The sequence below is a fragment of the Parabacteroides sp. CAG:2 genome, assembly GCF_000436315.1.
Classification (GTDB): domain Bacteria; phylum Bacteroidota; class Bacteroidia; order Bacteroidales; family Tannerellaceae; genus Parabacteroides; species Parabacteroides distasonis.
In genome coordinates, this window is record NZ_FR885282.1 from 1 (window position 1) to 42,541 (window position 42,541).

A 42,541-nucleotide genomic window follows, 5' to 3' on the forward strand; every position below is an offset into this window, starting at 1 on the left:
AGGAGTCAGTCCGTAAGGGGTGACTCCTTTTTTTATATTAAATTTGATGTATTAAATCTATTATCTAATATCATGAAGAAAATCTATTTATTTCTATTTAGTCTGTTTATCTGTAATATCCTTGCGGCGCAAGATCAAGACTATAAAATAGTCAGGGATATCTCTTATACCCAATCGAAAGATCCATATGCGGTGGAACGTTGTAAATTGGATCTTTATTATCCCGAGAACGCAAAAGACTTCCCTACGGTAGTCTGGTTTCACGGAGGCGGCTTGTCGGGAGGTAGCAAATTCATCCCGGAGGAATTGAAGAACTGCGGATTAGCCGTTATCGCCGTAAATTACCGCTTGCTACCCAAAGCCACGTTGAGCGATTGTATCGATGATGCCGCCGCCGCTGTCGCTTGGACATTCAACGAGATTGAGAAGTATGGTGGGGATAGGCGTAAAATCTTTGTCTCAGGTCATTCCGCCGGAGGTTATTTAACGAATATGGTCGGACTGGATAAGAAGTGGTTGACTAAGTATCGGATAGATGCTGATGCCATCGCCGCATTAATCCCTTTCAGCGGTCATGCGATCAGCCATTTCGCTTATCGGCAGGCGAAGGGAATGAAAGATACCCAACCGAGTATCGACGAGTTCGCCCCTTTGTTTTACGTACGTCCTGACGCTCCTCCATTGATTATCGTCTCGGGCGACCGGGAGATGGAGATGCTGGGCCGCTATGAGGAGAACGCCTATTTTTGGCGTATGATGAAAGTGGCCGGACATAAGAATACTTATATCTATGAGTTGGACGGATATGATCATGGATCGATGGCCGCTCCCGCCTTTCACATCTTAAAGAATCACGTGAGGATGATCTTGAAGGGTTCAGAAACCCGGTAATTTGATTAACTATTAATTTAATACGTATGGTTCTCTTTTCTTTATTAATGGTCTTGATTTGCTTGAACGCATGTTCTGGAGCGAAGATCTCGGACAATGTAACGGTGTATGTCACGACAAACGATCGTGCGAAAGATTTCGTGAGAAGTGAGATCGCCTTGGGGGACAAACAAGCCGCCTCGCCTTGCGTGATAACGATAGACCCTTCGGTGCGCTATCAGACGATGGATGGCTTTGGTGCCGCCGTGACAGGCTCTACCTGCTATAACTTGATGCGGATGGCTCCCGAGGATCGGACAGCTTTCCTGAAAGAGACTTTCTCTGATACGGAGGGGATGGGGTATAGCTATATCCGTATCTCGATTGGCTGCTCGGACTTTTCTTTAAGTGAGTATACTTGTTGTGACACGAAGGGTGTCGAGAATTTCGCCTTGCAGAGCGAGGAGAAGGAGTATGTGATACCGATCTTGAAGGAGATCTTGGCGATCAGCCCTTCTATAAAAATCTTGGGATCGCCTTGGACTTGTCCAAGATGGATGAAGGTGGATAACTTAAAGGATTTGCGCCCGTTCGAGTCGTGGACTAGCGGACAGTTGAATCCCGCTTATTATCAAGATTACGCTACCTATTTCGTGAAATGGATACAGGCGATGGAGGCCGAGGGGATTCCTATCGAGGCGATAACTCCCCAAAACGAACCTTTGAACCGAGGAAATTCCGCTTCCTTATTTATGGGATGGGAGGAGCAACTCTCTTTCGTGCGTGACGCTCTAGGCCCTAAACTGAAAGAGACTGGCCTCAAGACGAAGATCTACGCTTTCGACCATAATTACAATTACGATAATATGTTGGAGCAGCAAGGCTATCCGATGAAAATCTACGAGGATGAGAATGCCGCTTCTTTCCTGACAGGTGCCGCTTACCATAATTACGGGGGCGACCGGGAGGAGTTGAATAACGTAAACGGCAAGTTCCCCGATAAAGAATTAATATTTACGGAAACTTCTATCGGCATGTGGAATGATGGACGTAACTTAGAGAAACGCTTGATGGAAGATATGGAGGAGACGGCCTTGGGTACGGTGAATAACTGGTGTAAGGCAGTTATCGTATGGAACTTGATGCTGGATAACGAGCGGGGACCGAACCGAGAGGGTGGTTGCCAGACTTGTTATGGTGCCGTGGATATCGATCGCTCGGATTATAAGACGATTACCCGGAATTCTCATTATTATATTATCGGTCATTTATCCTCTGTGGTGAAGCCGGGGGCAGTACGGATCGGCTCTAAAGGGTATACGGCTGATGGGATTATGTATTCCGCCTTCGAGAATTTAGATGGAACAGAAGCACTTGTTTTACTAAATAATACGGACGAGGCTAAAAATATAACGGTAAACAGCGGTGAACGTTCATTTACCTATGAGGTTCCCGCTAAAGCAGTCGCTTCTTTCCGTTGGAATCTTTACTAATAAGGAGGGTGTGTTAAAAGTTGGTATTATGGCACGCAGATTTAGCAGATTTACGCAGATAATATATTGATTTTCATATCATAAATCTGCGGTCATCTGCTCAATCAGCATTATCTGCGTGCCATGTTCACACTTTTGACACACCCCCGAATGTCCAATAACTTTATCTATAGTGGCAACAAGCCGGTAGCTTATCATATACGGCTTTATCCGCCTTATCCATATCCGTGTCATGGCCTACTTTAGCGATCGCCTTGCTGATCGCTTTCGGGGAGGTCTTTTGGGGATCGTACTGGAGATGGATCATCTGGGTATCTTTGTCCCAATGAGCGGATAACACACCATTTACCCCTTTTGCCGCTTTCTCGATACGTTCCTTGCACATATCGCAAGAGCCTTTGACACCGAACATGGCATGCTCGGAGGCTACCCCCGTGGCGCTTTGCGCATGCATCATATGCCCCTCATGCCCAGTCATAGGCTTGGCGGGCTCGTCGCCGTTATTCATCATGGAAGTTTTTCCCTCCAGCTGTGCGCTGGCGTCTATGGCGAAGACTCCGTTGGTTACGATTTCCTCACCTTCTCGCAAGCCATTCAAGATAACATAAGAGTTACCAAGGGAAGGGCCTAGCTCCACCTCACGCATCAAGAAAGCGGGGGTATTCGTATCCGGTTGCTTTACGTACACGATAGCACGTTTACCCGTCCAGAGCACAGCGGTTTGCGGTACGACGATCTCGTTCTTATAGTTGCGGAGCGGGGCGCTTACGTTTGCCGTGGCGTACATCTCGGGCTTGAGCTCCAAAGAGGCGTTCGGTACCTCTACACGGACCTTGGCGGTACGGGTCGTCGTGTTCAAGATCGGGTCGATGAAAGAGATCTTACCCGAGAACTTCTTGCCGGGTAGCGCTTGCAAGGTAAATTCCACCGGATCACCTTTGCTAAGGAAAGGGAGATCCACCTCGAAAGCGTCGAACAAGGCCCATACCTTCGTGAGGTTCGCCACGTCGAAAAGGATAGCTCCTTGGGATACATAATCACCTTGGCTTACCCGCTTGGACAGGACGATACCGCTCGTGTTCGACTTGATCTCTACAACCGGGGAGATAGAGCCGGACTTCTCGATAGCGGCGATCTGGGCATCTGTCATCTTCCATAAATATAGTTTTTCACGGGCGGCCTGTATCAATTGAGATTGTCCCATGCGGATCGCTTCCAACAATTCTTGCTGGGCGGTGAAAAGCTCTGGGGAGTAGAGGGTAGCGAGGGTCTGTCCGGCACGCACCGTCTCACCCGTGAAATCAACGTTCAAGCTCTCGATGCGTCCGCTTACATGGGCTGTTTGAGATTGCAGGCTACGCTCGTCCGGTACGATCTTGCCGTATAAACGGACTTGCTTGACCGGATTCTGGCGGGATACCTTGGAGGTTTGTACGTCCGCTAAGGCTGCTGCTTCTTCCGAAAGCTGAATGGCGTTGGGATCGATGGCCTTGTCGGAGAAGGAGCTCTTACGTACAGGGATCAAATCCATGGCGCAGATAGGGCATTTACCCGGCTTGTCTTGGCGAATTTGGGGATGCATGGAACAAGTCCACTCGCCGGCCTCGTTCTGTTGGAGGTCGTGGCCATGCGTAGGGTCGTGAACTACCGTGCCGGTCTCGCTCGCTTGTGACGTATGGCTGTCGGTATCGGAGTTATGGAACAGGAGCCAGCCCAACAAGAGGCCGCCCGCTAGGAACAGGATATATATCAGGTACTTGGATTTTACGGTTTCATTTATATTTTTCATTTTCTTATTCGTTTACAGAGGTGGATATTAATTTCTCGATTCCGGCGATTTGGGTATTATATTCCGCTATCGCTTCGCTTTTCTTCAAGTGATAGTCCAACATTTGTCGCTCCACTTGGATCACGTCGGTCAAGGTCGTACTTCCTGTCGAGAATTCCCGGACGATCAGTTGGTAGGTGGCTAACGATAGATCGTATTGTTTCTGGTACAAATCGATTTTCCGTGCGGCATCTTCCAATTGCTGGGTAATACGGATATACTCGGCTTGCAGTTGGTTCATCGTGTTCTCGTACTTCAACTCGCTGGATTTCCAATAATGCTTGCTTTCCCGTTGCTGTGCGTTATATTTCTTACGGAAGATAGGAAGGCTGATCTTTAGCATGGGCATGAACATATCCTTTCCGTTCATACCGGACATAGAGCCCATAGACATATCTTCCGGTTTCTTCCCGATCAAGGAATACTGGAGGCCGATACCTAGCATGGGGTAACTCATTTTCTTGTCCATCTCCGCCTTGGCCCGGTAAGCGTTTCCTTCCGCCTCCAGCATGGTAAGCATGGGGTTGTTGGAGATGACGCTGTCGAGAGCCATCGACTCACTCCATGAGAGAGGAAGCCGTTCCAACGAGTCGGGGACGGAAATCGGGGTAGCTAGCGACTGATTGAGCAACGTATTAAAAGCAGCCTCGGCCGTTTTCCGTTGCGATAACAAGGAGGCTAGCGTATTCTCCAGTTCTACCTTCTCCATCTGGATTCGCAGTACGTCCGACATTCCGCCCATAGAGTTGCCACTTCCCATAGAGCCTCCACCCATAGGGCTATTGCCGGACATTCCGGACATCGTACTACCGGATGTTCCCGTGCTTTGTACCGTAGGGCTTCCCATGCTACTGCCTCCCATACCCGACATACCTCCACCGGATACGGCGGGAGGAGTCGATGGAGCAGAAGATACGGGGGAGGGTAGGACGGAGGAACCGCCCGCCTTCGCCGACGGAGCGGAGAAGCGGTTCAATGCCAACTGTTCCAACTGGTCTAGCAGACGAAGGTTCGCCTGCGTATTTTTATATTGCTCGCTGATATTGCAAAGCTGGTACCATTGACTCTTCACCTCGTAATACAGGTTGTTGCGACTGTTACGGAATTGTTCGTAAGCCATCCGGGCCATCTCGGTCGCCTCGTTGCGGGCCGCCTTCCGGGTACCGAACCAAGGGAACATTTGCATCAAGGTGAAATCCGCTATTTGCTTTCCGGACAAGATCTCCATCGGTTTCAGGAAGAAACCGATCTCCAGTTCCGGGTCCGGATAGGCTCCGGCTTGCGGGACTTTCTCCAAAGATGCCTTATACAGGGAGAAGTCGGCGTTGATCTGCGGATTGTTACGTGCCGCCAGTTCCAGATAATAGCCTAATCTATCGGCCGGCTGGGAGTAAGCGAAAAGGACGTTTAGCATCCCCAGTACACCTGCCATGATGATTGATCTGATTCTTTTATATCTCATAAGTCGTTACCTCCTCTTGAATTTTATTCTTTTGTTCTTTCTTTATAGCGTTCTCCCGCCACCAGCATTGCAGGACGGGAACGACAAACATGGTCATACTCTGGATCAGCATACCCCCGAACGTAGGGATAGCCATCGGTACCATGATATCCGCCCCCTTACCGGTAGAGGTAAGTACGGGGAGTAAAGCGATCAAGGTAGTGGCTGTAGTCATGGCCGCTGGGCGTACCCGTTTCAGTCCGGCGGCTACTACCGCTTCCCGGATATCGTGCTTGGTGCGGGGGGCTCGCTCGAGGAATACATGATGGATGTAGGTTCCCATCAATACCCCATCATCCGTAGCCACACCGAACAAGGCGATAAAACCGACCCAGACCGCCACGCTCAGATTGATCGTGTGCATCTGGAAAAGATCCCGCATATTCTCTCCGGCGATGGAGAAGTTCATGAACCAATCCTGTCCGTAAAGCCATAGCAAGATAAAACCTCCGGCGAAGGCCACGAACACCCCGGAGAAATGGATCAGTGAGGCAGTGACCGTCTTGAATTGAAAGTATAGAACCAGCAGGACGATCAACAAGGCGAGGGGAACGACGATCATCAGCCGGCTGGTGGCACGCTCCTGCTGCTCGTAATTGCCGGCGAACTTATAGGATACGCCGGGATCAAGGTTCAACTCGCCCTCCTTTATCTGTTGCTCAAGGATGCGGGAAGCCTCTTTCACGACATCCACTTCCGCCTTCCCCGCCAGTTTGTCGAAGATGACGTAGCCTACCAAGAAAGTGTTCTCGCTTTGGATCATCTGCGCTCCACGGGTATAGTTGATATCGGCTAGCTCTTTAAGCGGGACTTGCGCCCCAGTGGCGGTCGGTACGAGGATCATACCTAGCGCCTCCGGATTATCTCGAAGCTCACGAGCGTAGCGTAGGCGCACCGGGAAACGTTCCCTGCCTTCCACGGTGCGGGTCAGTACCATGCCACCGACAGCGGCACTTAATATCTCTTGCAAGTCCTCCACGTTTACGCCGTAACGGGCCATATTCTCACGGTTCAGTTCGATCTCCAGATAAGGGGCGCCTACCGCACGGTCGTAAAATACGGAAGAGGGGATAACGGAGGGTACCTCTTTCAATGCCTTCTCGATCGCCTTTCCGGCTTTCTCGATCGTCTCCAGATCCGGGCCATACACCTTGATACCCATCGGGGCACGCATACCGGTGGATAACATGACGAGACGGGCCTCGATAGGCTGCAGCTTCGGGGCGGAAGTCAATCCCGGAAGATGGGTGACGTTCACGATCTGTTGCCAGATATCGTTCGTGTTCTTGATCTCCGGTCGCCATTGGCGGAAGTAATCGCCTTTAGCGTCTGGGATCAGGCTGTCTGAGGGAATCTGCCGGAAACCGTCTTTGGGGTTATATACGCCTCCATCTTTTAGGAGATACTCCCCTTGCCGGTTTACCTTGAAACGTTCCCTTTTCCCGTCCTCATTCAGGATATATTCCGGACGGTAGTTGATCGTATTCTCGAACATCTGTACCGGCGCTGGATCGAGGGCGGAGTTTACACGGCCCCATTTACCGATGGCGGTCTCCACCTCGGGGATAGAGGCCAGCCGTTTGTCGAGCGCCTCTATATAATCAAGGTTTTGCTCGATACCGGAATGCGGCATGCTAGTCGGCATCAGTAGGAAAGAACCTTCGTTCAGGCTAGGCATAAACTCCTGTCCGATGCCTCTCCATATCCAGAAACCGAATACGATGGTAGCTCCCGGAATCAACATGAATTTCCAGCGGTTATCCAAGCACCAGCGCAATATCCTCTCATAATAAATAACGAGCAGCCACAGGATGCTTAGGATGATGGCTACGCAACCCGCCACGAACAATATATTGGCGAGCATCCCTTTTTGCGGCCCCATCGGCAACCATTCCTCGGATAGGTAATAGATCGTGACAAAGAGGGTGATACCGATATTGATATAAGTGCTCATTTGAGGCTTCTTCCAATAACCGGACAATAGATTATTCACCCCGACTGCCGTTAGCCCGATAGCCGGAATACTTCCATAAATAATAAGTAAGGCGATTCCGGCCACGATCAACAGGTAATTCAGTATTTTCCGTATCTGCCTTGAATGGATCTTTATCGAGAACAACCAATACGATAGGGAAGGAAGCAAGATCAATCCCAGCACGAAGGCGGAAGCCAAAGCATATGTCTTGGTATAGGCCAAAGGCGAGAACATCTTCCCTTCCTGCGCCTCCATGGTGAAGACGGGGAGGAAGCTGACGATCGTCGTGATCATCGCTGTGCTGATTGCCCCGGACACCTCGCTTACCGCCTTATAAATAAGGTTGACAAACGCCTTTCCCCCCTGTATATGCCTGTTCTCGGGCATCTCCCGGTAACGGATGATACTTTCCACGAAGACGACCCCTACATCCACCATCACGCCAATGGCGATCGCTATACCCGATAAAGCCACGATATTCGCCGCTATCCCCGTATAACGCATGATGATGAACGTGGCGAGCACCGCTATCGGTAACATGCTGGCGATAACGATAGAGGCCCTTAGGTTGAGCACCAGCACGATGATAACGATCACGCAGATCAATATTTCGTGGGAGAGGGCGGTCTCCAACGTCCCGATCGTCTCCTTGATAAGCCCCGTACGGTCGTAGAACGGCACGACGGTTACCTTGGAGATCGTCCCGTCCGCCAGTACCTTCTGGGGCAATCCCGGTTCCATCTCCTTGATCTTCGCCTTTACGTTATTGATAACCTCCAAGGGGTTGGAGCCATAGCGGGCTACTACCACTCCGCCCACGGCCTCCACACCCTCCTTGTCCAGCCCTCCCCGTCGGGTTCCGGGGCCGATATTCACGAACGCCACGTCCGATATGCGAACCGGCACGCCTTCCCGAACGGTGACGACGGCATTCTCTATATCTTTTACATTCTTGATATACCCCAAACCCCGGATCAGGTACTCCACCTTGTTGATCTCCATCGTCTCGGCGCCGATATCGAGGTTGCTCTTCTTGATGGCGCTCATGATATCCATCACGGAGACGTTGAAGGCGTACATGGCATCTGGGTTCAACTCGATCTGGTACTCCTTCACGAAGCCGCCCGCCGAGGCAACCTCGGATACCCCCTCGGCGGAGGATAAGGTGTACTTGACGTAGAAATCCTGTATCGTACGCAACTCCTCGGCGTTCCAGCCTCCGGTAGGTTTACCGGTCTTGGGATCCCGTCCTTCCAGCGTATACCAATAGATCTGCCCGAGGGCGGTAGCGTCCGGTCCCAAGGTAGGCTGCACGCCTTCCGGCAAAGTTCCCGGAGGCAGGGAGTTCAGCTTCTCCAATATACGGGAACGGCTCCAGTAGAACTCTATATCGTCATCGAAGATGATGTATATGAAGGACATCCCGAACATGGAGGAACTACGGATCGTCTTCACTCCCGGGATACCTAAAAGAGAGGTGGTCAGCGGATAAGTGATCTGGTCCTGTATATCCTTCGGCGAGCGGCCCATCCATTCTGTGGCCACGATCTGCTGGTTATCGCCGATATCGGGGATGGCGTCTACCGGAATCGGATTCCGGGGAATGATCCCCCCATGCCAATTGAAGGGGGACGTGGAGATACCCCATACGATAATCAGCACTAGTAAAAGTAAGGTTACCACCCTGTTCTCAAGGAAGTAACGAATGATTCTGTTTAACATTTGAATGAGCTTTTATGATTTGAAAACATATGAGAACGCTTATTTGTTCGTCTTTGAAGGCAAGCGATCACATGAGTACTCGTGATGCTTTACGCCAGTACTCGCAATGGATTACTCCAGTATTTGCAATGGATTACTCCAGTACTTGCGGTGGATTACTCCAGTACTCGCAATAGATTACGCCGGTACTCGTGCGTAAACAGACGTAAATCGCCTTTTAAAAAGGAAGCCTATACGCTAAATCAAAAAAGTACAATGATGGACGAATAACGGGATAGCGCTATTCTCCTTGGGTGGATTAATAAAGGGATTGGAACGTGTTGTCTCGTCTCGCCCGGCGATCTTATAGGAGTCGAGTAGATCGAACAACAAAACTACAGCGACAGGAGCGGACAATTGCACGAGCGTATTCGCCACATCCTGATCGACGGATAACTTAACATATTCCGTCTTGGTAGAGCAGCACTTATGGGACGTGCCCGCCTCACCGCAACTGGGGCAAGTGTCAAGATACTGCAAACTCACCTCCGCCAACTTACCCATACAATAATGGTAATTCAGCGCAAACCCGGAGGAAACCCCGAGGTAAAGAACAGCGAGTATGAACAATAAAAATCTTCTCATCCCAAGTAATATATTCCGCAAATATATGAATATTTTTTGAACTGGCAATAGGGTGGAAAAAGTGCTCGTAGGGTTGTTAAAATCAGAACCTTTTCTTTATAGCCTTGTTCAAGGTAGGTAATTAATCTAAACAAAACACATTTATGAGACTATTTGTACAAGGAGCAGTATTACTGCTAGGTATGGGATTCTTATCGGCTCCCGCTAAGGCTCAAAAGGTGGTCATCGAGGATGATGCGCCAAATTCGATAGTCCTTGTCAGCCAAGACAAGGCAGGTGATGAAATCGTGAGGATAATGAATGAGACGCAGAGCCCTCGTTTCCACGACCCGAAAGCCCCCCGCTTCGTATTGACCGATCGTAAGGGACGTTTCGCCTTGGGTATCGGCGGTTACGTGAAGGCTACGGCGGAGTATGATTTCGGCGGGATCTCGGATGATGTCGATTTCTATCCGTCCATGATCCCGAATGGTGGGCAGAACTACGTCCGTAACCAGTTCCAGATGGACGCTACTACCAGTACGATATTCTTGAAATTAGTGGGTCGTACCAAACACCTCGGGGATTTCGTCGTGTATACGGCGGGTAACTTCCGGGGAGGCAGCAAGGTCTTCGAGCTCCAGAACGCCTATGTGTCTTTCCTTGGTTTCACGATGGGTTACGATTATAGTACCTTCATGGATCTGGCCGCCCTTCCGCCCTCGATCGATTATGCGGGGCCTGCCGGACAGGTTTTCAGCCGTGCCACCCTGTTACGCTATGAGCGTGCTTTCGGTAAGGGATGGAAAGCGGGTGTAGGTATCGAGATGCCAGTGGTGGATGGCATCACGAACCAAAGCGTGAATATCAGTAACCAACGTATGCCGAACTTCCCTGCCTATATCCAATACGCTTGGAATAAGAGCAGCCATATCCGTGTAGCTGGTATCGTACGTAATATGACGTATGAGAACTTGGTGGCGCAACGGGCCGAGTCTAAGGCCGGATGGGGCGTGTTTGCCGCCTCTACGTTCAATGTGACGAGCAAGCTGAACTTCTACGGTCAGGCTACTTACGGCCGGGGGATCAGCCAGTTCTTGAATGATATCAGTAATCTGGACGTGGATCTGGTTCCGGACCCCGAGGCCAAAGGCAAGATGCAAGTGCTTCCGATGATGGGTTGGTACGCTGGCTTGCAGTATAATATCACGCCGAAGGTATTCGTCTCCAGCACCTATAGCCAGACTCGTTTATACAGCGAGAATGATTACCCGGTTACCCCGTCGGATCAATACCGCTACGGTCAATACTTGGTAGCCAACATTTTCTGGAACGTGAACGCTAATCTGCAAGTCGGCGCCGAGTATTTGAGAGGCTGGCGTACCGATTTCAACGATATGACCCGCCACGCCAACCGACTTAATGTTTCCGCTCAATATAACTTCTGATAATGTAGCGTTTTGTTGATGTGCCACACCGGGGGATTCTTGGTGTGGCATTTCTTTTCGAGGCGATTGGCAGGTCTGCGATTAATAGATGTTCGCCATGCTAATCAGTGGCTCATACAGCTTCTCGATATCCTGCGAATCGATCTCGATCTCTACTTGATCACCGGGGATAAGAGTCTGTCCGGCGGGAGCCAAGTCCTTGCGATCCCGGTGAATAGTCTTGATGATACAACGTTGGGGGAGGGTGAGGTGATCTACCTCCTTCCCGTCGAAATAGGCACCTGTCATGATCTCTACGAACAGGCTGGAACGCCCTTCGGTACGGAAGGCTGGAGTCGAGATCATCTCGTCGTAGAGAACCACGTTAAAAGGTTTTATCTGTAGCATTTCCGTGAAGTAATACGTAAGCCCGCCGACAATGATAGAGGGGTAGAATACATCCAGATGCCCGGTTATCTCCGTAATCAAGACGATACCCGTCAGTGGTGTCCGGACTACCGCCACCAAGAAACCTACCATGCTGATTAACATGATATAGCTGATGCTCTCCGTTTCAATGAAACCATACTTCACCAATAATAAGGCGATGATCTGCCCGAACAATCCCCCGGTAACTAGTGTAGGGATGAAATTCCCTCCCGGCAGTCCGGAGGAGAAAGAGAGAGACGTGAATATCAAGTGGATGAGCATCATCGCCGCTATCCATAAAACGGGGTGATATCCATGCATCGCTTGCATGATAAGGAATTGCTCGCCTCCTCCTGTCAAGTCGATCTCCGTCAATGAGATCGTATACGCTATGATAAGCAGGTACAACATCTTCATATAAGGAGGATGCTTCAGTCTGGTAAAGAAATCCTTGCACCAAAGGGTAAACATCGAGTAAATTTTCCCGAAGACGGAAATAACCACGGCCAGAAATAAGAACAACTTCAGTTGATCTATAAAAGTAGCCTGCGGGGCAATAGCGCTAATCTGCGAGTAGGGGTTGAAGGGAAAAATCAAGCTCGCTACGCCTCCCGCCACGACCCCTGCCAGCAAGGTGGTAATGGCGGTCTTGGGAGCGTCGAACCGTTCGATGGACTCGATCACCAAAAGTGAGGAAGCGAGGGGAGCGGCGAAAGCGGCGGCCAATCCGGCACCTGCGCCGGCGGCCAAAAGTTGCTTGCGCTCTCCAGCCAATACGTGTCCCCATTTGGAAATGATATTCCCCACGTAAGATCCGATCTGTACGCACGGCCCCTCACGACCAAGGGACAGGCCGGCGCTGATTGCTAATATCCCTCCCGTGAACTTGGCGATTAATTGTGTCAACGGGTTCTTATAAGTGATCCTGCCATTGATAACCGCCCGTGTCTGGGGAATGCCCCCACCGGTAATCAGCGGCATCTTCTTGACCATCCAATTCACACAAAGCAATATACCCCATAGCGTGAAGAAGAACAAGACATGGAAATACCAAGGGTAATGACCGTCGAAAAAAAGTTTCCGGCTATTGAATAACTGCTGGAGCAGATAGTGATAAGGTACCGCTACCAACCCGGTCAGCAATCCCACGAAAATGCTTACAAAATAAAGCCTGGCGTCAATAAGTTTCAATTTCCAGATCCGCCAGCGCCTCAATTTTGTTATATCTAAGAGATCATTATCCATCGGACTCACCTTGTTTTCGTTTCCTGTTACAACAACCAAGGTAAATAAGAGGTTTAAAATCTCATTCCATTGAACCTTTTTTTAAAAGCCTTGTTATTAAGATATAGTGTTTTTCATGGTATTAGAATTAAGTTAGATTAGGTTATCCGTCTTGTTCGTGAGAATAGGGCGGTTTTCCTGTTTATAGGGGTTTGTACTTTGAGGCGGTTAGGATTTCTTGGGCGTCGTTGTTTTGCATCAACGCCTCCGGGGTAGATCCCGTCTCCTTTATGTACTGGTTGATGATCTGCCAGCCTATCCAAGTCCCGATATTCCCGGGAGCGTCGTTCCCGGGGAAAATGGTCGGGGTATCCTCGAAATATTGGGAAGTCGTCAGTTGATCCGGGGTATAAAGATGCTTGCGCTCGATGATTGCTTTCCAGATTGTTCCTTCGTTGTCCTTGCACCAGTTGTAGGCCTGTTCGGTGTATCCCATTAGCTCGGCGGCATCGGGAACGCCTAAGGCTTGCGAGAGCAGGTATTTGATTTTTCCCTCGTAAATCATCCGGTCCAGCAATACGTTCTCTTTTCCTGCGAAAGGATATTCGGACATGAGCCAACCCGCCAGATAATCCGGGACTACAAGTCCACGTTGCATTTTCAATTTCTGGGAGTCATAGAAGAAATCCTGATACAAGGGATAGTCCTTTCCCATATACTTATCGATGGAAAGGGAAAGCAGGCTATCGCCTACCAATACGTTCTGGTTGAAACCAGATACATGCATATAGATAGCAGGGATCTGCATCGAGGGGAAATTCTCCTTTAGATAGGCGAATCCGTACCCCAAGGATTTCTCGATATCCTCCACGGAATCATATTGGGTGATAGCGTCACGATACAAGCCTTTCAAGGTAGGCTCCGAGTAATAATTCCGCATTTTCTCGAAGAAGCCGGGAGTCTCGATGGTTTGCAGGTTTAATATGCCTTTCCCGATGATATCCAGCATTTCCGGGTATTGTTTGATTAGTTCGGGTTGCAAGGTGGTATCTCCCGTATCGATCAGCCGGAATAAATCCTTGTCAAAACGATTGATATGCAGGGGTTCGACGGTAGCGTAGTTGATCGTATTTGTGTTTTGCCCGTTGCAGCTCAATAGCGTAGCGGACAAAATGCAGGCCATGATGAGTTTTGTAACCATATCTCTTCGTATAATAATGTAATATGATAAGAAACGGATCGCATGGGGTAATATTGTGTGACTGGCATCTTATTACTACCTTTGCCTCCCTTTTATTTAAGATTCATCATGCGATATACGAACAAACAAATTCTAAAGATCACGTATCCGGTATTAATCAGCTTGCTCATGGAGCATATGATCGGATTGACGGACACCGCTTATCTGGGACGTGTCGGCGAGGTTGAGCTAGGTGCCTCCGCCTTGGCAGGAGTCTATTATCTCGTGATTTATATGCTGGGCTTTGGTTTCAGTGTAGGAGCTCAGGTGCTGATGGCACGTCGTAATGGTGAGGGGGAGTATAAGCGGATCGGCGAGGTTTTCACGCAAGGCGGGCTATTCCTTTTTCTGCTGGCGGCGGTGTTGTTTACGGCCTCTAATCTGCTTACGCCCTATCTGCTCCACCGGATGATCGGCTCAGAAGAGGTGTATCGGGCGACGATGAGCTATCTGGACTGGCGGGTGTACGGGTTCTTCTTCTCTTTTATAGCGGTGATGTTCCGTGCGTTTTACGTGAGTACGACGAATACGAAGATCTTGACGGCCAATTCGGTGGTGATGGTGCTTACCAACGTGGTCTTGAACTATATCTTGATATTCGGTAAGTTCGGGTTCCCCGCTTTGGGGATAGCGGGTGCCGCTATCGCTTCCTCGATCTCGGAAGCTGTTTCCGTATTGTTCTTCGTGATTTATACTTGGAAGAAGATAGATTATAAAAAATATGGTCTGTTCCGTTTTACGAGAGTGGATTTTAGGATGCTGGGACAAATACTGAGTGTCTCTATCTGGGTGATGATCCAGCATGGGATCGCTTTTGGGGGATGGTTTATCTTCTTCATCGCTATGGAGCATCTGGGCGAGCGGCCGTTGGCGATTACGAATGTGGTACGTAGCATCTCCTCGTTCCTGTTTATGTTCGTGAATGCTTTCGCCTCCACGAACAGCTCGCTGGTAAGTAACTTGATCGGCGCCGGGGAGTCGGACCGGGTGCTTCCGCTTTGCCGGAGGATGATCGGGCTATGCTATGCGTTCGTGCTACCGATCGGTATCTTGATCGCTATGTTCCCGTCTACCGTATTGCGTATTTATACGGATAACCCGGATCTGATCGCTAGCTCGATCCCCTCGCTGTGGGTGATGCTGTCCTCTTATCTTTTCGCCGTTCCCGGTTTTATTTATTTCTTTAGCGTATCGGGGACAGGCAATACCCGCCGTGCGCTGGAAATCGATATGGCTAGCATATTCGTGTACGTATTATATATATTGTATGTCGCCGTATGGTTGCGTGCGGACGTGGCGGTTTGCTGGACTACGGAGTATGTATATAATATCATGATCCTTTCTTCTTTCTTCTATCTATGGAAAGGAAATTGGCGTAACAAGAAAATCTGAAGACTTATCTTTTGATTAGTACGGTAATTCGTAAGGATAAATCAAAAAAGACCATCTTGGCATTCACGTTCTGTGTGATATGGCGTTCCGCTTTCGCCAATTCTTCCATCAAATCGATCACGTTTCGCTCGTTGACGAAAGGGGAGAACTTAACGGAGAAGCTAGCCTCGTCCAGATTCATATAATTAAGTTCCGGCGATTGGAACCGGTACATGAAGTTCTCCCGGATCAAATGCTGACAATAGGAGAGGAAGTTTTTTTGTCGTTCCCGTCCGATCCCTGCCATGACGTCCGCCATCGCTTTCATGCCTTTTACGTTTCGTGCCCATGAGTTTCGCATCATGGCCTTGAATTGCTCCAGAAAGAATTTATTTTCCTCGCCCAAGCTAATCGCCTCCATCGCCTTGATAAAACTTCCGGAGGAGAGGTGAGCGACGTGTTTAGCGTCGTCGGGCGAAAGCCCGAAACGGGATACCATGGCATTCATGATCGCATCGGTCTCAATGGGACGGATGTGGATGCGTTGCGCACGGGATTGGATGGTCCCGAGGATAAGGTCCGGTGTCTCGGATACCATAAGGATAACCGTTTTCATAGGAGGCTCCTCTATGATTTTCAAAAGCTTGTTGGCGCAAGTAGGATGTAGTTTCTCCGGCAACCAAACCATCAGGATACGATATTCCGCCTCATAAATCTTTAGGCTCAGTTTATGGATAATCTCATCGCTTTCCTTGGAATAGATGATCGCTTGTGAGTTTCCGGCCTCGATATAATCCAGCCATTCATCCATATTGAAATAGGGATGTTCTTTGAGGAACCCACGCCATTCACTGAGATAATCATCGCAGACCTCTTTCTTTTTCTCTTTCTTGGCTACGATCGGGAATACGAAATGCAAATCGGGATGTGCCAATTCGTCATATTTAAGGCATGACGGGCAACGTCCGCAAGCGTCCGTCTCCGTCCGGTTCGTACAATTCAGATAACGGGCGTAAGCCAAAGCCAGCGGAAACGCCCCGGCCCCCCCTTGCTCCGTGAATAACTGCGCATGGGGTACGATCCCTGTCCGAGTCGATTGCCTCAACCGTTCCTTTACTTCCTCTTGCCCGATGATATCTTTAAAATACATGAGATATTTCCTTTTCTATAGAATAAGGAACGAAGTTACGGAAAAGTATTCAGATATCAAAAGGTGCGGGGTTTTGTAAATATCAATTGACATATATAGAGTAAAACTAAAAACGGATACAATAACAAGTCAAGTCCAATAAAGAATATGTATTTCATTACCTTAGAATTTTAAAAATAACCATACTTAGTACATGATTGTTCAATCGTGTACTTCTATTAGACAACTCAGCGTGGAAAAACCCCTATTGTATCTCAATAAATTTCTTTTGCTATTTTGTAAACGCTATCCGAGGCCATCATTGTGTAGAAATGTAAGCTCGGTACGCCATGAGCGATCAGATCCTTGCACTGCTGTATACACCATTCCACACCCACCTCTTTCGCTTCCGCATCATCTTTACATTTACGTAATTCTGTCGCGAAAGGCTCTGGGATATCCGCACGGAATATCTTCGGAAGAACCGTTAATTGGTTCTTGAAAACGATCGGTTTGATACCGGGGATGATGGGAACCGTGATACCTTCCGCACGGCAACGATCCACGAACGCATAGTACTTGTCATTATCGAAAAACATCTGGGTTACCAGATATTCAGCGCCATTTTTTACTTTCTCCTTTAAGTAATAGATATCGGATTCCATATTGGGTGCTTCCTCGTGTTTCTCCGGATAGCAAGCCATGCCGTACGAGAAGGGAGTCTCTATACCGTCTATCTTGGAACCGTCTAACGCAATACCTTCGTTGAAATGATTTACCTGCTGTTGTAAATCAGTTGCGTGGTCGTGATATAACTCCGGTTTTTGCTGGGAGGCCTCTAAGGTCTTTATATCTCCCCTTAATATTAAGAGGTTGTTTACGCCAAGGAAGTTCAAATCGATCAAAGCGTATTCCGTCTCGTCTTTCGTAAAGCCTTTACATATAATATGGGGTACGGCAGGAATACCGTATTTATTCTGGATAGCCGAAGCGATCGCTACGGAGCCCGGACGTTTACGGATGTTTACTTTCTGGAAACTTCCGTCTGGTAAGGTTTTATAGACGAACTCGCTATGATGGGAGGTGATATTTATGTATTTAGGGTCGAATTCCTTCAACTTGTCAATCACATTATATACCTTCTGGATACTGTTACCTTTCAGCGGCGGTAATATCTCGAAAGAAAAAGCGGTACTCTTACTATTCCTTATCAGATCAATGACTTTCATATTTTAATTATTTTTGACGCGAATGTAGCAAATATACTTCGAAATAGCTTACATTTACGATCATTAATCTAACAAAGCGGCTAACTGAGCGCTTTCGTGTAAACTAAGGTTTTTTAAAGCATGGACTTAACTTACTTAAAAACGCTATTGGGCTTTGTCTCGAATCGTACCCATGATACAACAACTAGTATTCTGGCTTACTGGGAAGTGTTGGAATATTTTCAAGAGCTGTCATTCCCTCAGGCTTCTAAATCTGGTTTACCGGAGGATGAGGTACGGGTAAGATATGTGAGATCGGAGGATGAGTTGAAGTATTTCATATATGCTCCATACAGGGATGCGGATAGCTTCCGTCTGTATGTGGGAGGTGTTCCTAAATATGATCTTTTGTCCGAGCTATATCGTTTGATTCCGGCGGATAAGGATAATGAGCGTTTTCGTAAGCTGTTGGAGAAGAATAAATCTGTAAGCGTGCTCTATACGATTGATTTATCCCCGTCCGGAGAGTACATAGAAGGCTCGTTCCAACTTTCGCCTTATATCTGGGCGATCAGCTGCTTAATTCATGACCGGGAGGTTGATGAGGAGTGGTTGGAGGAACTACTGGAGGATGGAAACGACTTCTTTATGACAATTGAGGATGAGGAAGGGATAGAGTTCTTCTCTCTTTTGCGGCAGAAGACGGTAGAGTTGCTAGATCGACTGCGGATCCGGAGTCTATTTACCGTAAATGATGGATTTAGAAGGAATGATTTGGAGCGGGTTTGTGCCCGTGCGCTAAAATCGGATGATACGGACTTAAGCATAAGCTTCTATGCGAAAGATTTAAGCAGGGTTCGTAAAAGTCTGCTGGATAAAAGGCCCAATCGTTTACTGGTGAACTATATAAATGCTCCTTTGATGAGTGGAGGGAATCGTCAAAGTATATGCTCAATAGAGAATTATAGGAAATGGTTAGGTCCGGAAAGATATCCGCTGGGCCGTTGGCCTTCTGAGTTCAGCCCGGCGTTGATGCAACAGATGGCTATTAATATAGCGTTGGCCGAAGAAAATGCGGGAGGCTGTGGCATTTTCTCCGTGAATGGCCCTCCGGGAACGGGTAAGACAACATTGCTGAAAGATATTATCGCCGAGTACGTGGTACGGCGTGCCCGGTTATTAGCGGATTTGAATCAGCCGGATGATGCCTTTACAGAGACTCCGCTTTTAGTGAAGTCTTTGGAGGCAGGTAAAAGTCAGAAGACATTTGGTTTGCAGACGGGACGGGGATTGGCCGATTATGGAATTCTTGTGACATCCTGTAATAATACGGCTGTAGAGAATATCACCTTCGAGTTACCCGAGACGAGTAAACTACCTACCGCTGAAGCCATGTCAAAAGCCGGGCACTCTCTAGTCTTTAGTGAGGGTAAAGATTTATTTTTCGGAGATTTGGCTTCCAATATGCTCAATGGAAATACCGATCCGGGAAAACATACGAAACAGGCCTGGGGATTGATATCCGCCCGTTTAGGAAAAGGGGATAATATCCGTTCTTTCAGCGAAATGGTATTAAGGCCGTTTGTTTCCAAGATGAGTCCTAAAAGAGACAATGAGAAGGTTATGCGGGAGTTTAAGAACCGTTTCCCTTCTTTCGATATCGCTCAACAAGAGTTCTTGAAGCAATATCGAATAGTGGAGCGATTGCGGCGGTCGGTCTCTTGTAACGAAGAGGTATTTAGGATGGCGGACGAGAAGATGCAGTCCTCGAATCCTTTGAAGAACGCTGAATTCGACAAAGCAAGGGAAGATCTATTTTATCAAGCTTTGGTCCTGCATGGCTCTTTTGTGATCAATTCCTACAAATGGCGTTGCAACCTTTATTCGCTGTTGGCCTTTTGGGATAATAAATATATGCCGGAGGAGAAAGAATTGATATTCTCACATGTGTTGAATAGCTTGTTTTTCTTGGTGCCTGTGGTATCTACCACATTCGCTTCCGTACAGAAGATGCTGGAGTACATGGGTAGGGAGCAATTGGGATTGTTGATCGTGGACGAGGCCGGGCAAGCCGCTCCCCAATGTGCGGTAGGCGCTTTGTGGCGGGCAAAGAAAGCGATCATCGTGGGAGACCCGAAACAAGTGGAACCGGTAGTCACCACCGATGAGACGTTGATGACTCTCTATCAAAAGAAATGTGGTATCGTATCCTTGTCTTCTTACCTCTCGAAATCCCATTCCGTGCAAGGTTTCGCCGATTTGATAAACCGTTATGGGTCTTGGATTGGAGAGACGTGGGTAGGCTGTCCGTTGGTCGTGCACCGTCGTTGTATCAATCCTATGTTTAGCATCTCCAACCGGGTGTCGTACGACGATACGATGATTCTGGGAATGAAAGATGCGGTGAAAGACGAGGAGAAAAGTCAATTGTTGCTAGATCATTCCTTATGGATCGATGTGCCCGGTAAGAAAGGTACTAGCGCTAAAGGGAATAATGATCATTACGTGGCGGAGCAAGGCGAGGTATGCTTGCGCTTGATATTGGCGTGGATGGGAAAACACCGGGAGAAAGAGGATACCCGGAAATTATATGTGATCTCCCCCTTCACCACGGTTGTGAAAGGCATTAAGGCTGCGGTTAAAGCCGTCTTGAATACGGAGGAGTATAGTGGGCTTAAAGGTAAATTTAAGGGGTGGGAGACTGCCAACTGCGGAACGGTCCATAAATTCCAAGGAAAAGAAGCCGAGGAGGTTATCTTCCTGTTGGGATGCCAACCTTCTTCAACTGGTGCGATAGGTTGGGTAAATAGCAATATCCTGAACGTGGCGGTTACCCGGGCGAAGAAGCGGGTGTATTTTATCGGGGATTATGAGGTGTGGTCTCGGCAGAACCGGAATTTCAGCCCGGAGATTATCTGTTTTTCCGAGGAGGATACAGGGCTTCAACGAATACATTTCTCGGAACTTCCGGATTTTGGGGAGATCGAGGCCATGGAAGAGACTCCAGACTTAGAATTCCCGGGAGCAGAGGATAGCCAAGTAGAATATTTATTGGAAGAAGATGAGATCGATCCGGAAACAACGGAACCGGAGGATAGAAAGCAAGATATACGCCCCATTCCAAGATACTCATTCTTGACTGGTCCGGAATACCATCACCGTTACCGGGTGATTTACTCGCATCCCTATCAACTGATATTTGAGGTCTTGATGACCGATCCGACGGAGACTTTACCGGATTTACCGGTTTCTTTTTACCGTAAGTTGTCCGATTCGCCTTCCTTATGGATGTGTTTGATCTATCCGGTCGCCCTTGATTTCCCAGCGCAAGAGTTGGAGAATGAGTTCGACCAAGTGATAGATTGGTATAATTCGTTATAGGCCGAAATGTAGCCTTCCGCTTGCTTTTTTTAGTTTATAGGCCGAACTATATATAAATTAGCGTATATTTGCGGTACACAAAATCTCCCATAGCGACGGCTATGGGCGTTTTTGCTTTTGAGCGATATTATTAACAGTGTAATTTGTTAATTTTAAACTAATTACAGCAAATTGTATAGATATGGAAAATTTAAATTGGTCTGAGCTGGGATTTGGTTATATCAAGACAGACTACAATGTAAGATGCTACTATCGTGACGGCAAATGGGGTGAGTTGGAAGTTTCTTCATCCGAGATTATCAATATTCACATGGCCGCTACTTGCTTGCATTACGGACAAGAGTCTTTCGAGGGCTTGAAGGCCTTCCGCGGGAAAGACGGTAAGATCCGTGTATTCCGTATGGATGAGAACGCTAAACGTATGCAATCTTCCAGCCGGGGTATCAAGATGGCTGAGTTGCCTGTAGAGATGTTCGAGGAAGCTGTACGTAAGGTCGTGAAATTGAACGAGCGTTTCGTTCCTCCTTATGAGAGCGGTGCCGCTTTATATATTCGTCCGCTGATGATCGGCTTGGGCGCTCAGGTGGGTGTGAAGCCGGCTCCCGAATATATGTTTATGATATTTGTCACTCCGGTAGGTCCGTATTTCAAGGGTGGATTCCAGCCCTCGAAGGTATGCGTACTTCGTGAGTACGACCGTGCGGCTCCTAACGGGACAGGTACGATCAAGGTCGGTGGTAATTATGCCGCTAGCTTGGTAGCCGGCGAGATCGCTCATTCCAAGGGATACGCCGCCGTATTGTATCTGGATCCGAAAGAGAAGAAATATCTGGATGAGTGCGGTCCGGCTAACTTCTTCGGAATCCGTGGCAATAGCTATATCACTCCGCAATCCCACTCGATCTTGCCTTCGATCACGAACAAGAGCTTGCAGCAATTGGCCGAGGATATGGGCTTGACGGTAGAGCGTCGTCCGGTTCCTTTCGAGGAGATCGCTACATTCGACGAGGCTGCCGAGTGTGGTACCGCCGCGGTTATCGCCCCGATCTCACAAATCGACGATTTGGATGAGAACAAATCTTTTGTTATCGCCAAAGATGGCAAACCGGGTCCTGTTTGCGAGAAACTATATCATAAGCTACGTGCCATCCAGTATGGCGACGAGCCGGATACTTACGGATGGATCTCGATCATTGAATAATATCTTTTGTTTCGTAAGGACTGGAGTGCGCTCCGTCTTTACGAGACAGAATACGTTGATAGGCAATTGTTAGTTTGAACTTTACTTTTTGCAATAAAATTGCAATCTCCGCATTGCAAATGAGAAAAGATGTTTATCTTTGCATCGGTAATTCCAAATTTTCAATTACCAATTATGTAGGTGGAAGCATTCTTTAAAACACATAAATATCTGGTAGAGCATCTGTATTCTCCGGTACGAAGGGGATTAATGGATGAGATCAATTGGGAGGATCGGTTGATCGGTATTAAAGGTTCGCGAGGAGTCGGAAAGACCACTTTCTTGTTAGACTATGCCCGTGAATATTTTGGTGCCGATAATAAGGAATGTTTATACATTAATTTAAATCATTTCTATTTTACGGAACGCACACTCGTTGATTTCGCCGCCGAGTTTCGGGCTAAAGGCGGAAAGGTGTTGTTGATAGACCAAGTGTTTAAGTATTCCGATTGGTCGAGAGAGTTGCGGTATTGCTATGATAATTTCGAGGACTTGAAGATCGTTTTCTCCGGCTCGTCGGTGATGCGTCTGAAAGAGGAGAATCCGGACTTGTCCGGCAAGGTGGTATCGTATAACCTCAGGGGGTTCTCGTTCCGTGAGTTCTTGAACTTGATGTCGGGGAACCAGTTTCCCGCGTACACGTTCGATGAGATATTAGAGAATCATCAGGAAATCGCCAAACGTATTTGCTCGGTCGTAAGGCCGATGGCTTATTTCCAAGATTATCTCCATCATGGTTTTTATCCGTTCTTCTTGGAAAAGCGCAACTTCTCCGAGAACCTGCTGAAGACCATGAACATGATGCTAGAGGTGGACGTGTTATACATAAAACAAATCGAACAAAGCTACCTGCCAAAGCTACGCAAACTACTCTACTTATTGGCTACGAGCGCTCCTTGTACCCCAAACGTGAGTCAGTTGAGCAAGGATATCGAGACATCCCGGGCCACCGTGATGAACTATATCAAGTATTTGACAGATGCCCGTTTGATGAATATGCTGTATCCGGTGGGCGAATCCTTTCCGAAGAAACCCTCCAAGGTATATATGTATAACTCGAACCTGATGTACCCCATCCGTCCGATGGAGGTAAATGCCGGGGCGGTGCGTGAGTCGTTCTTTTATAACCAACTATTGAAAGACAATAAGCTGAATGAAGGAATCAAGAACGCCCACTTTCTGGTGAATACGATGTATAATTTCCGGATCGAGGAAAACATGAAAGTGAAGAACAATCCGGATATGTACTATGCTGTCGATAAGACCGAGATCGGGGAGGGGAACATGATCCCGCTTTGGTTGTTCGGTTTTCTATATTAAGTAAGAATCTTTTTTAATACTAATAGTTTTATAGGTCTATGACAAAACAGAAGAAATTTTTAACCTGTGATGGTAATCAGGCCGCTGCTCATATCTCGTATATGTTCAGCGAGGTAGCCGCGATTTACCCCATCACTCCGTCGTCTACAATGGCTGAATATGTAGATGAATGGGCTGCAGCCGGACGTAAGAATATTTTCGGCGAGACTGTAATGGTACAGGAAATGCAATCAGAGGGTGGTGCCGCAGGTGCTGTTCACGGTTCATTGCAAGCTGGTGCCTTGACAACAACCTACACTGCTTCTCAAGGTTTGTTGCTTATGATCCCTAATATGTACAAGATCGCCGGTGAATTGCTTCCTTGCGTTTTCCACGTATCCGCTCGTACATTGGCTTCTCATGCGTTGTGTATCTTCGGTGACCATCAAGACGTGATGTCTGCCCGTCAGACAGGTTTCGCCATGTTGGCCGAGGGTTCCGTACAGGAGGTTATGGACTTGGCCGGTGTCGCTCACTTGGCTACGATCAAGTCTCGTGTGCCGTTCGTGAACTTCTTCGACGGTTTCCGTACCTCTCACGAGATCCAGAAGATCGAGGCTTTGGAGAATGAGGACTTGGCTCCGCTTATCGACCAGAAGGCCTTGGCTGAGTTCCGTGCCCGTGCCTTGAACCCGGAGAGACCGGTCGCTCGCGGTATGGCCGAGAACCCGGATCATTTCTTCCAACACAGAGAATCTTCCAACACGTACTACGAGGCAGTTCCCGCTATCGTAGAAGAATATATGAACGAGGTTTCCAAGATCACAGGCCGTAAATACGGTTTGTTCGATTATTACGGAGCTGAGGACGCTGAGCGTGTGATCATCGCCATGGGCTCTGTTACGGAGGCCGCTCGTGAGGCTATCGATCACTTGATCGCTAAGGGCGAGAAGGTAGGTTTGGTATCCGTTCACTTGTATCGTCCGTTCTCCGCTAAGCATTTCTTGGCTGCCGTGCCTAAGACCGCTAAGCGTATCGCCGTATTGGATCGCACGAAAGAGCCGGGTGCTAACGGTGAGCCGTTGTATCTGGACGTAAAAGACTGCTTCTATGGTCAGGAGGATGCTCCGGTGATCGTAGGTGGCCGTTATGGTCTGGGTTCTAAGGATACGACTCCGGCTCAGATCCTGTCCGTATTCGAGAACTTGGCGTTGCCGATGCCGAAGAACCAGTTCACGATCGGTATCGTGGATGACGTTACTTTCACTTCTCTGCCTCAGAAGGAAGAGATCGCCTTGGGCGGTGAGGGTATGTTCGAGGCTAAGTTCTACGGTTTGGGTGCCGACGGTACGGTAGGCGCTAACAAGAACTCGGTGAAGATTATCGGTGATAACACGGATAAATACTGTCAGGCTTATTTCTCTTACGACTCTAAGAAATCCGGCGGTTTCACTTGTTCTCACCTGCGTTTCGGTGATCATCCGATCCGTTCTACTTATTTGGTGAATACCCCGAACTTCGTGGCTTGCCACGTTCAGGCTTATTTGCGCATGTACGACGTGACTCGTGGTTTGCGTGAGAACGGTACCTTCTTGTTGAATACCGTTTGGGGCGCTGAGGAGTTGGCTAAGCACTTGCCTAATAAGGTAAAACGTTACTTCGCTCAGAAGAATATCACTGTATATTATATCAACGCTACACAGATCGCCTTGGAGATCGGTTTAGGTAACCGTACCAATACGATCCTCCAGTCCGCTTTCTTCCGTATCACGGGTGTTATCCCTGTAGACTTGGCTATCGAGCAGATGAAGAAATTCATCGTTAAGTCTTACGGTAAGAAGGGCGAGGACGTGGTTAACAAGAACTACGCGGCTGTAGACCGTGGTGGCGAGTACAACCAATTGACGGTTGATCCCGCTTGGGCTAACCTTCCGGATGATGAGGCTGTCGTAAACAACGATCCCGCTTTCATCAACGAGGTAGTTCGTCCGATCAACGCTCAGGATGGCGATTTATTGAAGGTTTCCGCGTTCAAGGGCATCGAGGATGGTACTTGGGCGCAAGGAACCGCTAAATACGAGAAACGTGGCGTGGCCGCTTTCGTTCCGGTTTGGAATGAGGCGAACTGTATCCAGTGTAACCAATGTGCTTACGTTTGTCCTCACGCTTCTATCCGTCCGTTCGTATTGAACGATGAGGAGCAGAAGGGCGCTAGCTTCGCTATGTTGGACGTGAAGGCTCCGGCCGCTATGAAGGGTATGAAGTTCCGTATGCAGGTAGACGTTCTCGACTGTCTGGGTTGCGGTAACTGCGCCGATATCTGTCCGGGATTCAAGGGCAACAAGGCTTTGTCTATGGTTCCGCTGGAAGGCCAGTTGGCTGAGGCCGATAACTGGAACTACTGCGTGGCTAACGTTTCTTCTAAGCAAAACTTGGTAGACATCAAGTCTAACGTGAAGAACTCACAGTTCGCTACTCCGTTGTTTGAATTCTCAGGCGCTTGCTCCGGTTGTGGCGAGACTCCGTACGTGAAGTTGATCACCCAGTTGTTCGGCGACCGCGAGATGGTGGCTAACGCTACCGGATGTTCTTCTATCTACTCCGGTTCTGTACCTTCCACTCCTTATACAACGAACGAGAAGGGTCAAGGTCCTGCTTGGGCAAACTCTTTGTTCGAGGACTTCTGCGAGTTCGGCTTGGGTATGGAATTGGCGAACGAGAAGATGCGTAAACGTTTGGAAGGCTTGTTGCAACAGATCACCGTGGGCGAGCATGCTCCGGCTGAGGCCAAGGAGATAGCTGCCGCTTGGATCGCTAACCAGAACGACGCCGAGAAGACGAAGGAATTGGCTCCGCAGGTAATGGCGTTCGTTGAGCAAGGCATCAAGGAGGGTTGTCCGGTTTGCGCTCAGATCAAGGAATTGTCTCACTTCTTGGTAAAACGTTCTCAATGGATTATCGGTGGTGACGGTGCTTCTTACGATATCGGTTACGGTGGTTTGGATCACGTGATCGCTTCCGGCAAGAACGTAAATATCATGGTATTGGATACCGAGGTTTACTCTAACACGGGTGGTCAGTCCTCGAAGGCTACTCCGGTGGGCGCTATCGCTAAGTTCGCCGCTTCCGGTAAGAGGGTACGTAAGAAAGACCTTGGCTTGATGGCTACTACTTACGGTTACGTATATGTGGCTCAGATCGCTATGGGTGCCGACCAAGCCCAGACATTGAAGGCGATCCGCGAGGCCGAGGCTTACGACGGTCCTTCATTGATCATCGCCTACGCTCCTTGTATCAACCACGGTTTGAAGAAGGGTATGGGTAAGTCGCAAGCTGAGGAGAAAGAAGCCGTAGCATGCGGTTACTGGCACTTGTGGCGTTACAACCCGGCTTTGGAGGCAGAGGGCAAGAATCCGTTCACCTTGGATAGCAAGGAGCCGGATTGGAGCAAGTTCCAAGACTTCTTGAAGGGTGAGGTTCGTTTCGCTTCCGTAGCTAAACAATATCCGGCTGAGGCCGCTGAGTTGTTTGCCGCCGCCGAGGAGAACGCTAAATGGCGTCTGCGTAGCTACAAACGTATGGCTGCCGAGAATTGGGATGTAGAGGCTTAATATAACAGGTCTTTTAGTATAGAATGAGGGCGGTGTCTCCGGAAACGGAAGGCACCGCTTTTTTTATGGGGTGGATGGGGGAAGCTGCACATAAGGCGATACGGACCTGTACTACCGTATGTGCCGGCCTGTACTTCCTTATGTGTCAGCCCGCGCTAACGTATCTGCAAGTCCGTACTAACGTATCTACACGTTTGCACGAACGTATCTGCAAGTTTGCACAAGCGTATCTGCAAGTTTGCATGAACGTATCTACAAGTCTGTACTACCATATCTGCAAGCCTGCGCTACCGTATGCGCGGTTTGTCAGAAGACCGGGATCGAATAGACCAGCCCCAGCGATATACGGTGTGTATCCGGCTCTATGGCTCCCATTCGCGTGGCGGCTTTCTCTAGGATAACGCCCCGGTAGGTGTATAGGACGAATACGAAAAGGTCGAGTTGCTTGAAGGGGAAGAATTCCACGCTACTCTGCGCGTTCCACGAACGGCGGTACATCCCTTTCCGGAAATCACCGTTGCTCTTATACACCCGGGCGGTCTCGTACGCCCCTTTCACGTAAACGTTCCATTGGGGGTGGACACGGTAATCCACGTCGCCGATAATCGATAGGTATTCGGTGTTCATGGCGGTATGAGGCGTTCCGGGCAGACGGCTGACGACCCCATGTTGGTCGATCCCTTGGCGGGTGTACATAACGTCGAGGTATGTTAGCAACGGGCCTTTCTCATAGGTATTGCCACAGGTGAAATAGTAGGAGTAGCGCTTGCGGGTCTGCTGCCCGACGGCGGTGGCATAACGCAGTTGCAAGGCCTTGTCCAGATAATAGCTATTCCAGTTGACCGTGTACATAAAGGGTATCTTGGCCTTGGCGGTACCCTCGGGAAGTCCGGTAGGGTAGATGTCCTCGTCGTTACCGTTGCGGTTATTCACGATCTGGAAACAAAGCTCGTGATCCGGGCTGACTTGCCAGTTGCCCGAGATACCGGCTTGGTAGGCGGTCAGTAAATTATTGAACTCGCTAAACTCTCGTACCCGGATGGAATTGACGTAATACTCGTATCCCCCGAAATTGACGAATTGCTTGCCGATCGTGAAATTGAGATTAGGCCGTGCCTTCAGGTTCACGTACGCCAGCTCGAGCGAGGAGGAGAGGTTGTCGAGCGAATAGGGATCGGAGTATTTGTTGAACGACTGCCGGTAATGATACCCCAGCCACTTGCCCACGTCCCCCTTGATCTCCAGCCGGACACGGTTCAGCTTGAAGTTCATACCGTCTAGCTCCTTTCCGACAAACTCAGCGTTGGCCGAGGTGAAAAGCTGGAAGTTCATCTCGGCGCTATTGATCTTGATCTCTCCGTTCGATAATCGTTCCACGAGTGTAGGTTCCCCGTTATTCTCCCGAAGGGTCTCTTGGGCCGTCAGGCTGGCGTTCGTGGCTAGACAAAGCAAGAAAAGTAGAAAATGTTTCCTCATACGATAGATTTAGTTGGTAACAGCCTACAAAAGTATAAAAAACGTCTTAACCAAGATACGTTTAAGGGGATGAAAATGGGTGTTTAGGGGATGCGGACTTTCGTGCTATCCGCATCCCGAGGTGTATACGCTTTCTCTAGCCTCCGTCTAGAACCTCAATTGAGAATTCAATTCCGGGAACTGCGCTTGATGCCAATACGGGTAGATCGGGGTCGTCTGGCTTGCCATATCGAGGCGCTTCACCTGCTCCGGGCTGAGGCTCCAGCCTACGGCCTCTAGGTTCTGCCTTAGCTGCTCTTCCGTGCGGGCACCTATGATAAGGCTGCTTACTGTAGGCCGTTGCAATAACCAGTTCAAGGCGCATTGGGCTACGCTATGCCCGGTCTCCTCGGCTACCTGTTCCAATACCTCCACGATGTCGTACAGGCGTTCGTAAGAAGTAGCCTCGTCAGGTATCGGGCTTCCTCCGCGAGCGACACGCCCGTCCGTCGGGATCGGGTTATTCCGGCGGTACTTCCCGCCCAGACGTCCGGCGGATAAGGGGCTCCAGATAATGGCGCCCACCTTCTGGTCGATGCCTAGCGGCATCAGTTCCCACTCGAACTCCCGGTTCAGCAAGGAGTAATAAACCTGTTGGGCCACGTACCGGCTCCATCCATACCGCTCCGATACGGAAAGCGACTTCATTAAGTGCCAGCCGGAGAAGTTCGAGCAAGCGATATAACGGACCTTCCCGCTCGTCACCAAGTCGTCCAAGGCTCGGAGTGTCTCCTCTACCGGGGTATTCGCATCGAAACCGTGCATATGGTAAATGTCGATATGATCCGTGTTCAATCGTCTCAGGCTCGCCTCGCACGCCTGTATCAGATGGAAACGGGAAGAACCGATGGCGTTACGGCTCTCCGGGCTGAGGTTGAAAGTCGCCTTCGTGGAGATCAAGAGGCGATTCCTCAATCCGTGGATCGCCTTTCCCAAGATTTCCTCGGAAAGACCGTTGGAGTAGACATCCGCCGTATCGAATAGATTCACCCCGGCGTCCAAGCAAAGATTGACCATACGGGTAGCCTCTTCCACCTTGGTATGTCCCCAACCTTCAAAACCATTCGTGCCACCAAAAGTAGCCGTACCTAAACAAAGTGCCGGAACGTATAATCCGGAACCTCCTAGTTGTCTGTATTCCATAAAAAACTATATCTATTATTTGATGAAGGAAATGAAAATACAAATGTAACAAATAAAGTGTATCTTTGTCATTAAAAGAAGATAATAGGTATAAGTATGATTAAGGCAGTATTTTTTGACATTGACGGTACGTTGGTAAGTTTCAAGACGCATAAACTACCGGACTCCACGGTCCGGGCCTTGGACCTGTTGCGAGAAAAGGGAATCAAGGTTTTCATCGCTACCGGCCGCCAGTTGCAATCTATCAATAACCTCGGGACGCAAGAGTTCGATGGCTATGTTACCTTGAACGGAGGATATTGCTTGGCCGGAAAAGATAAGGTTATCTATAAACATAATATCCCGTCGGGGGATATAGAGGCGTTGATCCGCTATCAAGAGAATGAGGAGGCGTTCCCGTGCGCCTTGGTGGAGGAAGATGGGATTTACCAGAACTACGTGGATGATTCTGTGCGACAGCTTTACGACATGCTAGACTTCCCTCATCCTCCCTTGCGTCCTTTGCGTGGCAACGGGGGTAAGGAAGTATACCAGCTGATAGCCTTTTTCTCTCCCGGCCATGAAGAACGTATCATGTCCGTCTTGCCGCATTGCGAGGCTACTCGCTGGAACCCGCTATTTGCGGATGTCGTGCCGCGGGGGAGCAGTAAGGCGGTAGGGATCGATAAGATCATCGAGTATTACGGGATCTCGCTCCACGAGACGATGGCTTTTGGCGATGGAGGCAACGATATGGCCATGCTTCGCCACGCCGGGATCGGGGTAGCCATGGGTAACGCCGGCGACGAGGTGAAAGAGGCGGCGGATTACGTGACCGACTCCGTAGATGACGATGGTGTCATGAACGCTTTAAGACATTTCGATGTTATATAAATAAACAGTTTAATAACGCTAAATCACAAACGCTATGATTGATGAATTGGTAAGCTATAATCGTGAGTTCGTAAAGAACAAGGGGTATGAGAAGTATATCACGAATAAATATCCCGATAAGAAGATCGCCATCGTGTCTTGCATGGATACCCGGCTGACCGAGTTGCTACCCGCCTCCTTGGGCATCAAGAATGGAGACGTGAAAATTATAAAGAACGCAGGGGCGATCATATCCCACCCCTTCGGAAGCGTTATCCGGAGCTTGATGGTGGCGATTTACGAGCTTGGGGTTGTAGAGGTAATGATAATCGGGCATACCGATTGTGGAGCCAAGCACATGAATAGCTCCGAGATGATCGAAAAGATGAAAGAGCGGGGAATCCCGCAGGAACGAATAGATATGATCCGATATTGCGGTATAAACTTCGAGTCGTGGTTGCGGGGATTCGAGACCTCCGAGGCTTCCGTGCACGAGACCGTGGAGCAAATTCGGAATCATCCGCTGATTCCGTCGGATATAACGGTAAGAGGGTTTGTAATAGACTCTGTTACAGGTGAATTAACGCCGGTGGAGTAATCCCCGGCGTATTTAGACTTATTTGCACAATTCATAAATAATCGAAAAAATGAAATATTTTATTATGTTCTACAACATTGTTTCGGATAAAATGGTTATCTTTGTAACGAATTAAGAAAGAAAGATCGTTTTAGGATTATTTATTAACTGGCTTTCCAAGCGTGGGAAGCGTAAAACAAAAAGATTATGATGATGAGAGAAAATGAGAAAAGCCTTCGTGCTTTAGCGATGTTGCGTTATCAAGCAGATCGTTACCAGTCAGCTGGCAATGGTGCCATGAGTCAGCGATTAAACGCTGAGATCCGTCGCCTTATGAGCGAAATGAGTGTAGATGCGGATAAGAACTAAAAGACTGCGTCTTTTTTAAGTAAAGAATTAAAGTAAGAAATAAATTAGATGTCATCTCTTACCTCCGTTCAAAACGGAATGGTGAGAGATAGGAAATGAGGATTACCTTTGGCAATACGGCCGGGTGAGCCTTTTTTTGTGCCCTTTCCTTTCCTTCTCCTTCGCGTATCAGGGAAATTACTTATATTTGTGAATGAAAAAGCTAAAACAATAATCATTTGAACACAAAAGCGATGAAAAAAGCAGGATTACTCTTAATGTCGCTGGCATTAAGTACGGCTCTTTGGGCGGAAAGTCCGGAGAAGAAAGGTTTGGACGTGATAAATAGATCGACCGCCGAGGCGCATATCGGTTTCTTGGCCGATGATGATCTGGAGGGCCGTGAGGCCGGTTTCCGTGGAGGCCGTATAGCGGGAGATTATATCGTGGCGAACTTGAAGTCCTTAGGTATCGATCCCGTGGGCGATTCCTATTACCATCCGTTCGAGGCTTACCATCTGGAACGCCAGAAAAGAGGAGCCCGTTGGCAAGTCCACCCGGACTCGGTGGCCGCTATCAAGCAGACCGGTGTTTTCCAGAAGCTATCCTTGAATAATATATTGGGTAAGATAGAGGGGAAGAACCCGAACGAGATCGTGATTGTCGGCGCTCACTATGACCATCTGGGTATCGACCCGATGCTGGATGGCGACCAGATCTATAACGGGGCGGACGATAACGCCTCCGGAGTCTCTGCCGTTTTGCAGATAGCGAGGGCTTTCCTTGCCACGGGCCAGCAACCGGAGCGAACCGTTGTATTCGCTTTCTGGGACGGTGAGGAGAAAGGGCTTCTCGGATCGAAAGCCTTCGTTCAGTCTTTTCCAGAGATAAAGAACGTGAAAGGATATTTGAATTTCGATATGATCGGCCGTAACAATAACGAGGCGAAGCCTACCCATGTGGTTTATTTCTATACGGAGGCGCACCCTGCTTTCGGCGATTGGCTGAAGAACGATATCAAGAAATACAACTTGAATCTGGCACCGGATTATCGTCCGTGGGATAACCCGGTAGGAGGGAGTGATAACGGTTCCTTCGCAAAGATAGGTATCCCTATTATCTGGTATCATACCGACGGGCATCCGGATTACCATCAACCGAGCGACCATGCCGACCGGATTAATTGGGACAAGGTGGTGAATATCACGAAGGCCTCGTTCCTTAATATGTGGTATATGGCGAATGAGAAAGATTTTTAGAGATTATACTTCTTTTTCAATAGAAGATATCTAATAAAAGTAAGTTAACTTCATCGGCGAAGTAAGTTAACTTACTTTGGCATTTTAATTAACTTACTTTGCTAATGAAGCTGGCTTGCTTTTATATTCTGAAAAAACGCCTGAATTACTGTGATTTCATATCTTACCGCAGATACTTAGTTCTACATGAACTCAAGTCGATTTTAACTTAAAACCGTTTATATTTCTAATTTTATATTGTAAAACATAAAAATAAGGAAAGATTTATTTAATTATAATAACACAATATAATGAATATTTCATATCTTTGCCTCCGATATAAAATGTGCTAGGTATTTTGGCGCCAACTAAATAAAACAACTTCTACTTAAGAAAAGTTCATGTAGGACTCCGATAGTTAGCCCATTTTTTATTTGAACTTAATTACGCTAGAACTCAGGAGTGAGTGTATGTATGTGAATAATTTTAAAAGACAAATGTTTCGCCAAGACATTGTCTAATTATTTATCAATAAAACCATCAGTTATGTTGAAAAACTTTAAACCTGTCAGCTTAATTCTATGTGCGGGTGCGTTATGCTTCTCGGGAAGCATGTATGCCAACATCGCACCTGTTGAGCAAGGTACCTCTATCTCCCAGCAAAACGGGAAAGTAACAGGTACAGTGGAAGATGATTTCGGCCCAGTGACCGGAGCGTCAGTTGTCGTGAAAGGCACGACCAATGGTACGATTACCGATATGGACGGTAATTTCACCTTGGAAGGTGTCAAGAATGGTGATGTAATCCAAATCTCATTCATTGGTTACTCCACCATGGAAATTACGTATACCGGCCAACCGGTAGGCGTTATCAAATTAGCGGAAGACACCCAGAAATTGGATGAGGTCGTGGTTACGGCCTTAGGCATGAAGCGATCTGAGAAGTCCTTGGGTTATGCGATGCAAGAGTTGAAGGGAGACGCTTTGCTGGATTCTCGCGAGAGCAATATCGCCAATGCGTTGTCCGGTAAGGTTTCCGGTTTGCAGGTCGTTCGTTCTAGTGGTAGTGTAGGCGGTTCTTCGAAGATTGTACTTCGTGGTGCGAACTCTTTGACCGGTTCTAATCAGCCGTTGGTAGTTGTAGATGGTACTCCGATGGATAACTTCACCGGTGGTGTAGATGATGCTTGGGGTAACTCCGGTACGGATATGGGTAACGGTCTTTCGGATATCAATCCAGAAGACATCGAGTCTATGTCTGTATTGAAAGGTGCTTCCGCTGCCGCTCTTTACGGTTCTCGTGCCGGTAATGGTGTTATCTTGATTACGACGAAATCAGGAAAGAAGAATGATGGTCTGGGTATCAATGTGAACTTTGGAGTTACGGCGGATACTCCTTTTATGTTGCCGGAACTGCAAAGTTCTTTCGGACAGGGTTCTGTTGGTGCTTACAATGACCAAACCAATCTGAGCTGGGGTCCGAGGATTGAAGGACAGACTATTACTACGTATGACGGACGTCAAGTGCCAATGGCCGCTTATGACAATATTGGCGCTTTCTTTGGTACAGGTACCTCTTTCAATGAAGGCGTAAGTTTCCAGCAAGATGTGAATGGAACCTCTATGTTCTTTTCTTTCAATCGCCAAGATGACTCGGGTGTAACCCCAGAGCAAAGTCTGAATAAGACGAATTTAACGTTACGTGCTACCTCATTTTTGGATGAGGCTAAGAAATGGAAGGTGGATGCGAAGGTGAACTATGTAAACCAAAACGCCCATAATCGTCCGATCATTGGTATAAACCCATCCAACGCATTTTCAACCGTTTATAATTTGCCTCGCTCTTTGAATGTTCTTGATTTTGAGAACTGTGTGGATGATCAAGGGAAAATGGTTTGGTATGATAAAAGTAATAGTCCACAGGAGAACCCTTATTGGGTAACTCAATACCGTCAGAACGACGATACGCGTAATCGTATTTTAGGAAATGCTTCTTTAAAATATGCTCCTACGGATTGGTTTGATATCGAGCTGAGAGGAGGTACTGACTATTATACTACCACGACTACTCAAAAGTTATATTCAGGAGGTAATACGAAGCCGGAAGGTAGCTATTCTGAAGGTTCTGAGACATTCTATGAGAATAACTTTAGCTTCTTGGCTACGGTGCGTAAGGATGATTTGATCAGCAAATTGGGTGGTTTTGTTACATTTGGTGGTAACATCATGCAGCAGAAACGTACCAAAATGAATGCAAGTGCGGGAACGTTGTTGGTTCCTGATTTGTTTGATGTCAATAATGGTGTTGATAAACCTTCTATTACATCTTCTTTGACCCAGCGTAAAATGAACTCTTTGTACGGATCTCTCCAGTTGAACTGGGATGGTTGGTTGTTCTTGGATGTTACGGCACGTAATGACTGGTCATCCACTATGTCAAAAGAGAATCGTTCTTATTTCTATCCTTCTGTTAGCTTATCTGCTGTAATCTCTGATATGGTACAGAAAAACGGAGGAAGTATGCCTGATTGGTTTAGTTTCGCGAAGGTGCGTGCTTCTTTCGCTGAGGTAGGTAATGATTTGGATCCTTATCAGTTATATAATGTATATACAATTTCTAAGGATGCTAATGGTAATAGTATGGCTTCTGCCGGAAGTACCTTGTTTGACTCTTCGGTTAAGAGTGAGTTGATCAAGTCTTGGGAGGTTGGTGCCGACTTACGTTTCTTCAATAACCGTTTTGGTATTGATGCCGCTTGGTATAAGACAAATGCGACCAATCAGTTGCTGAATATTCCGATGGATGCTTTTTCCGGATATGAATCTCGAAAAGTGAATGCGGGTAATATCCAGAACCAAGGTTTCGAACTTTCGTTGAATGGTGCTATTATGCAGACTGCTAGTGGGTTTAACTGGGATGCGCAAGCTCATTTCTCTTTGAATAGAAGTAAGATCTTGGAATTAACCGAAGGGGTGACTGTCTATGATATCAAGACTGTGGATGTCTTACAGATTGCCGCTACCGAAGGTGGTAAATATGGTGATATTTATGGACAGAAATTTGTTCGCCACAATGGGCAGGTCGTGGTAGGTGAAGATGGTCTTCCTTTGATTACGACAGATAAAGAGTTGATTGGTAATCAGAACCCGGATTGGATGCTTGGTCTCACGAATAATTTCTCTTATAAGGGTTTTGATTTGAGTTTCTTGATCGACTTCCGTATAGGTGGTGAGATTTACTCGGCGACGACTTCTTCTTTGCATAAGAATGGTAACGCTGCCGGAACGGTCGTGAATGGTGATCGTGCTGATTTCGTGGTTCCAAACTCAATCATGAAAAAAGGTGATGAGTATGTGAAGAATGATGTCGCTGTTACGCCTCAAAGATATTGGGAGCGTATCGCTTCTTCAGGAAACTATGGTTTGCCGGAGGTGTTTACGTATGACGCTACGAATATCCGTTTGAGAAATATTACTTTAGGATATACGTTCAATAAGAATTTGTTGAAGAAAACCCCGTTCCAAAAGTTGCGTCTGTCCGCGACTTGTAATAACGTATGGATGATTGTTTCTCATTTGCCGGGTATCGATCCTGAATCTGTGGCAGCTACAAATACGAATGCGGTAGGATTCGAGAATGGTGGCGCGCCTACAAATCGTTCTTATACATTTAATTTAACTGTAGGATTCTAATAGAAAGGAGATAATATGAAAACGAAAAATATCATTATATTAGGAGCCTTGGCGGTCGCTTCATTGACAACGGTTACAAGTTGTAATGACTTTGAGGATATCAACAAAGACCCGAATAAGGCTGATTTGGAGCAAGTGGAACCGGAATGGTTCTTGAATGGCTCCATTGGAGATGCTCAAATGAACCCTGAAATAGCAGAACGTATTTTTATTTTGTATTGGAAGCGGGCTGCTCGTTTTGATCGGGGTAGCGGTTTCGCAATCGGTACGGATAATGATGACTATAATAGATTATACTTGACTTCGAACTCGTATGGCGTAGGTTGGTTGAATAAGGCGAATCAAGCGATAGAGGTCGGAGAGGAGAAAATCAAATTAGATGTGGATAATGCCTATCCTTATTATCGGAATATCCCGAATATGGCTCGTATTTGGAGAGCTTATTTGAACTCTGAATTGTCTGATAACTTTGGCCCGATACCGGCGTTATCTGCTTTTACCGGTGTTCCTGGAGAATATAATAAGGTGGAGGATATCTATACCTATATATTGAAAGAGTTGAAAGAGGCGGTCGCTTCTTTGGATGAGAGCATTGATATGAGTGCGATGTCCAAATATGATCCGTTTTTTGGTGGTGACATAAAGAAATGGAAAAAGTATGGAAACTCTTTGCGTATGCGTCTAGCGATGCGTTTGACTGCGGTCAATCCTTCTTTGGCGCAAGCTGAGTTTGAGGATGCTGCCAAGGGTGAGTTTATCGCCTCTATGGATGATATCGCCCAGGTTGCGGAGAAAGATGGATGGGATCCGTATACAGGTGTCATGACAAGAACTTGGAATAACCAAGCGATGTCTACTACTTTCAATAATCTCGTAGTGGGACTAGGCGGTGTGGAATTTCCTGTTCCTGATGAGTTGAAATCCAATTTGAAAGATCCTTATACTTACTTAGGCCAGAATGTCAGCCTGCATTTCCCAACAACCACAAATGATCCTTGTGCGGGCTATTTTTTCGATGGTATCCCACAATATATCGATCCTCGTGCGCCTCAGTTGTATAGCATTCCGGGGTATGATGACGGAGTGGTTTATCCTTCTTATATAGGTGCCGCTTCCGAGGTAAAGGATGAGATAACATTGATTGCGGGAGATTATACGGATGTGCTGACCGGACAAAAAGTTTCCGCGCCGGAAGTAAAACTTCCCATGAAATATTCTTGGACGACCGTTGTTGCCGGAAACTGGAACGATAAGGCCGGTTTAGTTGGTGACTATACAAGTTATAACTACAACTTCCCTTCTTTGGCTGATAAGTTCCGTCATAGCACGAACAAACGTGTATGGTTTGGCCCGTGGGAAAGTTATTTCTTGTTAGCGGAAGCTGCGGTTTATGGTTGGAATGTTCCGGGTAGCGCAAAGGATAATTATGAGAAAGGTATCGCCGCTAGTTTTGAATATAACGGTGTTTCCGATAAACTCTTAGAATATTTGCAATCTAAGGCTTATAACCGTGTAGGAACATCTGTAGCTTTCGATCATACGGTAGAGGCTAAGGCTTATACGATCAACTATTACGATGCATATACGAAACAGAATAAGACAACGACTTATGAGTATCCTAAAAATACGATCTATAAGAATGGTCAGTATAATAATGATGCATTGACTAAGATCATTACGCAGAAGTTCATCGCTCAGAATCCTTGGTTGCCTTTGGAAGTGTGGTCTGATCACCGTCGTTTAGGTTTGCCGTTCTTCGAGAATCAAGCTGTAGAGGCTGCTTACAATCCAACTAACCAAGTGTTGTTAACTCCTGCTACTTGCAAGGAATGTAAAGTAGAGTTCTACCCGAAGCGTCTTCGTTACCCGGCAGTTCTTCAAACCAATAACTTGGAAGGGTATAACCAAGCTTTAGAAAGACTTGGTGGTCCGAACATGACGACAACTTCTTTGTGGTGGAATATGAAATAATATGAATAGTATTTTTACTGCAAAATAATAGGAATCCTCACGTTGGGATGTATCATCATTCAACGTGAGGATTTATGTTTTTAATGTTAAACTTTTAAATTTTACAGTTATGAGAAAGTTATTAATGGTATTGTTTTTATTTGGAACAATTAGTGTTTTTTGCAATGCCCAAATAGATGGTTATTATGTAAAAGACAGTGGTAATCTAGCGCTTTTTGCGGATGGAGAACCTAGGACTAGTAATTCAATTGGTATTGAAGCTGGGAAATCAGTGGAAATTCGTTTTACTCAACCTTCTACTGGAGATTTCTTGTGGCAAAAAATGAGTGGTAGTGACTATATTCAATTTAATCCCGGTGGGTCTGGACGTTTTGCGTTAATTTGGACACAGAGTGCAAGTAAAGGGGACTCGGCTGTTTTTTGTGTCACAGACAAGAATGGTGATGTGCTGACGATTACTATTCATGCTTATTAGACTTTATAGGAAATAAAGATATCTACTTCTTGTCTTTTCTTGTCTTTTGACAACTTTGTATTGTAACTGATTCGGAAATTATAGAGAATAATATTCTTACGAGAAAAGGGCGTATCGATGTAAATGTCGGTACGCCTTCTTTTTTTTGTGGTGATGATTTGTATGGGTAAACTGGAACTTTTATTGGCTTCTGAAGTGAATAACTAACGGCTTCCTGCCTCTTTTACGGTTTGGTTATCCTTTGGTTAAAATTTCTGTAAATCAATTTTTTATGGATGTTAGTAAGGATAACTCTTATTCGTTTTGTCTGTAAGGAGAGAGTAGTTGCGGTATCCTCACCAGTTACCTCTTGTATATGTTAAACTCAAAACATATCTGCCCTTTTTATGTTTATACAGGATAAATGACATTTGTTGACGCAAAAACTAAAACATTGTCTAGAAAAATAAACAAAAAACAGTAGTTATGTTGAAAAGATTCAGACCAGTCAGCTTAATCCTGTTGGTAGGGGCGCTTGGGTTCTCGGGAAACTTATACGCCACGCCTATGTCCGGGATTCCGAGGGTTGACATTTCACAGCAAAACGCAAAGGTGTCGGGAATAGTTGAGGATGCCTTAGGACCCGTTACCGGGGCGTCCGTAATCGTGAAAGGAACTACCAATGGTACTATGACCGACTTGGACGGACATTTTACCTTGGATAACGTGAAGAAAGGGGATATCATACAGATATCGTTTATCGGTTATACCTCGCAAGACATCCCGTATACTGGCCAGTCCGAGATTACGGTTAAACTCGTGGAAGATACCCAGAAACTCGATGAGGTGGTGGTGACCGCCTTGGGTATGAAACGGGATAAGAAAGCCTTGGGTTATGCCATGCAGGAGTTGAAAGGGGATGACCTCTTGGCCTCCCGTGAGCCGAACTTGGCGAACTCCCTTTCCGGTAAGGTTTCCGGTTTGCAGATCGTCCGTTCAAGCAATGGCGTAGGAGGGTCTTCTAAGATCGTACTTCGTGGTAACAACTCCTTGACGGGTAGCAACCAGCCCTTGATCGTCGTAGACGGTACCCCGATGGATAACTTCACCGGTGGCGTGGATGATGTATGGGGTAACTCCGGAGCGGACATGGGTAACGGCCTTTCGGATATCAACCCGGAAGATATCGAGTCCATGACGGTATTGAAGGGTGCTTCCGCCGCCGCCCTTTATGGCTCACGTGCCGGTAACGGCGTGATCTTGATCACTACCAAGTCCGGACGTAAGAACGAGGGACTCGGTATTACGATCAACGCCGGTATCACCGCCGAGACGATTTTCCTGAAACCTGATTTACAGAACGACTTCGGACAAGGCTCCGTGGGCGTTTACGATAACCAATCCCGCCTTAGCTGGGGACCGAAAGCCATGGGACAAATGGTAACCGATTGGAGAGGCAACCAAATCCCTCTGCATACTTATGATAATATCGACGCTTTTTTCCGCACCGGAACCTCCTTTAACGAGGGTGTCAGCTTCCAGCAGAACATAAAGGGTACGGCGGTATTCGCCTCCGTAAACCGTTCCGACGATGCTAGTATCACCCCACGCTCAAAACTAAACAAGACGAATATTACCTTGCGTGCCACCACTTTCTTGGATGAGGCGGAAAAGTGGAAAGTAGATGCCAAGGTGAATTATATCAATCAAAACGCGCATAACCGCCCGATTCAGGGCGTGAATCCCTCGAACGCTTTCAATACGATCTATAACCTGCCTCGTTCCTTGAATATCCGCGAATTTGAGGATGACGTGGATGAGCAAGGCAATATGATTTGGTATGACGCCTCCAAGAATCCGCAGGAGAACCCTTATTGGGTGACCCGTTATCGCCAGAACGAGGATACCCGTAACCGTTTGTTAGGAAATATCTCCTTGAAATATGCCCCGACCGATTGGTTCGATATTGAGTTGAGAGGTGGTACGGATTATTATACCACGACGAAGAGCGAGAAAGTATATGCCGGTGGTAATACCAGTCCGAGAGGTCTGTATACCGAGGGATCGGAGACCTTCTATGAGAATAACTTCAGTTTCTTGGCTACGGCCCGGAAGGATAACTTGATCGATCGGCTGGGAGGCTTCGTTACTTTCGGTGGTAACTTGATGCTCCAGCAGCGTAATAAGATGAACGCTTCTGCCGGAGAGTTGTTGGTGCCGAACTTGTTCTCGCTGAATAATGGCGTGAATAAGCCGACAGTCACTTCCGAGTTGATCCGCCGTCGTATGAATTCCTTGTATGGGTCGTTGCAGTTGAACTGGGATGGTTATCTGTTCTTGGATGTTACGGCACGTAACGATTGGTCGTCTACGATGTCGAAAGCCAACCGCTCTTATTTCTATCCATCTGTCAGTTTATCGCTTGTGATCTCAGATATGTTGCCGAAGATTGGCGGAAGCATGCCGGATTGGTTCTCTTTCGCTAAGGTACGTGCCTCCTTCGCTGAGGTAGGTAACGACTTGGATCCGTATCAATTATATAACTTCTACTCTGTAGGCAAGGACCCCAACGGGAATACGACGGCGAAACCGGGTAAGGTACTTTACGACTCGGATGTACGTAGTGAGTTGATTAAATCATGGGAGGCCGGTTTCGATATCCGTTTCTTCAATAACCGGTTAGGCTTGGATGCCGCTTGGTATAAGTCCAACGCTACCCGCCAGTTACTGGATTTACCGATGGACCCGTTCTCCGGCTATGCTTCCCGTAAGATTAACGCGGGTAACATTCAGAACGAGGGTTTGGAGATCTCCTTGAACGGTACGATTCTAGACAATCCCGCCGGATTGAGCTGGAGCTCTACGGCGCAGTTCTCCTTGAACCGGAATAAGATCAAGGAATTATACGAGGGCGTGAATCTATATGATATAAAGACGTTCGACGCTATCCAGATCGTAGCTCCGGTAGGTGGTTATTATGGTGAGATCTACGGGCAGACCTTTATGCGTGTGACCGATGAGAATAGTCCTCACTATGGAAAGATCGTCGTAGGTGATGATGGTTTGCCTTTGATCTCTACCGAGAAGTCGAAAGTAGGAAACCAGAGTCCGGATTGGATGATGGGTTGGACCAATAATTTCTCTTATAAAGGTTTTAACCTGAGCTTCTTGATAGACTTCCGTATCGGTGGTAGCATCT

Annotated in this window: 25 protein-coding genes and 1 pseudogene (1 of these 26 cut by a window edge); 16 read left to right on the plus strand and 10 right to left on the minus strand. The window is 47.4% G+C overall.

What is annotated here, in order from left to right:
• The first annotated feature begins 72 nt into the window (after positions 1 to 72).
• Both QVP94_RS06565 and QVP94_RS06570 read left to right on the plus strand, forming a co-directional pair.
• Entirely contained in the window at positions 73 to 891 is an 819-nt protein-coding gene (locus QVP94_RS06565; protein WP_005858317.1) for an alpha/beta hydrolase, read from the plus strand.
• Positions 892 to 917: 26 nt separating this feature from the next.
• A complete protein-coding gene (locus QVP94_RS06570; RefSeq protein ID WP_005858316.1) occupies positions 918 to 2,363 on the plus strand; it encodes an endo-1,6-beta-glucanase in 1,446 nt (481 codons plus the stop codon).
• A gap of 163 nt (positions 2,364 to 2,526) precedes the next feature.
• Here QVP94_RS06570 and QVP94_RS06575 read toward each other — a convergent pair whose 3' ends face one another.
• From QVP94_RS06575 to QVP94_RS06590, 4 genes are all read right to left on the minus strand, one after another.
• Entirely contained in the window at positions 2,527 to 4,152 is a 1,626-nt protein-coding gene (locus tag QVP94_RS06575; RefSeq protein ID WP_022192223.1) for an efflux RND transporter periplasmic adaptor subunit, read from the minus strand.
• Positions 4,153 to 4,156: 4 nt separating this feature from the next.
• The gene (locus QVP94_RS06580; RefSeq protein WP_022192224.1) at positions 4,157 to 5,623 is read right to left on the minus strand and encodes a TolC family protein; all 1,467 of its coding nucleotides are present in this window, start codon (positions 5,621 to 5,623) and stop codon (positions 4,157 to 4,159) included.
• A 19-nt stretch (positions 5,624 to 5,642) separates the two neighbouring features.
• Positions 5,643 to 9,389 carry an efflux RND transporter permease subunit gene (locus QVP94_RS06585; protein WP_022192225.1) on the minus strand — a complete coding sequence of 1,249 codons (3,747 nt, stop codon included), beginning with the start codon at positions 9,387 to 9,389 and terminating at the stop codon, positions 5,643 to 5,645.
• 237 nt (positions 9,390 to 9,626) lie between these two features.
• Positions 9,627 to 10,013 carry an HYC_CC_PP family protein gene (locus QVP94_RS06590; protein WP_005866116.1) on the minus strand — a complete coding sequence of 129 codons (387 nt, stop codon included), beginning with the start codon at positions 10,011 to 10,013 and terminating at the stop codon, positions 9,627 to 9,629.
• A 143-nt stretch (positions 10,014 to 10,156) separates the two neighbouring features.
• Here QVP94_RS06590 and QVP94_RS06595 point away from each other — a divergent pair, with 143 nt between their 5' ends.
• Positions 10,157 to 11,440, plus strand: coding sequence for a DcaP family trimeric outer membrane transporter (locus QVP94_RS06595; RefSeq protein WP_005858308.1), 1,284 nt, complete (start codon positions 10,157 to 10,159; stop codon positions 11,438 to 11,440).
• Between the two features lie 81 nt (positions 11,441 to 11,521).
• Here QVP94_RS06595 and QVP94_RS06600 read toward each other — a convergent pair whose 3' ends face one another.
• Positions 11,522 to 13,093 carry a ClC family H(+)/Cl(-) exchange transporter gene (locus tag QVP94_RS06600; RefSeq protein WP_005866120.1) on the minus strand — a complete coding sequence of 524 codons (1,572 nt, stop codon included), beginning with the start codon at positions 13,091 to 13,093 and terminating at the stop codon, positions 11,522 to 11,524.
• Positions 13,094 to 13,274: 181 nt separating this feature from the next.
• Positions 13,275 to 14,273 (minus strand): gliding motility protein GldB-related protein, encoded by a 999-nt coding sequence (locus QVP94_RS06605; protein ID WP_008779463.1) that lies wholly within the window; start codon positions 14,271 to 14,273, stop codon positions 13,275 to 13,277.
• Positions 14,274 to 14,381: 108 nt separating this feature from the next.
• Between QVP94_RS06605 and QVP94_RS06610 the strand changes: the two genes are divergently transcribed.
• Positions 14,382 to 15,704: an MATE family efflux transporter gene (locus QVP94_RS06610; RefSeq protein WP_005858302.1), complete on the plus strand. Its 1,323-nt coding sequence runs from the start codon at positions 14,382 to 14,384 to the stop codon at positions 15,702 to 15,704.
• A gap of 4 nt (positions 15,705 to 15,708) precedes the next feature.
• Here the strand turns inward: QVP94_RS06610 and QVP94_RS06615 are convergent, their stop codons facing one another.
• Positions 15,709 to 16,833 (minus strand): DNA polymerase III subunit, encoded by a 1,125-nt coding sequence (locus QVP94_RS06615; RefSeq protein WP_005858299.1) that lies wholly within the window; start codon positions 16,831 to 16,833, stop codon positions 15,709 to 15,711.
• A gap of 254 nt (positions 16,834 to 17,087) precedes the next feature.
• Positions 17,088 to 18,041 (minus strand): methylenetetrahydrofolate reductase [NAD(P)H], encoded by a 954-nt coding sequence (gene metF / locus QVP94_RS06620; RefSeq protein ID WP_005858295.1) that lies wholly within the window; start codon positions 18,039 to 18,041, stop codon positions 17,088 to 17,090.
• A gap of 120 nt (positions 18,042 to 18,161) precedes the next feature.
• On the opposite strand from metF, the gene QVP94_RS06625 reads away from it, so the two are divergent.
• The 4 genes from QVP94_RS06625 (at position 18,162) to nifJ (ending at position 27,551) form a co-directional block, all read left to right on the plus strand.
• Entirely contained in the window at positions 18,162 to 21,401 is a 3,240-nt protein-coding gene (locus QVP94_RS06625; protein ID WP_005858293.1) for an AAA domain-containing protein, read from the plus strand.
• A 181-nt stretch (positions 21,402 to 21,582) separates the two neighbouring features.
• Entirely contained in the window at positions 21,583 to 22,602 is a 1,020-nt protein-coding gene (locus QVP94_RS06630; RefSeq protein WP_005858291.1) for a branched-chain amino acid aminotransferase, read from the plus strand.
• Between the two features lie 180 nt (positions 22,603 to 22,782).
• Positions 22,783 to 23,961, plus strand: a complete 1,179-nt coding sequence (locus QVP94_RS06635) for an ATP-binding protein (RefSeq protein WP_130882047.1) — start codon at positions 22,783 to 22,785, stop codon at positions 23,959 to 23,961.
• A 38-nt stretch (positions 23,962 to 23,999) separates the two neighbouring features.
• Entirely contained in the window at positions 24,000 to 27,551 is a 3,552-nt protein-coding gene (gene nifJ / locus QVP94_RS06640) for a pyruvate:ferredoxin (flavodoxin) oxidoreductase (RefSeq protein ID WP_022192228.1), read from the plus strand.
• Positions 27,552 to 27,857: 306 nt separating this feature from the next.
• Here the strand turns inward: nifJ and QVP94_RS06645 are convergent, their stop codons facing one another.
• Both QVP94_RS06645 and QVP94_RS06650 read right to left on the minus strand, forming a co-directional pair.
• Complete coding sequence (locus tag QVP94_RS06645; RefSeq protein ID WP_022192229.1) at positions 27,858 to 29,027, minus strand: porin; 1,170 nt, start codon at positions 29,025 to 29,027, stop codon at positions 27,858 to 27,860.
• 147 nt (positions 29,028 to 29,174) lie between these two features.
• A complete protein-coding gene (locus QVP94_RS06650) occupies positions 29,175 to 30,209 on the minus strand; it encodes an aldo/keto reductase (protein WP_005858283.1) in 1,035 nt (344 codons plus the stop codon).
• Positions 30,210 to 30,305: 96 nt separating this feature from the next.
• Here QVP94_RS06650 and QVP94_RS06655 point away from each other — a divergent pair, with 96 nt between their 5' ends.
• From QVP94_RS06655 to QVP94_RS06690, 8 genes and pseudogenes are all read left to right on the plus strand, one after another.
• Positions 30,306 to 31,082, plus strand: a complete 777-nt coding sequence (locus QVP94_RS06655; protein WP_005858281.1) for a Cof-type HAD-IIB family hydrolase — start codon at positions 30,306 to 30,308, stop codon at positions 31,080 to 31,082.
• A gap of 34 nt (positions 31,083 to 31,116) precedes the next feature.
• A complete protein-coding gene (locus QVP94_RS06660; RefSeq protein WP_005858279.1) occupies positions 31,117 to 31,659 on the plus strand; it encodes a beta-class carbonic anhydrase in 543 nt (180 codons plus the stop codon).
• Between the two features lie 186 nt (positions 31,660 to 31,845).
• Positions 31,846 to 32,007: a hypothetical protein gene (locus tag QVP94_RS06665; RefSeq protein WP_005858277.1), complete on the plus strand. Its 162-nt coding sequence runs from the start codon at positions 31,846 to 31,848 to the stop codon at positions 32,005 to 32,007.
• Positions 32,008 to 32,240: 233 nt separating this feature from the next.
• Complete coding sequence (locus tag QVP94_RS06670; protein WP_005858275.1) at positions 32,241 to 33,245, plus strand: M28 family metallopeptidase; 1,005 nt, start codon at positions 32,241 to 32,243, stop codon at positions 33,243 to 33,245.
• 525 nt (positions 33,246 to 33,770) lie between these two features.
• On the plus strand, positions 33,771 to 36,917 hold the full coding sequence (locus tag QVP94_RS06675; RefSeq protein WP_005858273.1) for a SusC/RagA family TonB-linked outer membrane protein: 3,147 nt from the start codon (positions 33,771 to 33,773) through the stop codon (positions 36,915 to 36,917).
• Positions 36,918 to 36,932: 15 nt separating this feature from the next.
• Positions 36,933 to 38,888, plus strand: coding sequence for a SusD/RagB family nutrient-binding outer membrane lipoprotein (locus QVP94_RS06680; protein WP_008779507.1), 1,956 nt, complete (start codon positions 36,933 to 36,935; stop codon positions 38,886 to 38,888).
• Positions 38,889 to 38,997: 109 nt separating this feature from the next.
• Positions 38,998 to 39,363 carry a hypothetical protein gene (locus QVP94_RS06685; RefSeq protein WP_005858269.1) on the plus strand — a complete coding sequence of 122 codons (366 nt, stop codon included), beginning with the start codon at positions 38,998 to 39,000 and terminating at the stop codon, positions 39,361 to 39,363.
• 465 nt (positions 39,364 to 39,828) lie between these two features.
• Positions 39,829 to 42,541, plus strand: a pseudogene (locus tag QVP94_RS06690) (SusC/RagA family TonB-linked outer membrane protein); it runs 484 nt beyond the window's last position.

Bases quoted from the DNA above. Each gene is read 5' to 3' on its own strand.
- QVP94_RS06565 (WP_005858317.1), top strand. From the start codon at position 73: ATGAAGAAAATCTATTTATTTCTATTTAGTCTGTTTATCTGTAATATC.
- QVP94_RS06570 (WP_005858316.1), top strand. From the start codon at position 918: ATGGTTCTCTTTTCTTTATTAATGGTCTTGATTTGCTTGAACGCATGT.
- QVP94_RS06575 (WP_022192223.1), bottom strand. From the start codon at position 4,152: ATGAAAAATATAAATGAAACCGTAAAATCCAAGTACCTGATATATATC.
- QVP94_RS06580 (WP_022192224.1), bottom strand. From the start codon at position 5,623: ATGGCAGGTGTACTGGGGATGCTAAACGTCCTTTTCGCTTACTCCCAG.
- QVP94_RS06585 (WP_022192225.1), bottom strand. From the start codon at position 9,389: ATGTTAAACAGAATCATTCGTTACTTCCTTGAGAACAGGGTGGTAACC.
- QVP94_RS06590 (WP_005866116.1), bottom strand. From the start codon at position 10,013: ATGAGAAGATTTTTATTGTTCATACTCGCTGTTCTTTACCTCGGGGTT.
- QVP94_RS06595 (WP_005858308.1), top strand. From the start codon at position 10,157: ATGAGACTATTTGTACAAGGAGCAGTATTACTGCTAGGTATGGGATTC.
- QVP94_RS06600 (WP_005866120.1), bottom strand. From the start codon at position 13,093: ATGGATAATGATCTCTTAGATATAACAAAATTGAGGCGCTGGCGGATC.
- QVP94_RS06605 (WP_008779463.1), bottom strand. From the start codon at position 14,273: ATGGTTACAAAACTCATCATGGCCTGCATTTTGTCCGCTACGCTATTG.
- QVP94_RS06610 (WP_005858302.1), top strand. From the start codon at position 14,382: ATGCGATATACGAACAAACAAATTCTAAAGATCACGTATCCGGTATTA.
- QVP94_RS06615 (WP_005858299.1), bottom strand. From the start codon at position 16,833: ATGTATTTTAAAGATATCATCGGGCAAGAGGAAGTAAAGGAACGGTTG.
- metF (WP_005858295.1), bottom strand. From the start codon at position 18,041: ATGAAAGTCATTGATCTGATAAGGAATAGTAAGAGTACCGCTTTTTCT.
- QVP94_RS06625 (WP_005858293.1), top strand. From the start codon at position 18,162: ATGGACTTAACTTACTTAAAAACGCTATTGGGCTTTGTCTCGAATCGT.
- QVP94_RS06630 (WP_005858291.1), top strand. From the start codon at position 21,583: ATGGAAAATTTAAATTGGTCTGAGCTGGGATTTGGTTATATCAAGACA.
- nifJ (WP_022192228.1), top strand. From the start codon at position 24,000: ATGACAAAACAGAAGAAATTTTTAACCTGTGATGGTAATCAGGCCGCT.
- QVP94_RS06645 (WP_022192229.1), bottom strand. From the start codon at position 29,027: ATGAGGAAACATTTTCTACTTTTCTTGCTTTGTCTAGCCACGAACGCC.
- QVP94_RS06650 (WP_005858283.1), bottom strand. From the start codon at position 30,209: ATGGAATACAGACAACTAGGAGGTTCCGGATTATACGTTCCGGCACTT.
- QVP94_RS06655 (WP_005858281.1), top strand. From the start codon at position 30,306: ATGATTAAGGCAGTATTTTTTGACATTGACGGTACGTTGGTAAGTTTC.
- QVP94_RS06660 (WP_005858279.1), top strand. From the start codon at position 31,117: ATGATTGATGAATTGGTAAGCTATAATCGTGAGTTCGTAAAGAACAAG.
- QVP94_RS06665 (WP_005858277.1), top strand. From the start codon at position 31,846: ATGATGATGAGAGAAAATGAGAAAAGCCTTCGTGCTTTAGCGATGTTG.
- QVP94_RS06670 (WP_005858275.1), top strand. From the start codon at position 32,241: ATGAAAAAAGCAGGATTACTCTTAATGTCGCTGGCATTAAGTACGGCT.
- QVP94_RS06675 (WP_005858273.1), top strand. From the start codon at position 33,771: ATGTTGAAAAACTTTAAACCTGTCAGCTTAATTCTATGTGCGGGTGCG.
- QVP94_RS06680 (WP_008779507.1), top strand. From the start codon at position 36,933: ATGAAAACGAAAAATATCATTATATTAGGAGCCTTGGCGGTCGCTTCA.
- QVP94_RS06685 (WP_005858269.1), top strand. From the start codon at position 38,998: ATGAGAAAGTTATTAATGGTATTGTTTTTATTTGGAACAATTAGTGTT.